The sequence below is a fragment of the Facklamia sp. P13055 genome (assembly GCF_050409445.1).
GTDB lineage: Bacteria > Bacillota > Bacilli > Lactobacillales > Aerococcaceae > Facklamia.
Genome location: NZ_JBNUPL010000003.1, coordinates 57,672 through 115,342, shown reverse-complemented (window position 1 = coordinate 115,342; position 57,671 = coordinate 57,672). Strand labels below are relative to the sequence as shown.

52 protein-coding genes and 2 pseudogenes (2 of these 54 cut by a window edge) are annotated in these 57,671 nt (G+C 36.0%); 41 read left to right on the top strand and 13 right to left on the bottom strand.

Going from position 1 to position 57,671, the window contains the following annotated elements; genetic code table 11:
- The 11 genes from ACQV2O_RS02300 to ACQV2O_RS02250 form a co-directional block, all read left to right on the top strand.
- Positions 1 to 724: the 3' portion of a serine hydrolase gene (locus tag ACQV2O_RS02300; RefSeq protein WP_428874875.1), read on the top strand. 1,325 nt of this gene lie to the left of the window's left edge; only the last 724 of its 2,049 coding nucleotides appear in the window; the start codon falls outside the window, past its left edge; the stop codon is at positions 722 to 724.
- Between the two features lie 129 nt (positions 725 to 853).
- Positions 854 to 1,375, top strand: a complete 522-nt coding sequence (locus ACQV2O_RS02295; RefSeq protein ID WP_428873559.1) for a hypothetical protein — start codon at positions 854 to 856, stop codon at positions 1,373 to 1,375.
- Positions 1,376 to 1,443: 68 nt separating this feature from the next.
- The gene (locus ACQV2O_RS02290; RefSeq protein WP_428873560.1) at positions 1,444 to 2,094 is read left to right on the top strand and encodes a glycoside hydrolase family 73 protein; all 651 of its coding nucleotides are present in this window, start codon (positions 1,444 to 1,446) and stop codon (positions 2,092 to 2,094) included.
- Positions 2,095 to 2,121: 27 nt separating this feature from the next.
- Positions 2,122 to 3,258 carry an ATP-grasp domain-containing protein gene (locus ACQV2O_RS02285; protein WP_428873561.1) on the top strand — a complete coding sequence of 379 codons (1,137 nt, stop codon included), beginning with the start codon at positions 2,122 to 2,124 and terminating at the stop codon, positions 3,256 to 3,258.
- 140 nt (positions 3,259 to 3,398) lie between these two features.
- Positions 3,399 to 5,780: a UvrD-helicase domain-containing protein gene (locus ACQV2O_RS02280; RefSeq protein ID WP_428873562.1), complete on the top strand. Its 2,382-nt coding sequence runs from the start codon at positions 3,399 to 3,401 to the stop codon at positions 5,778 to 5,780.
- A gap of 10 nt (positions 5,781 to 5,790) precedes the next feature.
- On the top strand, positions 5,791 to 7,815 hold the full coding sequence (ligA, locus tag ACQV2O_RS02275; protein ID WP_428874874.1) for an NAD-dependent DNA ligase LigA: 2,025 nt from the start codon (positions 5,791 to 5,793) through the stop codon (positions 7,813 to 7,815).
- Positions 7,805 to 9,106, top strand: coding sequence for a CamS family sex pheromone protein (locus tag ACQV2O_RS02270; RefSeq protein ID WP_428873564.1), 1,302 nt, complete (start codon positions 7,805 to 7,807; stop codon positions 9,104 to 9,106). Before ligA ends, ACQV2O_RS02270 begins: the two co-directional genes overlap by 11 nt.
- 16 nt (positions 9,107 to 9,122) lie before the next feature.
- Entirely contained in the window at positions 9,123 to 9,422 is a 300-nt protein-coding gene (gene gatC / locus ACQV2O_RS02265; RefSeq protein ID WP_428873565.1) for an Asp-tRNA(Asn)/Glu-tRNA(Gln) amidotransferase subunit GatC, read from the top strand.
- A 1-nt stretch (position 9,423) separates the two neighbouring features.
- Complete coding sequence (gatA, locus tag ACQV2O_RS02260) at positions 9,424 to 10,890, top strand: Asp-tRNA(Asn)/Glu-tRNA(Gln) amidotransferase subunit GatA (RefSeq protein ID WP_428873566.1); 1,467 nt, start codon at positions 9,424 to 9,426, stop codon at positions 10,888 to 10,890.
- Positions 10,891 to 10,900: 10 nt separating this feature from the next.
- Positions 10,901 to 12,331, top strand: a complete 1,431-nt coding sequence (gene gatB, locus ACQV2O_RS02255) for an Asp-tRNA(Asn)/Glu-tRNA(Gln) amidotransferase subunit GatB (protein WP_428873567.1) — start codon at positions 10,901 to 10,903, stop codon at positions 12,329 to 12,331.
- Positions 12,332 to 12,441: 110 nt separating this feature from the next.
- On the top strand, positions 12,442 to 13,329 hold the full coding sequence (locus tag ACQV2O_RS02250) for a YitT family protein (protein WP_428873568.1): 888 nt from the start codon (positions 12,442 to 12,444) through the stop codon (positions 13,327 to 13,329).
- 129 nt (positions 13,330 to 13,458) lie between these two features.
- On the opposite strand, the pseudogene ACQV2O_RS02245 reads toward ACQV2O_RS02250, so the two are convergent.
- The 3 genes and pseudogenes from ACQV2O_RS02245 to ACQV2O_RS02235 all read right to left on the bottom strand — a co-directional run.
- Positions 13,459 to 13,587, bottom strand: a pseudogene (locus tag ACQV2O_RS02245) (IS3 family transposase); the annotation flags it as partial.
- A 551-nt stretch (positions 13,588 to 14,138) separates the two neighbouring features.
- Complete coding sequence (uvrC, locus tag ACQV2O_RS02240) at positions 14,139 to 15,950, bottom strand: excinuclease ABC subunit UvrC (protein ID WP_428874873.1); 1,812 nt, start codon at positions 15,948 to 15,950, stop codon at positions 14,139 to 14,141.
- Between the two features lie 15 nt (positions 15,951 to 15,965).
- Positions 15,966 to 16,289 carry a hypothetical protein gene (locus ACQV2O_RS02235; RefSeq protein WP_428873570.1) on the bottom strand — a complete coding sequence of 108 codons (324 nt, stop codon included), beginning with the start codon at positions 16,287 to 16,289 and terminating at the stop codon, positions 15,966 to 15,968.
- A gap of 129 nt (positions 16,290 to 16,418) precedes the next feature.
- Here ACQV2O_RS02235 and ACQV2O_RS02230 point away from each other — a divergent pair, with 129 nt between their 5' ends.
- The 7 genes from ACQV2O_RS02230 (at position 16,419) to map (ending at position 23,772) form a co-directional block, all read left to right on the top strand.
- A complete protein-coding gene (locus ACQV2O_RS02230; RefSeq protein WP_428873571.1) occupies positions 16,419 to 18,122 on the top strand; it encodes a M3 family oligoendopeptidase in 1,704 nt (567 codons plus the stop codon).
- A gap of 25 nt (positions 18,123 to 18,147) precedes the next feature.
- On the top strand, positions 18,148 to 19,158 hold the full coding sequence (locus tag ACQV2O_RS02225; RefSeq protein ID WP_428874872.1) for a Gfo/Idh/MocA family protein: 1,011 nt from the start codon (positions 18,148 to 18,150) through the stop codon (positions 19,156 to 19,158).
- 61 nt (positions 19,159 to 19,219) lie between these two features.
- Positions 19,220 to 20,488 (top strand): DEAD/DEAH box helicase, encoded by a 1,269-nt coding sequence (locus ACQV2O_RS02220; RefSeq protein ID WP_428873573.1) that lies wholly within the window; start codon positions 19,220 to 19,222, stop codon positions 20,486 to 20,488.
- Between the two features lie 97 nt (positions 20,489 to 20,585).
- A complete protein-coding gene (locus ACQV2O_RS02215) occupies positions 20,586 to 21,737 on the top strand; it encodes a glycosyltransferase family 4 protein (protein WP_428874871.1) in 1,152 nt (383 codons plus the stop codon).
- Between the two features lie 109 nt (positions 21,738 to 21,846).
- Positions 21,847 to 22,092 (top strand): GlsB/YeaQ/YmgE family stress response membrane protein, encoded by a 246-nt coding sequence (locus ACQV2O_RS02210; protein WP_428873575.1) that lies wholly within the window; start codon positions 21,847 to 21,849, stop codon positions 22,090 to 22,092.
- Positions 22,093 to 22,176: 84 nt separating this feature from the next.
- Positions 22,177 to 22,968, top strand: a complete 792-nt coding sequence (locus tag ACQV2O_RS02205) for an acyl-ACP thioesterase domain-containing protein (RefSeq protein WP_428874870.1) — start codon at positions 22,177 to 22,179, stop codon at positions 22,966 to 22,968.
- Positions 22,969 to 23,013: 45 nt separating this feature from the next.
- The gene (map, locus tag ACQV2O_RS02200; RefSeq protein ID WP_428873577.1) at positions 23,014 to 23,772 is read left to right on the top strand and encodes a type I methionyl aminopeptidase; all 759 of its coding nucleotides are present in this window, start codon (positions 23,014 to 23,016) and stop codon (positions 23,770 to 23,772) included.
- A 620-nt stretch (positions 23,773 to 24,392) separates the two neighbouring features.
- Here the strand turns inward: map and ACQV2O_RS02195 are convergent.
- From ACQV2O_RS02195 to ACQV2O_RS02180, 4 genes are read right to left on the bottom strand one after another with little or no spacing between them, the layout of a single operon-like run.
- Positions 24,393 to 25,505 (bottom strand): glycosyltransferase family 4 protein, encoded by a 1,113-nt coding sequence (locus ACQV2O_RS02195; RefSeq protein WP_428873578.1) that lies wholly within the window; start codon positions 25,503 to 25,505, stop codon positions 24,393 to 24,395.
- 5 nt (positions 25,506 to 25,510) lie between these two features.
- Positions 25,511 to 25,783 carry a hypothetical protein gene (locus tag ACQV2O_RS02190; protein ID WP_428873579.1) on the bottom strand — a complete coding sequence of 91 codons (273 nt, stop codon included), beginning with the start codon at positions 25,781 to 25,783 and terminating at the stop codon, positions 25,511 to 25,513.
- A gap of 24 nt (positions 25,784 to 25,807) precedes the next feature.
- Complete coding sequence (locus ACQV2O_RS02185) at positions 25,808 to 27,049, bottom strand: aminopeptidase (protein WP_428873580.1); 1,242 nt, start codon at positions 27,047 to 27,049, stop codon at positions 25,808 to 25,810.
- Positions 27,050 to 27,064: 15 nt separating this feature from the next.
- Complete coding sequence (locus tag ACQV2O_RS02180; RefSeq protein WP_428873581.1) at positions 27,065 to 27,514, bottom strand: flavodoxin; 450 nt, start codon at positions 27,512 to 27,514, stop codon at positions 27,065 to 27,067.
- 195 nt (positions 27,515 to 27,709) lie between these two features.
- Here ACQV2O_RS02180 and galE point away from each other — a divergent pair, with 195 nt between their 5' ends.
- From galE to ACQV2O_RS02135, 9 genes are all read left to right on the top strand, one after another.
- Positions 27,710 to 28,720 carry a UDP-glucose 4-epimerase GalE gene (gene galE, locus ACQV2O_RS02175; RefSeq protein ID WP_428873582.1) on the top strand — a complete coding sequence of 337 codons (1,011 nt, stop codon included), beginning with the start codon at positions 27,710 to 27,712 and terminating at the stop codon, positions 28,718 to 28,720.
- A gap of 24 nt (positions 28,721 to 28,744) precedes the next feature.
- Complete coding sequence (locus tag ACQV2O_RS02170; RefSeq protein ID WP_428873583.1) at positions 28,745 to 29,575, top strand: hypothetical protein; 831 nt, start codon at positions 28,745 to 28,747, stop codon at positions 29,573 to 29,575.
- 23 nt (positions 29,576 to 29,598) lie between these two features.
- Positions 29,599 to 30,774, top strand: coding sequence for a glycosyltransferase (locus ACQV2O_RS02165; RefSeq protein WP_428874869.1), 1,176 nt, complete (start codon positions 29,599 to 29,601; stop codon positions 30,772 to 30,774).
- A 3-nt stretch (positions 30,775 to 30,777) separates the two neighbouring features.
- Complete coding sequence (locus ACQV2O_RS02160) at positions 30,778 to 32,190, top strand: lipopolysaccharide biosynthesis protein (RefSeq protein WP_428874868.1); 1,413 nt, start codon at positions 30,778 to 30,780, stop codon at positions 32,188 to 32,190.
- Positions 32,191 to 32,225: 35 nt separating this feature from the next.
- Complete coding sequence (locus ACQV2O_RS02155; protein WP_428873586.1) at positions 32,226 to 33,527, top strand: O-antigen ligase family protein; 1,302 nt, start codon at positions 32,226 to 32,228, stop codon at positions 33,525 to 33,527.
- A complete protein-coding gene (locus tag ACQV2O_RS02150) occupies positions 33,524 to 34,591 on the top strand; it encodes a hypothetical protein (protein WP_428873587.1) in 1,068 nt (355 codons plus the stop codon). The genes ACQV2O_RS02155 and ACQV2O_RS02150 overlap by 4 nt, the downstream gene beginning before the upstream one ends.
- A gap of 13 nt (positions 34,592 to 34,604) precedes the next feature.
- A complete protein-coding gene (locus ACQV2O_RS02145) occupies positions 34,605 to 35,366 on the top strand; it encodes a glycosyltransferase family 2 protein (RefSeq protein WP_428874867.1) in 762 nt (253 codons plus the stop codon).
- A 48-nt stretch (positions 35,367 to 35,414) separates the two neighbouring features.
- The gene (locus ACQV2O_RS02140; protein WP_428874866.1) at positions 35,415 to 36,737 is read left to right on the top strand and encodes a nucleotide sugar dehydrogenase; all 1,323 of its coding nucleotides are present in this window, start codon (positions 35,415 to 35,417) and stop codon (positions 36,735 to 36,737) included.
- Positions 36,738 to 36,866: 129 nt separating this feature from the next.
- Entirely contained in the window at positions 36,867 to 37,745 is an 879-nt protein-coding gene (locus ACQV2O_RS02135) for a M15 family metallopeptidase (protein ID WP_428874865.1), read from the top strand.
- A 158-nt stretch (positions 37,746 to 37,903) separates the two neighbouring features.
- On the opposite strand, the gene ACQV2O_RS02130 is transcribed toward ACQV2O_RS02135, so the two are convergent.
- Together ACQV2O_RS02130 and ACQV2O_RS02125 are read right to left on the bottom strand one after the other, a co-directional pair.
- Complete coding sequence (locus tag ACQV2O_RS02130) at positions 37,904 to 38,458, bottom strand: chromate transporter (RefSeq protein ID WP_428873591.1); 555 nt, start codon at positions 38,456 to 38,458, stop codon at positions 37,904 to 37,906.
- A 4-nt stretch (positions 38,459 to 38,462) separates the two neighbouring features.
- The gene (locus ACQV2O_RS02125; RefSeq protein WP_428873592.1) at positions 38,463 to 39,014 is read right to left on the bottom strand and encodes a chromate transporter; all 552 of its coding nucleotides are present in this window, start codon (positions 39,012 to 39,014) and stop codon (positions 38,463 to 38,465) included.
- Between the two features lie 144 nt (positions 39,015 to 39,158).
- Between ACQV2O_RS02125 and ACQV2O_RS02120 the strand changes: the two genes are divergently transcribed.
- The 9 genes and pseudogenes from ACQV2O_RS02120 (at position 39,159) to ACQV2O_RS02080 (ending at position 48,976) form a co-directional block, all read left to right on the top strand.
- Positions 39,159 to 40,274, top strand: a complete 1,116-nt coding sequence (locus ACQV2O_RS02120; protein WP_428873593.1) for an ATP-NAD kinase family protein — start codon at positions 39,159 to 39,161, stop codon at positions 40,272 to 40,274.
- A 300-nt stretch (positions 40,275 to 40,574) separates the two neighbouring features.
- Entirely contained in the window at positions 40,575 to 42,245 is a 1,671-nt protein-coding gene (locus ACQV2O_RS02115; RefSeq protein ID WP_428873594.1) for a formate--tetrahydrofolate ligase, read from the top strand.
- Positions 42,246 to 42,339: 94 nt separating this feature from the next.
- Positions 42,340 to 43,194, top strand: a complete 855-nt coding sequence (locus ACQV2O_RS02110) for a bifunctional 5,10-methylenetetrahydrofolate dehydrogenase/5,10-methenyltetrahydrofolate cyclohydrolase (RefSeq protein WP_428873595.1) — start codon at positions 42,340 to 42,342, stop codon at positions 43,192 to 43,194.
- A 9-nt stretch (positions 43,195 to 43,203) separates the two neighbouring features.
- A complete protein-coding gene (locus ACQV2O_RS02105; RefSeq protein WP_428873596.1) occupies positions 43,204 to 43,830 on the top strand; it encodes a cyclodeaminase/cyclohydrolase family protein in 627 nt (208 codons plus the stop codon).
- 18 nt (positions 43,831 to 43,848) lie between these two features.
- Positions 43,849 to 44,985 carry a glycine cleavage system aminomethyltransferase GcvT gene (gene gcvT / locus ACQV2O_RS02100; protein ID WP_428873597.1) on the top strand — a complete coding sequence of 379 codons (1,137 nt, stop codon included), beginning with the start codon at positions 43,849 to 43,851 and terminating at the stop codon, positions 44,983 to 44,985.
- Between the two features lie 83 nt (positions 44,986 to 45,068).
- Positions 45,069 to 45,428, top strand: coding sequence for a glycine cleavage system protein GcvH (gene gcvH, locus ACQV2O_RS02095; RefSeq protein WP_428873598.1), 360 nt, complete (start codon positions 45,069 to 45,071; stop codon positions 45,426 to 45,428).
- Positions 45,429 to 45,547: 119 nt separating this feature from the next.
- A complete protein-coding gene (gene gcvPA / locus ACQV2O_RS02090) occupies positions 45,548 to 46,897 on the top strand; it encodes an aminomethyl-transferring glycine dehydrogenase subunit GcvPA (RefSeq protein ID WP_428874864.1) in 1,350 nt (449 codons plus the stop codon).
- Positions 46,897 to 48,390: pseudogene (gcvPB, locus tag ACQV2O_RS02085) on the top strand (aminomethyl-transferring glycine dehydrogenase subunit GcvPB). Before gcvPA ends, gcvPB begins: the two are co-directional and overlap by 1 nt.
- Positions 48,391 to 48,517: 127 nt before the next feature.
- Positions 48,518 to 48,976, top strand: coding sequence for a Fur family transcriptional regulator (locus ACQV2O_RS02080; protein WP_428874863.1), 459 nt, complete (start codon positions 48,518 to 48,520; stop codon positions 48,974 to 48,976).
- Positions 48,977 to 49,023: 47 nt separating this feature from the next.
- Here ACQV2O_RS02080 and trpS read toward each other — a convergent pair whose 3' ends face one another.
- Positions 49,024 to 50,013: a tryptophan--tRNA ligase gene (trpS, locus tag ACQV2O_RS02075; RefSeq protein ID WP_428874862.1), complete on the bottom strand. Its 990-nt coding sequence runs from the start codon at positions 50,011 to 50,013 to the stop codon at positions 49,024 to 49,026.
- 333 nt (positions 50,014 to 50,346) lie between these two features.
- Here trpS and spxA point away from each other — a divergent pair, with 333 nt between their 5' ends.
- The 4 genes from spxA (at position 50,347) to pepF (ending at position 54,774) form a co-directional block, all read left to right on the top strand.
- Positions 50,347 to 50,745, top strand: coding sequence for a transcriptional regulator SpxA (gene spxA, locus ACQV2O_RS02070; protein ID WP_428873603.1), 399 nt, complete (start codon positions 50,347 to 50,349; stop codon positions 50,743 to 50,745).
- A 162-nt stretch (positions 50,746 to 50,907) separates the two neighbouring features.
- On the top strand, positions 50,908 to 51,663 hold the full coding sequence (locus ACQV2O_RS02065) for an adaptor protein MecA (protein ID WP_428874861.1): 756 nt from the start codon (positions 50,908 to 50,910) through the stop codon (positions 51,661 to 51,663).
- A 58-nt stretch (positions 51,664 to 51,721) separates the two neighbouring features.
- Complete coding sequence (locus ACQV2O_RS02060) at positions 51,722 to 52,837, top strand: competence protein CoiA (RefSeq protein WP_428874860.1); 1,116 nt, start codon at positions 51,722 to 51,724, stop codon at positions 52,835 to 52,837.
- A 122-nt stretch (positions 52,838 to 52,959) separates the two neighbouring features.
- Positions 52,960 to 54,774 carry an oligoendopeptidase F gene (gene pepF / locus ACQV2O_RS02055; RefSeq protein WP_428874859.1) on the top strand — a complete coding sequence of 605 codons (1,815 nt, stop codon included), beginning with the start codon at positions 52,960 to 52,962 and terminating at the stop codon, positions 54,772 to 54,774.
- Positions 54,775 to 54,817: 43 nt separating this feature from the next.
- Here pepF and trmB read toward each other — a convergent pair whose 3' ends face one another.
- The 3 genes from trmB to ACQV2O_RS02040 all read right to left on the bottom strand — a co-directional run bounded on the left by trmB (position 54,818) and on the right by ACQV2O_RS02040 (position 56,792).
- Entirely contained in the window at positions 54,818 to 55,495 is a 678-nt protein-coding gene (gene trmB, locus ACQV2O_RS02050; RefSeq protein ID WP_428874857.1) for a tRNA (guanosine(46)-N7)-methyltransferase TrmB, read from the bottom strand.
- A 12-nt stretch (positions 55,496 to 55,507) separates the two neighbouring features.
- A complete protein-coding gene (locus ACQV2O_RS02045; RefSeq protein WP_428873608.1) occupies positions 55,508 to 56,287 on the bottom strand; it encodes a phosphotransferase family protein in 780 nt (259 codons plus the stop codon).
- 178 nt (positions 56,288 to 56,465) lie between these two features.
- Complete coding sequence (locus ACQV2O_RS02040) at positions 56,466 to 56,792, bottom strand: hypothetical protein (protein WP_428873609.1); 327 nt, start codon at positions 56,790 to 56,792, stop codon at positions 56,466 to 56,468.
- A 197-nt stretch (positions 56,793 to 56,989) separates the two neighbouring features.
- Here ACQV2O_RS02040 and pepA point away from each other — a divergent pair, with 197 nt between their 5' ends.
- Positions 56,990 to 57,671 carry the 5' portion of a glutamyl aminopeptidase gene (pepA, locus tag ACQV2O_RS02035; RefSeq protein WP_428873610.1) on the top strand. It continues 392 nt past the right edge of the window, so only the first 682 of its 1,074 coding nucleotides appear in the window; it begins with the start codon at positions 56,990 to 56,992; its stop codon lies beyond the right edge, outside the window.

Sequence of the window (57,671 nt, the reverse complement as noted above, 5' to 3'; positions counted from 1 at the left end):
TGATTTAACTATTCAATCAGGAGATGCCTCTGCCATGAATCATCTCGTTCAGCTTGCTGAGGGTGTCAACCGCTTTAACTACTGGTTAAAAGAGTCTGGATATTTTGCTACTCGTATGAACGCTCCATTAGCTATTGAAGAAGATAGTTACATAACGGGTGCAGTCACTGATGTAACGGACTTAGCTAATTTACTTGTCAAATTAGCTAAAAACGAATTGATTGATGGAGAATATGACGACTTGCTGAAAGAATCAGTCAATCTCTCACCATTCACAGATAAATTTCCCAATTATAATGCTAATGTGACTCAACGTTACGAATTATTAACTACCGAAGAAAACCCACAACTTCAACATATTGCCGGGATTGCTCAAGCAGCAGGAGAAGACTATATTTATGTAGTTCTTACAAAAAAATTCACTGAACCTTATGAAATGAATGGTAAGATAAGCCAAACAATTAATGATATACTCATACAATATTTAGCGAACCAAGAAGGTGCTGAGATCTTAGAAAATGAAACTACTCTTGAGGTGACGCAAGAACCAGTTCAGACTACTCAAGCAGTAGTAACCCCACCTGTTACATCGGTTGAAACAGGTGTAGAGCCGACAGATAATTTATATAATGGCAAGCAAACAGAAAACTATTACTGGTTTGGCGATGAATACCGTAGAGGCACCTGGTATCAAGATGAAAATGGTGCTTGGTATTATTATTAAAGGGTTTATTCAAATGATTAGTTTTGAGATAGAAAGACTGCAATTTAAGAAGTCTTTCTATTTTTAAGAGCTTTTCCACTTCTCACATCACTTTTTAGGTGTATAATAGAGAAAAAGGGAGGAATTTCAATGAGTCCTACACTGATACAAATCGTTATTCATGCTATTAAAGAGAAATTTCAAACTGAAAAAGCTTTTTATGCGGAAAAGTTAGGCATTAGTCCTCAATCTTGGGACCGATGGAAAAAAGGAGAACAAGGTTTAAAATTTGAAAATATCCAAATAATATCGACTTTATTTACTGACTATGAATGGATGCTTGTTCAAAAAGTTGTGCGAAATGCTGAAATAATTCCAGAGGTTTCAGCTAATCCTGTTGGAGAATACCTCTATCTTAAATATCAAATCGCCAAGACTTGGGTTAACCATGGTATGGTACGCTTAGAATGGCATCAGAGTGAAAGCTCAGAAAACCAACAGAACACAATGATCTTGCAATTAATTGCAGATTATCAATTTTGGGGATACAACGATATAATAGAAATTCGTCTACCTGGAGTTTTGAGACAACAATTAGAAACTGATGAGGTAAAACTCTTACAATGGTTTGATGACCAAAGTGATAAAGTAAGAGACACTGTCGAAGAATAAAAACAGAGTGGTGAAGCTATTTGGTGCAAAGAAAACGCAAAAAAGCTCATAGACCCAGAAAAAAAACTTTGAAAAATAATAAGAAACTTAAACAATTCAAAAAATGGCAGGAAGCTTTCTTTAAACGATTAGGATGTTTAAGCTTCTTTATGATTATCTTTATTAGTTTACTTTTTGTGTTGTTATTTCGTTGGATGTCACAACCGGCTCCTAATTTTTATCAAAATGAGCTTTATCAATCAGATCACTTGCTCAAAGAACAATTTATTGCAGATTTGGTCCCAACTGCCCAAGCTTTACAAAGAGAGTTTGGTGTCTATGCTTCTGTGTCTTTAGCTCAAGCTGTTTTAGAATCGGACTTTGGTAGAAGTCAATTAGCTAGCCAGCATAATAATCTATATGGTGTAAAAACAAGTGCTGACGATCCTAATTCTGCACTCTATCCAACAATGGAGTTTTTTGATGGCGAGTGGGTTGAGATTAAGGATTATTTTAAGGTGTATCCTTCTAGACAAGCATCAATGCGTGAGCACGCTCTTTTAATGATTAATGGAACTTCTTGGGATCCTAATCAATATCAAGCTGTATTACAAGCCAAGGATTTCCAATCACAAGCTCAGGCATTACAAGATTCGGGTTATGCAACCGATCCAAATTACGGAGAAAAATTAATAAATATGATTGAAGAGTGGCAATTGGATCAATATGATCAACCATAAAAAGAATAATATGATGGGAGGGATAAAATGGTTCGAAGACATCAACCAGGAAGTATGATTGGTATTATTGGAGACTCACTTACAACCGCTTTACTGGCCCAAGAGGCCGGAAGATTGGGGTATCGTGTAGCAAGCATGGTGAGTCATGATGAAAACCCGGTCAAACAATTTTCTTATTGGCAAATAGTCGATGCTAACTATCAAGACGAGAGTTTAATCGAATTTGCAAGCTTAGTGGATATGATATATATTGAACCAGGTATTTTATCAAACCGACATTATAAATTATTGGAAGAATATACTGACTTGGCTTTATCAGAAGATTTAGTTGCAATTACAACAGACCGTTTAATTGAAAAAGTTTATTTAGACTCTACTAAAAGTTTAGTAGCTCCTTTTTCAATGGTGACTTCCATTGAAGATATTAAAGAAGCGATAGAATATATAGGTTATCCTTGTGTTCTTAAGTCAGGACAACGACATTTGAATCAAGCCAAGGACCACATTCTTCTATTCAATGAGGATGATTTACCTTTAGCAGAGAAGAAAGTTGAGCAAGCAACATGTATACTTGAGGCTTGGATTCCAGTTGAGAAGAGAGTTTCTTTGACTGTTGTCAGAAATGAGCGAGGAGAATTATTGATTTATCCTCCCTTTGAATTAGTAGATAAAGGGTTAATTATTGGTACACAAGTAAGGTATCCTGCGCGTATTGTTGATGAGGTTTCTAATGAAATCAACCGATTAGGCCGATTAATTGCTGAGTCACTTACATTGATTGGGGCTTTGACATTAGAGTTCTTTATTACATCTTCTGGTGTTATTTACATCAATCAAGCTTCGATTGGCTTATCGCAAGCGGCAACTTTTACAATCGGCTCGATGTCCATATCGCAATTCGAAGCGTGTATGCGAGCACTGTCAGGCTTGCCTTTGCCTACTTTAAAAGTAAAATCAGCAGCAGCTATAGCGATTCCTTTAGAATATTTAAATATAGAAAATGTCATGACACAATATATGTCTCGCACAGATTGGGGTTTTGCTTTAGTAAATTTTCCTGGACAATTACACAATCATTTGGAAGGACAGGTAATCATAACGGGAGATAGTTTAATATCGTGTGATCGGCAAATTGAAATGACCGGATTATATAAAATTCAATAGAATTAAGAAGCTGAAGGGATAGCCTTGGCTTCTTTTTATTTTATGAGGAGTTGAGAGAAGGCTATAAAGGACATAGGAGATTGTTCTTATTTTTGATATAATATCAAATATTGGAAGCGTTGGTGAAATGGAGTGATAATATGAATTTATTAGAAAGTATAGGTCGATTAAATAATAAGCAAAAGGAGGCTGTATTGACTACCCAGGGACCGCTGTTAATAGCCGCTGGGGCAGGTTCAGGAAAAACACGGGTTCTTACTCACCGAATCGCTTATCTTGTTGAAGAAGAAAGAGTAAATCCTTGGAATATATTGGCTATTACTTTTACAAATAAAGCCGCAAATGAAATGAAAGAGCGGATTAAAAACTTAGTTGGCCCAGATGCAGACTCTATATGGGTCTCAACATTTCATGCAATGTGTGTGAGGATACTTAGAAGAGAGGGCGAAAAAATCGGTTATCAACGAAATTTCTCAATCGTAGACCCATCTGAACAACTAACTTTGATGCGTCAAGTGTTAAAAGAATTAAATTTAGATAGCAAACAATTTAAAGATAAGAATCTTCTATGGCAAATTGAACAAGCAAAAAATGAAGGTAAAAGCCCAGCACATTATTTACAAACTGCCGGTAATTTTGTTGAAGAAATTTATGCAAAAGTCTATCAACTTTATCAGACAAAATTAAAACAAGCCAACGCCATGGATTTTAATGATTTGATTCTTAATACTGTTAAATTATTAGAAGAATATGATGATGTCCGTCACTTTTATCAGCATAAGTTTCAATATATTCATGTTGATGAGTACCAAGATACCAATAATACTCAGTATCAACTCATTCGATTATTAACAGGAATTCTTAATAACATTTGTGTAGTAGGAGATGCTGATCAATCTATTTATGGCTGGCGCGGCGCAAATATGGAAAACATTTTAAACTTTGAATCTGACTTTCCTCAAGCTAAAACGATTCTATTAGAACAAAACTACCGTTCCAGTCAAAATATTTTAGCTGCAGCTAATAGTGTGATTAAAAATAATCGAAATCGTAAAGTTAAGAAATTATGGTCTAATAAGGACAAAGGAAGCAAGATTAAGTTTTATCATTCAGACAACGATTCAGAGGAGGCGCTTTTTGTTATTCAAGAAATTATTGAGCTTAAAGATCGTTTTAATTTAAAAAATGATGATTTTGCTATTCTTTATCGAACTCAAGCTCAGTCACGCTCTTTAGAGGACCAGCTGTTAAAAGCCAATTTACCTTATAAAATTATTGGGGGCTTGAAGTTTTATGCTCGTAAAGAAATCCAAGACACCTTGGCTTATTTAAGGTTAATTAATAACCCCGCTGACAACCTTAGCTTTAATCGAATTGTGAATGTTCCTAAACGTGGAATTGGAAATACCACTATCGAGCGGTTATCAAATTTTGCTGCTCAGATTCAGTTACCCTGGTTCATGGCGATCGATTATTTAGATCAGTCTCAACTATCTAAAGCAGTACAAAAGAAATTACAAACGTTTGCTCAAATGGTTAAAAATCTTCAAGAACAAGCAAAATATCTCTCTATGAGTGAACTAGTAGAGCAAGTGTGGCAGCTTTCAAACTATACTCAGGCTTTAATTGAAGAAGGCACCCTTGAAAGTCGAGCTCGCTTAGAAAACTTAGAAGAATTTGCTTCAGTAACTAAACTTTTTGACCAAGAGGATCATAGTTTACTGTTAGAAAAAGATCCTGATTTTCAAAATCAAGATCAAAGCACTATCGAATCGCAAGCAATTTTAGAAATATCAGGTTCAAATGTTGCTTTGGATCTATTTGAGTCAGCAGTGGAAAGTGAGGACGATACTAATCAATCAACAGCTTTATTGACTCAATTCCTTACAGAATTGTCTTTGGTTAGTGATAACCAAGAAGAGGATGAACAAATGGGTATCACTTTGATGACTCTACATGCAGCCAAGGGCTTAGAATTTCCGGTTGTCTTTATTGTTGGAATGGAAGAAGGGATTTTCCCATCCTATCGTTCTTTTGATAATGAAGAAGATTTAGAGGAAGAAAGAAGATTAGCCTATGTAGGAATGACACGCGCTGAGGAAATATTATATTTAACAGCAGCATCCAATCGTCTACTATACGGACGTTATCAGCAAAATTTAGTTAGTCGATTTATAGATGAGATTGAACAAGATTTACTTGAGCATATTGGACTTCCAGGAAGAGTCAAAAGATTTACTGCAAATAATCGAGGAAAAAACCAAGCCAATAGAGTTAAGTTAAGTCCCCCTTCGGCTCCCGTTAAGAAGAAGCGAGCTTTCCAAGCAACTTCAAATGTCAAAGGTCTAGAAATGATTAACTGGCAAGTGGGAGACAAAGTGGACCACAAAGCTTGGGGTCAAGGGACAATTGTAAAAGTTGACAAGTCAGCTAGCGACCAAATTTTAAAAGTAGCTTTTCCAGAGCAAGGAATTAAACAGTTAATGGCAGCATTTGCTCCAATTACTAAGTTATCAGATTAGGAGGCTCCTGATGTCTAATCAGCAGAAAGAAAGACAACGTTTAGATGCTTTAAAAGAAAAATTAAATAATTATGCTTACTCTTACTATGTATTGGATCAGTCATTAATTACGGATGCAGAGTATGATGAGCTGTATCAAGAATTGCTCATGATTGAAGCTAAGTATCCGGAGTGGGTCACTTTGGACTCACCTAGTCAGAGAGTGGGTGACCAGCTGTTAGAAGGTTTTCAAAAGGTTAAACATGCTCAAACCATGTACTCTTTAAGTAATGCTTTTAATGAAGCAGACATACATGCTTTTATTAAAAAGGTAGAAGAAGTGGTTGGGTCTCAGCATTCTTTTATCTGTGAGTGTAAAATCGATGGTCTTGCCATTGCCTTAACTTATGAAGATGGTTTGTTTGTTCGAGGAGCTACACGAGGTAATGGTCAAACGGGAGAAGATATTACTCAAAACCTACGAACAATCCATTCCTTACCATTACGACTGAGAAAGCCCATTTCAGGTGAATTTCGAGGAGAAGCTTATATGCCTAAAGAGGTCTTTTTAAAATTAAATGAACAAAGAGATGAGGCAGGGGAAAGTCCCTTGGCTAATCCTCGCAATGCGGCAGCTGGTGCATTGCGACAGAAAGATCCCGCAAAGGCAGCAAAGAGGCAACTAAACATATTTATGTATAATTGCTCTAGTCAATCGGATATAGAGGCAACTTCTCAAGGAGAACTCCTAGAAGAGATGGAAGCTGTTGGCTTAAGAACGAACTCTTTTAGAAAAGAATGTCATAATTTTAATGAAGTATGGGAGTTTATCCAAACGGTTGGCCAAAAAAGGCACCAATTACCCTATGAGATTGATGGAGTGGTTATTAAAGTCAATGCTTTTGAATATCAAGAAAAATTGGGGCATACTATTAAAGCGCCCCGTTGGGCAATTGCCTATAAGTTTCCAGCAGAAGTTGCTCAAACAACTTTACTTAATGTAGATTGGACAGTGGGTAGAACTGGAGTAGTTACCCCTACCGCTATTATGGAGGCTGTTCAATTGGCAGGAACTACTGTTCAAAGAGCAAGTCTTCATAATGTAGATCTTATTGAAAAACTTGATTTACATATAGGTGATCAAGTCGTTATCCATAAGGCAGGAGATATTATTCCCGAAATATTAGAGGTTGATCTAACTAAAAGAAAGCGAGATGATCGACCGGTAGCTATTCCTACCGAATGTCCACAATGTCATGAAGAGCTAGTGAAAATTAAAGATGAAGTGGCTTTAAGATGTGTTAATCCTAACTGTCCCGCCCAAAGGTTGGCTCAGATTACTCATTTTGTTTCCCGATTAGCCATGAATATTGATGGTCTGGGTGAAAAAATTATTGAGCAATTATTGGACCATCATTTGATTGAAAATCCGGCTGATCTTTATTATCTCAAGCAAGAAGACCTTTTAAAACTTGATAAGATTAAAGAAAAGTCAGCTAACAACTTGATCCAAGCGATTAATGAGTCTAAGGATAGGGGATTAGATCGATTACTATTTGCTTTGGGAATTCGTCATGTCGGTGCAAAAGCTGCTCGCCTAATTGCCGAAGAATTTGGTACAATAGAAACAGTGATGATTGCCGAGGCAGAACAAGTCGGTCAAATTGAGGGCATAGGTGAAATCATCTCTCAATCACTGGTTCATTATTTCCAACAAGAGTCTTCATTAAAATTGATTGATCGTTTAAAAAAAATAGGTGTCAAAACCGATTTTCAAACAACCGTGATTGGCACTCAACAGACCAATGAATTTAAAGGAAAGACTATTGTTCTAACTGGTAGTATGAATGCTTATACTCGTAATGAAGCAAAGCAAATTTTACAAAATTTAGGAGCAAATGTAACCGGCTCAGTCTCAAAGAAAACAGATATATTGATTGCGGGGGCAGAAGCCGGCAGTAAATTAATAAAAGCTCGGGATTTAGGTGTTACAATCATAGATGAATCTACATTTATAGAAAAATTAGTAGAAAGTGGAATTAACGATGCAAAATAAATTGAAATGTATCACATTGCTAACCTGTCTTACTTTATTGTCAGGTTGCTTAAATAATTTAGAGGTAAAAAAAGAAGAAGCAGAACTGACACCTGAGAAGGTGATGGCCAGGTCAACTTCTAACCAATTAGCTAATGAAAATTATCGAGCTGTAATAACAGATGGTAAGTATCAACTCGGCCCCTCAGCTAGTGCAGACTACACATTATCTTCAACGGGCAATGCCTTTGCTTTCGAAGATGGTCTGTTACGTTTGTCACGAGAGGTGTTTCCTACCGATCAATACTTTTTACAAGAAGGCCAATTGATTGATGGTGATACATTGACTTCTTGGGTAGGCAGAGAAGCAGACAATAATCCAGCAGGCTTAAACCCTGCTATCCCTGTCGATAGTGGTGGTGCTAATCGTGAAACAACATCTTCTGACACTGATACTACTGTTGAGAATCAATCCCCTACTATTGAAGAAGCGACAGTAACTTCGGTTTTAGAAGATGGTCAAGAGGTTATGGTTGATGTAGAGGGTAATATCATTGATGAGAACGCCGGTAGGCCAGATCAGGTTGTCACTCAGGTTCAATCTACGCCTATTTACTTATCGCAAATTTTAGAAAAAAATATTATGGTTGAAACTGAAACAGGGTACAAGCTAGCAGGTATTGTTCTTGGCTTATCCATGAATTCGCGTTATGAGTACACCGACCCAGAGGGGGTTGTTTACGAAGAAGAAATCTCTATGGGAGAAATGCGTGAGCGCGGAAGAGCTTATGCTAATATAATTGTGGGTCGTTTAAGAGCAACCGAAGAATTGAGATCTATTCCTATTCTAGTGGGTATATACCGACAGGCACCTTCTGATGAAATTGTAGGGGGTAGTTTTGTCTTGGATGGTATTTCACGTGAGGGAAATGCGGTTTCTGATTGGAAAGAGCTTAATGAATACCGAGTTGCTCTACCTATGACTGATTCAGGTGTCGAAGCAGAAAAATACGCTTATTTTGATAGTTTTTCTAAAGGCATTCGTGAGTTTTTCCCCAATCTGAATGGTATTTCCGGTCAAGTATTATATGCAGACGATCAGTTGAAAACATTAGATATTGAAATAGTCACACAGTTTTATCAAACAACAGAAATTACTGCTTTAAGTCAGCATGTGCTGGACACTGCGCAGAAAACATTACCTGAGAACATAGCAATTGAGATTAAAATTGTTTCTAATGCGGATACAGAAGCTTATATAGGTAGAAATGCAGGAGAAACGGAGTATCAATCACATATATTTAGACAATAAGAAGAGGGGGAAAAGAATGATTACACGCGAGGAAATTAAGCATGTTGCAAAATTAGCCAAATTAAGTTTTAGTGAGGAAGAACTGGACCAATTTGCTCCAAATATCCAAGAGATTGTTGAAATGGTTGAGCATTTACAAGAGGTGAACACGGAAGGTGTCGAGCCGACTTATCATGGTAACCAGTTGAAGAATGTTTATCGTGAAGATATCGCAGTCCCTAATCCGTCTTATCGAGCCTTATTGGATAATGCCCCAACAGTAAATGAAGGCTATATTCAAGTACCAGTGATTATCGAAGATGAAAAAGGAGATTAAGATGAAAAAATTCCCAACAACCATTACTGAGATGAAAAAAGGGCTAGAATCAGGAACATTTACAGCTGTCGAATTGCTTGAACATACCTACCGGCAAATTGAGACTTTGGAGAGTGCTGTTCAATCCTTTTTAAATTATGAAGATTTTAAAGAGCCGGCTTTTGAAGTGGCTAAAGCTGCAGATGAAGAAGGCTATTCGAATAATGATTCAAAATTATTAAAAGGCATTCCTATAGCAATCAAAGATAATATTTTAACAGCTGATTTTAAAACAACTGCAGCCAGTAAAATGCTTGAAGATTTTGTGCCAACTTATGATGCCTTTGTTATAAAACAATTAAAAAAGGCAGGAGCCATTATAGTGGGTAAGGTTAACCTAGATGAGTTCGCTATGGGAGGATCTACTGAAAATTCCTATTTTAAAACAAGTAAAAATCCTTGGGATCTTGAAAGAGTACCAGGAGGCTCTTCGGGGGGGTCGTCAGCAGCCGTAAGTGCTAGACAGGTGCCAGCAGCTTTAGGAACCGATACCGGTGGTTCGATTCGTCAACCTGCCTCTTATACAGGTATTGTTGGAATGAAGCCAACTTATGGTCGTGTTTCTCGTCATGGAGTGATCGCTTTTGCTTCTAGTCTTGATCAAGTCGGACCGATGACTTTAACAGTTGAAGATAACGCTTTACTTTTACAAGTGATTGCGGGGCATGATCCAAATGATGCGACCAGTTTAGCCGACGAAAAATTAGATTTTAGCAGTTTGATTGGTCAATCCATTGAAGGCAAGCGAATTGCTTTTCCTAAAGAATATCAATCAGAGGTCATTGATGCGGATGTTCGTCAAGCAATGGAAAAAGCAGCTGATTATTTTACAAGTAAAGGAGCAATCGTTGAAGAAGTTTCTCTTCCTCACTCTGAGTACGGGATTAATGTTTATTACATACTAGCTTCTGCGGAAGCTTCATCTAATTTACAGCGTTATGACGGTATTCGCTACGGTTATCGTTCAAAAGCAGCTGAAAATTTAGAAGAAATCTACTTAAAATCTCGCTCTGAAGGCTTTGGTCCTGAAGTCAAGCGACGATTAATGGTAGGGACTTATTCTTTAAGCTCAGGCGCCTATGATAAATTCTTCAAGAAGGCAGCGCAAGTGCGCTCATTAATTATTCAAGACTTTAAAGAAGTATTTGATCAATTCGATCTTATTATGGGACCGGTCACTAATTCGACAGCTTACAAAATTGGTGAACGCATTTCAGATCCGCTCAAAATGTATGTGGCAGATTTGTTGACAATCCCGGTTAATTTGGCTGGAATACCCAGCCTATCTGTACCTGCCGGCTTTGATAGCAAGGGCTTGCCTATTGGAATGGCACTCACAGGCCCAGTGGATAGCGAAGCCTTACTTTACCAAATGGCTTATGATTTTGAGCAAGGTCACGACTTTGTTAAGCAAGCACCTAAACTATAGGAGGATCTAGATGAATTTTGAAACAGTAATCGGACTTGAAGTCCATGTGGAATTAAAAACCCAATCTAAAATCTTTTCTTCCTCACCTGTTGGCTTCGGTGTGGATCCCAACGCCAATACCAATGAGAAAGATTGGGGCTATCCGGGAGCGTTACCGACTATGAATCGCCAAGCGATAGAATACGGAATGAAAGCTTCTCTAGCTTTAAATTGCCAGGTAGCTAAGCAGATGAAGTTTGATCGTAAAAATTATTTTTACCCGGATAATCCATCTGCCTACCAAATTTCTCAATTTGATCAACCGGTCGGGTCTAATGGATACCTGGATATTGAAGTAGAAGGAAAAAAACGTCGGATACGTATTGAACGTGTTCATTTGGAAGAAGATGCAGGAAAAAACACACACGGAGTGGACGGCTATTCATATGTTGATTTAAATCGCCAAGGTACGCCATTAATTGAAATTGTTACCGAAGCAGATATTCGTTCCCCTAAAGAGGCCCACGCCTTTCTAGAAGCCTTACGGGAGAGAATAATGTATACAGGCGTTTCGGATGTGAAAATGGAAGAGGGCTCTTTACGCTGCGATGGTAATATTTCAATTCGACCTTTTGGCCAAGAAGCTTTCGGGACAAAAACTGAAATCAAGAACTTAAATTCCTTTAATTATGTTCGCAAAGGTTTAGAGTTTGAAGAAAAACGTCAGGAAAATATTTTAAGATCTGGTGGTATCATTTATCAAGAAACACGTCGTTATGACGAGAAAACAGGACAAACGATTCTAATGCGTACTAAAGAGGGGGCGGCAGATTACCGCTACTTCCCTGAACCAGATCTACCACCGGTAACTATTTCACAAGAATGGATTGATCAAGTCCAGCAAACGATGCCAGAAATGCCAGAAGTGCGTCGTAAAAAGTATGTTGAGAATTATCAGCTTCCGGAATACGATGCCATGGTCTTAACCCTTCAAAAGGAAATGTCAGATTTCTTTGAAGAAACTATTCAAGAAGGAGCAGATGCAAAGCAAGCTTCCAACTGGTTAATGGGAGAAGTATCTGCTTATCTAAATGCACAACAGCTTGAGCTTTCTCAAACAGCTTTAACTCCTAAGAATTTAGCAGAAATGATCCAACTAATTGATAAAGGAACAATTTCTTCCAAAATTGCCAAAAAACTCTTCAAAATATTAGCTCAAGAAGGGGGCAACGCTAAAGAAATTGTTGAAGCTCAAGGAATGGCTCAACTTTCAGATCCAGCCCAATTGAAACCTTTGATTGAAGATATTATTGAAAATAATCCACAATCCGTTGAAGACTATAAGAATGGAAAAGATCGAGCTGTTGGATTTTTTGTAGGACAAGTTATGAAAAAAACTAAAGGTCAAGCAAACCCCCAAGTCGTTAATGAGTTAATCCTTGAAAAATTGCAAACAATGTAGCTATAAGGAATCATAAACGAGACAAGTGAAAACCGACATTTGTGTCGTTTTTACTGGATTCAAACAATTATAAGAAAAGCCATTTATAAAAGAAGATAGGAAGTGTAAAAATGAAAAATATCATATCGTCATTATTAATGACAATCGTCGGAACATTCTTAGTCGCATTAGCTATCAACTTAGTATCTTTACCGAACGAGTTGGGAGATGGCGGAGTTACTGGTTTTACCCTCTTTCTTCACTATACTCTAAACTTTGATATTCCTAAGACCGCCTTCGTTTTAAACGTGATTATTCTGATTATTGGTTGGAAGTTATTGAGTAAAATGACGATTGTTTATACGCTCTTATCAATTGCTGCACTTTCGTTTTTTTTAAAAGTCGTTCAGCCTACCCCTTTCATTCCAGATAACCAATTAGTTGCTCCTTTAGTATCAGGGGTAATTATGGGAACAGGATTGGGAATTGTCATTCGTGGCGGTGGATCAACCGGAGGTACAGATATTCTTGCTTTAATTTTGAATAAGTATGTTGGAATTAGCGTTTCAAATGCTTTACTAATATTTGATGGAGTGATTATTTCCTTATTATTTTTTGCGATTGGTCTAGAAAAAGGCGCTATTTCCATTGTTGGGATTCTCCTGTATAGCCGAATCTTAAACTTCTGGGTTACAGGTTACAATCCTAAAAATGCACTGTTTGTTATTTCAGAAAAACATGAAGAAATTGGTAATGAAATTATGGATAAAGTTAAGCGCGGGGTTACTATCTTCTCTGGTTATGGCTTCTACTCAAAGGCTCAACGACAAATATTATATGTGGTGGTTTCCAATCGTCAGCTAATGGCGGTTAAAAAGATTGTTCATAATATTGACCCTAAAGCATTTATTGCGGTTAACGATGTTCAACAAGTGGATGGTGAAGGCTTTACCTTCTTACGTGAACCTGAAGAAATGACTTTAGAGACTGACGAAAGTATTTTAAATACAAATGGCTAATATAATGCTTTCTATTTCTTAAGAATAATTATAAAAACCTTGCATGATTTGGCACTGCACCCCATAAATGGGACAGAATAAAAAATACCTCTGTTAGGCTGCTTGTTGTCGGTATTGAATCGGTGACACCTAGCCTAATTTTTGTTGAACTCGCTTATGATTAACAGTTTTTTCTGTTTCTAAGTTGATTAAATGGGTGATTTTACGGTAACCATAGGTGAAAGGCTGTTTCTTACATAATTGTCCAATTTTAATTTTCCCTTCATTTTCTAGGTTAGCATTTACACGAACTTTCCAACGATAATAAGTAGATCGAGCGGATCCCTAAGCAGGAGAGGATTAAACTCACCGAATCATGCGCTTTTAAACTTTCAACCGTTTCGACGACCACTTTTGGTACCCACTCCTCTTCAACTCTTTGTGTTTTTTTAGGACATCCATCGCTGCTTGATGACGTTTTAATTTGATTTTGAGTGGATCTATCTCGCTAAGTTCTTCTAATCCTTTGCCATAAGTCTATTCTTTACCTCCAGCTTGATTGAAGCGCTAGGTTTGACCTTAACGATCCCAACGCCAGCAAGTTTTTACTTGAGATGTGTTCTTAATGTTTAATTCATTCATTATTTGTTTATTAGTCCGGCTTTCATTTTTCAATTCAATACATTTCCATTTTGTTTCTGCAGAATAAGCTAGGTGATTAACCCTAATCAAACACCTCCATTAAATTCATTTCACACGAATTCAACGGAGGTGTTTTTATGTTTGTCTCACTATTCGGGGTCAGTGCCAATTATGCAAGGTTTTTCTTATCAGTTATTAGAATCATTAAGAAATTCGAGAATTCGTTTTGAGGTCGGACGGGAAATGCCCAATCTACGCAGAGTGTCTACATCAGATTCTTTAATTTTTTGTAATGATTTAAAGTGTTTTAAAAGTTTAGAGCGTGTAGCCGGGCCAACTCCTGGTATAGTATCTAAAATAGAAGCCACCTGACTCTTAGCACGTACTTTTCGGTGATAAGATATTGCATACCGATGAACTTCTTCTTGCACTCTTTGAATAAAGTGGAAGGCTTGGGAACGCGGATCAAGGTCGACTATCTTTTCAGTGTAACCTTCCAGTAAGGAGGCCGTCTTGTGTTTATCATTTTTAACCATACCGACTACGGGGATAGCTAATCCTAACTCATTTTCCAAGACATCTCTAGCGGCTCTTACTTGTATAATCCCTCCATCCATCAAAATTAAATCAGGTAATGGTTTATTTTCTTTGAGCAAGCGAGTGTAACGACGCCTGATTACTTCTTGAGAATGAGCAAATTCATTGGCTCCATCTCCACTCTTAATCTTAAATTTACGGTAATTTTTGCGATCTGGTTTACCCTCTTGATAAACAACCATCCCCGAGACCGTATGAACACCTTGGATATGTGAGTGGTCAAATGCTTCAATATGATTAGCCTGTTCAATTTGAAGGGCCTCTGCTAACTCTTCGATGGCGCCCAGCGTTTTACGTGTGCTAGCTTCAATTAAGCGGAATTTCTCATCTAAAGCTAATTTAGCATTTTTTTCACACAAATCGAGCATTGCCTTTTTCTTTCCTCTAAGAGGTGTTTGAACAGGAATTTCAAAGACTTCTTCTAAAACCTCTTGATCAACAGAAGCAGGGACTAAGATAGCTTTTGGAATAACATTATATTGCTCTTTATAGAAGCGAGCAATATAAGTTGTTAGTTCATGATCTGGTTCTTTTTCACCATAACTAGGAAAAAGAGCAGCTTTACGTTTAAGAATAGAACCCTGTCTTAACATAAAGGTTTGTATAGATATCCATCCCCTATCATAATAGAAATTAAAGACATCCATATTATCATAATCTTGACTCATAATAGCTTGTCTTTCAACGGTTGTCTCAATATATTCAATCTGATCGCGTAAATCAGCAGCTTGTTCAAATTCTAGCTTATCAGCTGCTTCAGACATCTTGCGCTTCAAGTCGTTTTTAATTGGACCGACTTCACCATTAAAGAAACGTTTAATCCGATTAATTTGCTTTTGGTAGGTTTCTTTTGAAACGGGATGATCACAACAACCAATACACTGTCCCAAATGGTAGTAAAAGCAAGCGCGCTTTTCATTTTTACCACAACGTCTTAGAGGATAAATTTTATGTAATAATTGTTGAGTGGCTGTAGCGGCTTGTACGTTTGGAAAAGGTCCAAAATAATGTCCGCCATCCTTAAGAACTCGATTGGTAATAATTAATTGAGGGTCCTTTTCATTAGTTATTTTTAAATAAGGATACATACTGCCATCTTTAAGTTTTATATTGTATTGCGGCTTGTATTGTTGAATCAAATTAATTTCAAGGATCAAAGCTTCTTTGTTAGAATTGGTAACAATTGTTTCAAAATGATGAATCTCAGAAACCAGTTTTGCTGTTTTACTGTCATGGGCTCCTCTGAAATAAGATCGCACGCGGTTTTTTAAGTTTTTAGCTTTACCCACATAAATAATTTTATCATTAGCATCTTTCATTAAGTAGCATCCGGGCAATTCAGGTAATAAAGGGAGTCTTTGTTCAATATTATGTCGTATTTCTTCAGGGCTTTCTTTAGGCAAGGATGGGTCTCCTTTCTAGAGTTTTTTTTGATTAGGGAGTTGTTGGATTACTTTTTCATATGAGCGGGGGACTCTTTTTTCAATAAGATATTTTTCAGTAATAAATTGCTTTTTATTGTTAAAGTGTCCGTATATAAGAATCTGATCTCCCACCATAACCTCATACATAAAAGTTAAAGCTTTACGGGCAATCAAAGCAGTAAATTCTTGGTTTATTAAGTCAATAGGATTTAATGGATGCTTGATTAGTTTCAATTTAAATAAGACCAATGTCGGATCACTGGCCTTAATTAATTTTTGATAAATGACGATCCCTTTATATTGAAATTTCTTAGTCATTTGGATGCTCCTTAAATTCACTTAGATATAGTATAGCAAAAGCAGTCAAAAAAGTTTATTTTTAAATCGTTTTCAGCATATTCACGCTGTGTTATAATAAAAATAATAAATAAAAAAGGATGTGGAAGCATGAAATTCAATGAATTCGAATATAAAAGACCAGATATGTCTCTTTTAAAACAGTCATTCCAACAGCAAATTGAGGGAATCAAAAAAGCTGAATCGGCTGAGGATGCACTTGCAGCGGTTAAGGCCATTCAAGACATTCAAAGAGATATTGAAACGAATTCAACATTAACTTCAATTCGTCATTCAGTGGATACCCGTGATCAATTCTATTCAGATGAAACGGATTTCTGGGATGAAAACTCACCCCTTATTAGTGAGTGGGAAAGTGACTATTATCGAGCTACACTTGGCTCACCTTATCGTAAAGAATTAGAAGAAGAACTACCTCACACTTTCTTTAAGTTAGCAGAAAATCATTTGAAAATCTTTTCTCCAGAAATTATACCGCTATTACAAAAGGAAAATCGTTTGGTATCAGAGTATGGTAAGTTAAAAGCTTCTGCTGAAATTGAGTATAAAGGTGAAATTTATAACTTATCAAGTATTGGCGCCTTTACTCAAGATGCTGATCGAAAAGTACGTAAAGAAACTTCTGAGTTAATTACTGATTGGTATTTAGAACGCCAAGATGAGTTTGATCGTATTTATGATCAATTAGTTAAAACGCGTCACGAAATTGCAACAAAGCTAGGTTTTAAAGATTTTGTTGAAGTGGGTTATGCGCGTATGGCACGTTTAGACTATGACCGTAAGGACGTTGAAGTCTATCGCAAAGAAGTGCAAAAACATGTCGTACCTTTAGCTGAGAAACTATTTGAACGTCAGCGTGAACGTCTAGGTTTGGATAAGCTAGCCTTTTATGACTTAGGTCTAACTTTCCCTACAGGCAATGCCAAACCTGAAGGAAGTCCAGAAGAGATTGTTGCTAAAGGTGTTGAAATGTACCATGAATTATCACCAGAAACAGGTGAGTTCATTGACTTATTAATTGAATACGATGTTTTAGATTTAGAGTCTAAACCAGGTAAAGATACAGGTGGTTATTGTACGTATCTACCAAATTACAAGACGCCTTATATCTTTGCCAACTTTAATGGTACATCACACGACGTTGAAGTATTGACTCACGAGGCAGGCCATGCCTTCCAAGTTTATAATTCAAGATGGATTCAAACCCCTGAAGCTGTATGGCCAACTTTAGAGTCTTGTGAGATTCATTCAATGTCAATGGAATTTTTAACTTGGCCATGGATGAAAAACTTCTTTGGTGATAGCATTGAGAAGTTTAAGTATCAACATTTAGCTGGAGCTGTTCAATTTATTCCTTATGGTGTTTGTGTGGACCACTTCCAACATGAAGTATATGAAAATCCAAACATGACACCAGAAGAACGTCGTCAAACTTGGAGAAAATTAGAAAAAATTTACAACCCTTGGATTGATTACCAAGGCAATGAGTTCTATGAAAATGGAGGCTGGTGGTTCAAACAATTGCACATCTTCACTATGCCTTTCTATTATATTGATTATACTTTGGCTCAAGTATGTGCTTTCCAATTCTGGAAACGTAGCCAAGTAGATCATGATCCAAAAGCTTGGGAAGATTATTTGAATATTTGTAAGGTTGGGGGAACTCAGACTTTCACAGAAATTATTGCAACAGGGAACTTGAAGTCACCATTTGAACCTGGCAATCTTGCGGATACTTTAGCAAGTATAGAGGCCTACCTCGACCAAGTCGATGAAGAAACTTTAAGAAAATAATGGTGATCCTAAAGGAGCGTTTGTCATGTTGAACTATGCGACGATCGGTAGCTCATGGATTACTGAGCAAATGATGAATGCGGCTCGGTTAACACAGCGTTACCATCTCACAGCGGTTTATTCACGTTATCTTGACTCGGCTAAACAGCTTGCACAAAAACATGATGCCGATTATTTTACCAATGAATTAAATAATATTCTCTATGATCCTAAAATCGAAGTGATTTATATCGCTAGTCCTAACTCCTTTCATTTTCAGCAGGCTATCCAAGCTGTAAAAGCAAAAAAGCATGTAATTATTGAAAAACCTATGGTAACCTCCTCGGCTCAATGGCATGAGCTCTATTCACTCGCTGACGAAGTCGGAGTTTATGTATTTGAAGCGGCAATGCACTATCATAGTCGAAATTATAGTCGTTTGAAGCCTTTAATTAAACATAAAATGAAAGAGTTGGACAGTTCTTTATATGGTGCTAACTTTAATATGGGACAATACTCTTCTCGCTATGAAACTTACTTAGAATCCAAAGAAAAGGGTTGGCAAGTTCCGAATGTTTTTAATGCTGATTTTCATGGTGGTTCCTTGATGGATTTAGGTGTCTATCCTTTATACATAGCGCTCGACTTATTTGGTCTTCCTGAATCTGTTTACTATCATGCGATAGATGATGGACGACAAGTTGATTTGTTTGGTACAGTCATTTTAAAGTATGCTCAAACACAAGTTTCAATCTTTTTGTCCAAGACTGTTCATTCTTTGATGCCGAGTGAAATTTATATTGGCCAAGAAACTTTTATCATTAATGATATCTCACGCTTAACCAAGGTGAGTTTAGTTAACACAGAGGGTAAGAAGGCCCAAATCATAGATTATTTACCAGCTAATCCAATGTTTGATGAGTTATTAAGCTTTTCAGATATGATCCTTGAAGAAAAAACAATTCATCAAGAAATATTGTATGAGAACTGGAGACAATTATCCTTGCAAGTGGTTCAAGTTCTTGAGTTATTACGTCAGTCAGCTAAACTATTATAAGACCCTTGAACGGTTAGAAGTCAATGACTTTTAGCCGTTCTTTCATGAAGAAGGAGATTGTATGAAGGAATTATCAAATACACAATTAAAAAAACACTGGCAAGAAAAACATTTTTCCGAGGCAACACCTATTCAAAAACAAGTCTATCCCTACCTTAAAAATGAAGAGCCGGTTGTAGCTATTTCGCCAACTGGTACGGGAAAAACACTGGCCTATTTGCTTCCTATCCTAGAAAAGATTGAAGTAAACCAACATCTACAAGCCATCATATTTGCCCCTACTCAAGAATTAGCTCAGCAGATTTTTTTAGTGGTGGATGAATGGAGCCGATTACTTGGAATGACTTCTATGAGTATTGTTGGCGGTGCTAATGTCAAAAGACAAATTGAAAAATTAAAAAATAAACCGGAGCTTATTGTGGCAACTCCTGGACGTTTTAATGAGTTACTAAAGCAAACATCTAAACTGAAGGTTCACACGGTTAAATGGATTGTCTATGATGAAGCAGACTATCTTTTTTCAAAAGGTGAGCAGCAAATAGCAGACATTGAAATGATTGAGAAACGCCTCATGAGAGATATTAAACGCTATTATTTTTCAGCTACTAAAAGTAAAGATTTTCTTGATTATTTACAAGCAAAAAATTATGAATATGATCGTTTAGAAATTTCAATGCATTCAGCCAATATGCAAACTGAACATTTGTACCTAGAAGTTAACAATCGACAAAAAACAAATATGTTAAAACGTTTGGCTCAAATTGAAAGCATGCAAGCGATTGTCTTTTTTGATCAAATTAGTGAGTTAGAAAGAGCTGCTGCAAAAATGATTTTTGAAAATTTATCCATATCTGTACTTCATAGTCAATTAACCAATCGAGAAAGACAAATGGCCTTAGAACAGTTTAGACAGCAAAAAACAATCTATTTATTAACGACGGATTTAGCTTCTAGAGGACTTGATATAGAAGGAATACCTTATGTTATTCATTATCATCCAGCACGAGATGTGCGGACTTATTATCATCGTTCAGGAAGAACTGGACGCATGGGGAATGAGGGATGTGCTATTTCACTGGTCAATCAACAAGAAGCTATAGACCTAAAAAATATGCTTGATGACAGTAGTATTCACTTAGAAGAAAGAGTGCTTTATGATCGTAAATTATTAAATGAATGGCCTGAGGAGGAAGAAATAAAACGGTCTAGTAAACGAATAACCAAGAGTAAATCACATCCAAAAAAACCAAAAACAGCAGTCAAAGCTAAAAAGAAAAATCGTAAGCGTAATACTAAAAACATTGGGAAACCGCGCAAAAGGGAAAAATAAAAGCTTTACCTAAATTTTACAATAAATTTACAGTATCTTTTTATCATTGAGTTATAATAATTATTAAGATAGGACATTAAGGTAAAGGAGAAGTGAAATGAGAATTTTAATAGCAACAGAAACATTTGTACCTGCTACAGATGGTATCTGTACACGCCTTGCTCATATGACAGTTGCTATGAAGGACTTGGGTCATGAAATAATTGTCGTATCACCTGATTTAGGAATTACTGAGTATAAGGGTGTAGAGGTGATACCGATGGATTCTTTTAACTTTCCTTTATACAAATCACGTCCTTGGGGTTTACCTTCTCGCAAAATGAAAACAATTATTCAAAATTTTAAACCTGATATTATTCATGCAGTCAATCCATTTTTCATGGTAACTTCTGCTGTTAAATATGCTAAGCAATTGGGAATTCCTTTATTAGCTTCCTACCATACACACTTGCCTGATTATCTTGATTCCTATAATTTACCGCTCTTGAAACCAATTCTATGGGATTATATTCGCTTTTGGCATAATGACGCTGATTTAAATGTTACTGTTTCAGAAAGTTTAAAAGTAGAATTAATCCAACAGGGGATAGCTGCTGAAGGAGTTATGCCGCGTGGTATTGACCTTAAAAAGAGGCATCCTAAGTTTTTTGATCAGAATTTATATAACAAATGGACTTTTGGATTAGATAATCAAAAACTACTAGTCTATGTTGGACGACTTGCTGCTGAAAAAGATTTAGATCATTTATTACCAATCCTTTCTTACCGAGAGGATATCTGTTTAGCAATTGTTGGGGATGGTCCAGAGCGCCAACATTTAGAAGAATTATTTACAGGCACAAAAACGACCTTCACTGGCTTTTTAACTGGAGAAGACTTGTCTAAGGCATATGCAACAGGAGACGCCTTTATATTCCCATCTGTTTCAGAAACTTTTGGCTTAGTTATTTCAGAATCGATGGCTTCAGGAGTTCCGGTAATCGCTGCTGAAAATGGTCCTACCCTAGAACAAATTACTCCCAACCAAACAGGAATGATTTATCAATCAGGGAATATAAAGTCATTAATGGAAGCTTTAAAGATTTTAGATAATCCTTTAAAGCTTAAGAAAATGGGGTTAAGAGCCCGTCGAGAAGCTGAAAAATATTCATGGAAAAACGCCACCAGCATGCTGTTAAATTATTATGAAGAAACAATTCATCTTAGTTCTCAAAAACTCTCACATCTTAGTAAATTAGTAAATCAATAAAAGAGCAGCTCATCAAACGCTTAATAGGGTAAGGACAAAACAAAGGATTCGCAAAATGTAGTAATTTGTTATATAATTTATATAGAAATGAAAGAAAGAAGGTATAATTATGGGACTTATTATGACTTTAATTGTTGGAGGAATCATTGGATGGTTAGCAGGTATGGTTCTAGGTAAAGATATTCCTGGGGGAGTTATTGGAAATATCATTGCTGGTATCATCGGTTCATGGATAGGTGGTCAATTCTTCTCTAATTTTGGCCCTGTAGTATCTGGCATTGCTATTTTCCCATCATTAATTGGAGCGATTATTCTGATTGCAGTAGTATCCTTTGTCTTAAAGAAAACAAGATAAGTTGATTAGCTTAACACTTAGGCGGGTTCATTGAACCTGCCTTTTTTCTTTATTTACTGATATTCTTATTTGGGAGGAAATGACATGGTGGAAAAACTGACGTCTTATACTCAAACATTTAAAATAAATACTGATTGGTTTATCGATCCAGAAAATAAAAGTAATAATTTTACTAAACTATTAGAAGCTGTTCTGGAAACTTCCACAAGGCATGATCAAGTTAATCAATTTGATCAAACTGACTCTATTTTGGGGCAGGATGAAAGTTGGGTAATTACGCAAAACATCTGCATGATCAATCAACTGCCTCAATATGGTGATACGATTGAAGTTCAGACTAAGATTATTCAGGCCAACCGATTTTTATTAGAGCGGTGGTTCGAGATAAGGTCTAAAGATCATCTTTTGTTAGAATGTCAGATGCAATTCGCGGTGATTAATTTAAAAACTAGGAAAATGGGCCGTATTGCTCATAAAAAGTTAGAAGAATTACAACTTATTGACCACCAACAAGAGGTTAAGAAAATAAAGCTTAATTTTCCTGACGATATAACTCTTTGGAAAGAAAAAGACCAAGCTATAACAAATCAAGATATTGATTTTAATCATCATGTCAATAATCTTGTTTATATAAATTGGTCCATTGGTAGTCTTCCTTCTTGGTTACAAAATAATTATGACATAAAAAACTTAGCGATTAAGTATGGTCGAGAGTTGCTTAGAGAGCATCAAGTTAAAATTCTTACAGAGGCTAATGTCAAAATAGAGACTCAAACTGATGCTAAAAAAATAATAACTTATCAAACTATTTATAATGCTACTAATCAGCAAGAAGCGGCTCGGATTGAAATCGAATGGCTGGAAAAAGAGCTGTAATTCGTTATAATAGATTCGATAATGAAATTAGAAAGAAGGCTATTAATGATCACACTTAAATCTGAAAGAGAAATTCAAGCCATGAAAGAATCAGGAAAAATCCTTTCTGATATTCATGTAGCATTACGGGATTTTATAAAAGCGGGGCTAACTACTAAACAAATCGATCAATTTGTTCAAAATAAAATTGAAGCAGCTGGAGCTGTCGCTGCCCAAATCGGCTACGAAGGTTATAAATTTGCTACTTGCACCAGTGTTAATGACGAGATATGTCACGGTTTCCCATCTAATCGTAGCTTAAAAGCTGGTGATATAATAAAGGTAGACTTCTGTGTAGATTTTAATGGAGCTATCTCTGATTCTTGTTGGTGTTATGCGGTAGGTAAAATTAGTCCAGAGCATAAGCGATTAATGGAGGTTACCAAGGAAGCATTATATCGCGGGATTGAACAAGCTAGACCTGGGAATCGTATAGGGGATATTGGACATGCTATTCAAACATATGTGGAAAAAGAGGGCTTTGGTGTAGTTCGCGACTTTATTGGTCACGGTATTGGTCCTACTATCCATGAAGAACCAGCTGTTCCTCACTATGGTATAAAAGGCAAGGGACTTCGATTAAAAGAAGGCATGACAATTACCATTGAACCAATGGTAACCACAGGAGATTGGAAAATGAAGATGGATGCCAACGGTTGGACGGCCAGAACCCGAGACGGAGGATACTGTGCCCAGTACGAGCATTCATTAGCTATTGGACCAGACGGACCTATTTTATTGACTCAACAGGAAAATGAAATATAATTTAATTGTTTAAAAATAAAAACAAGGGGTTGGAACAAAAGCCCTGAATAATTAAAGAAAGTTCGGTAAACGGTATAATCGTTAATCGGACTTTTTCTTTAACAATATAAACATAGAAAGCGTTTCCTAATATAATAGTAGGAAACACAAAACTATTTAGGAGGGGCTTTCTATGTAGCAACAGTGTATTATGAATTAAACTTGCTTTCCTTTGAGAAGATCCAATACTAAGCGAGCTCTACGAGGAGCAATTCGAACAGATTCCAGAAGCAAATATTCGCCCACTTGAACTTGCCGATGGGCGACCTATTTATCATCCTCGTGTCTTACTTAAAGTATTGTTATTTGCTTGTTCTAAAGGCAATTTTTCAGGCCGTCGTCTCAAAAAGTATCACCGAAAAACTGCCTAGGATTTTATTCCTCGTAAAGAAAAACACACCACTTGTCAAGCGACATCAACGGTCGCAATAGCTTTTCTAAGACCGATGTCGAGCGAATATTTATGGCCAATAATCTACGTCAATACGCAAAGTAACTTTCCAATCTGGGCTCGCTGTAAATTTTGAGGCAGGGCTGAGCAGCCCTTTTGTTCCAGCCCCTTGTTTTTATGATTGAAGCCTTTAGGAAATAATTGATTGATAGAGTTTTTCATAGCGGCTAATTATTTCATCCCATTTGAAGGGGTTGATTGCTTCTAAAGCATCTTGAGACAAACGTTCATAATGGTTTAAAATATAAAGAATTGCTTGATCGAAAGCTGTTTGATCAAATCGATCTACAGAAACGCCTACATGGTAATTTTTAAAAAATGAATCGAATCCTTCGTTTTGAGTATAGATTACTGGCAAACCTTGACTCATTGCTTCTGGATAGACTAATCCAAAGGTTTCAGGGAAAGATAGTAGGGCGAAAAGATCCATTGAACGATATAAACTGACCATTTCAGCTTTGTTTAAAGCGCCGTGGTAGGTAATATGATCCATTGCTTGCAATTGCTTGAGAATTTTAGCATCCCAATTGGGACCAGCAATATGTAACTCCGCTGCTTGGTATTTTTTTGAAAAGTGTTCGATCATTTTAGCTAATTCAACAAAACGTTTACCAGAAGATACTTTACCAGCGGTTACAATACGCAGTGGCTGATGACAAATAAATTTCTTTTCATTGAAGCGATTGTTATGCCAATAATCATCAATGCCGTTAGCAATGACCTGGCTTTTACCTTTAAGATTATCCAATTCTTTAGTGGGTATAAAGCGATTAAAAACCTGTTGGTAAGTATTTTGTGAAATAAAGATAATCTGCTTGGCATCGCGCAGAATATCTAAGCCCACATTTCGCATCCATGGCATTTTTTCAAAAAAAGTATGTAGGTCCGCATTGCGTACAGCAACAATATAGGGGACATGATATTTAAGATAAACTTGTCTAGCTAACCAACCATTTGAAAAGAGTGAGTGTGCATGAGTAAGATCAAAGCTATCTAAACTGTATGATTCTTTTAAATCTTGCCAAATCTTATGGTGTTTAAGTGGAAAAAACCAGCGCATCCATTGATCGTGATTTCTAGATAGATTTAAGTAATCTCCACTAGCTGCTACTCTTTCTTGAGGGAATTGATGCGAAATGGGGACATAAACTTTTAATTTATGTCCCTGCTTTACTTGACGATCATAGACTTGTTTAAATAAACCAGAAGTTGAGAAATAGGAATTAATATGTAAAATATCCATATTATCTACTCTTGCCCTTCTTCGATTAGGGCTTCTAATGAAGAAAGTCGATTTTCTAAATCTTCAACTTTTTGATTCATGGCAGCTTGACTGCCTTCATATTCTTTCGTTGTTGGAATAGAGAAAGCTTTTACAGACAGATAAACAAGTAAGAAGAAAATAATGATGCCGATGATTAGAAGCGGCCAACCGGTTCGGTCTACCCGTCGATCTATTTCTTCAATGTGTTTGGTTATTTCTTCTTCAAAATTTGTGTTAAAGTTTGAAGGGGTTACCATCCTTAACACCTCCTTCTAAAGTGATTAAAATGCCCATTCACCTTTACGGAAGATCGGGGTAACAGTACCATCTACTGAGATTCCATCAACATTCATTTCCGCATTTCCTACCATAAAGTCCACGTGAACATTCGAGCGATTAAGTCCCACTTCCTCTAGCTCTTTTTGGCTCATTTTAGCACCATTTTTTACAGAAGTAGCGTAGGCTTGTCCTAATGCGATGTGGTTAGAAGCATTTTCGTCAAATAGAGTATTGAAGAAGATAATGCCTGATTGAGAAATTGGTGATTGATGCGGAACAAGCGCTACTTCACCTAAGGAATCAGAACCCTCATTTTCTTCTACCAGTTGACGTAAGGTTTCTTCACCTTCTTTGGCTGATACTTCGGTAACTTTACCGTCTTTGAAAGTGAATTTCATTTCATCAATTATAGTTCCACCATAAGCTAATGGTTTAGAAGAAGAAATATAGCCCTCTGCACGTCTTGAATCTGGAGCTGTAAAGACTTCTTCTGTAGGCATGTTAGCAATAAAGACTTCGCCTTTTTCATTAAGTGATCCGGCACTTTCCCAGACATGGTTTTTAGGTAAGCCGACAGTGAAATCAGTTCCAGGTCCTGTATAATGCAACTGATCGAATTGTTGTTCATTAAGGAAGCGTGCTTTTTCGCTAAGACGTTCTTCATGTTCATCCCAAGCTTTAATTGGGTCTTCTTCATAAATACGTGTTGTTTTAAAAATTTGATCCCATAAAGCGTCTACTTGTTCTTCAGAAGTTTTTAGTTCAGGGAAAACAAGAGCAGCCCACTCTTTACCTGCACCTGCAACAACTAACCATGAAACAAGATTTGATTGTGTCGCAATACGTACATCTTTCATAGCTTGAGAAGAAGCACGGTTTGCTGCGTTTATTTTTGCAGGATCAATTCCTTTAAGAACATTTGGATCACTTGAACGTAGTGAGATACGTTTAGCTCTTTTTTCTACAAAGTAATTGCCTTCATCAATTATAAATTGCGGAATATCGGTCAGTGTTTCTTCAGATTGATGGGTAAAATGAAGACGAGTTAATGTATCGTCTGCCCAATTTACTTTAACAAACTTAGCACCTGCTTTGTAAGCAGCTTCAGTCACTAAGCGAACTAATGGGGCTTGATCAAGATCAGCGAAAATTAAAATATAATCTTCTTTACTAACTGCAATTCCTTTATTGACGATTAAGTTTGCATATTTTTCAAGAAGTTGATCAAAATTTTTTAAAGTCATAGTATACCTCTTTCCTTATTGATTTAATTTTTCAGCAATACCATCAGCTAAAGCTTGAAGACGTTCAATATCCTCACCTTCGGCATTTAAGTTAATTTTACATGATGGGCCACCAGCTTGAGCGCCTACTTTTAAAAATTGTTTTTCAAAGTGATCGACAGCACCACAAAAGACTTCATAGTAAGTATCGCCTGAACCAAAAACACCAAAGACTTTATCTGATAGATCTAATTCACCCAAATCATCGTAAAAATCTAGCATTTCGTCTGGTAGTACTCCATCGACTCCGTAAGTATAAGAACCGATTAATACAGCATCATATTCTAAAAAGTCTTCTGCATCTGCTTGCATGACTTCAACCACATCAGTAGTGATACCGTGAGCTTCAAGACGCTCAGCAATAATATCAGCCATTTCTTCGGTATTTCCAGTAAGACTTGCAAAAATGATTAATGCCTCTGCCATTATATTCCCCCTTAAGGTTAAGTTGTTTTAAACCTTGTGTTATTATATCAAACTTCATAGCAATTGTGGACCTCAATTCCTATTAGGTTAAGAAGTAGGAGTAAATTTAGGAAGAAATTATGAAGAATGAATCTAGCTAGATTTGTTATGCTATAATTAATCAGAATATAAATAAGCTAAGGATGGAGGCTATATATGTCAATCTTAGTTACAGGTGGAACTGGATATATCGGCAGTCATACAGTTATTGAACTATTAAACAATGATCAAGAAGTAATCGTTGTCGATAATTTTTCAAATTCAAAACCAGAGGTTTTAAATCGTATTCATACAATTACTGGTAAAAACGTTACTTTTTATCAAACTAACATTGAAGATAAACAGGCAATGGCTCAAATTTTTAAAAATCATCCTGTTGATTTAGTCATTCATTTTGCTGGCTATAAGGCTGTTGGTGAATCTGTTGAAAAACCTTTAAAGTATTATCATAATAATCTTAGTGGTACAATTACCTTGCTCGAAGTCATGCAGGAAAACCAAGTCAAAAATATTATTTTCTCATCTTCAGCAACTGTTTATGGTGAGGCACATAAAGCGCCATTTGATGAATCAATGCCGACGGGTGAGGCTAGTAATCCTTATGGTTATACAAAATTAGTCTTAGAAAAAATATTGCAAGACTTATCGTATTCTGATTCTGAGTGGTCGGTGACTTTATTACGTTATTTTAATCCTATTGGAGCACATCATTCTGGCTTGATTGGTGAAGATCCTCAGGGAATTCCTAATAATTTAATGCCATATATTACTCAAGTAGCAATCGGTAAGCGCCGTGAATTGCAAGTGTTTGGTAATGATTATCCAACACACGATGGAACAGGTGTGCGTGATTATATTCATGTAGTAGATCTTGCACAAGGTCATCAAAAAGCGATTAGCCACAATCTAAAAAATAAAGGTGTCGCAATATTTAATCTGGGGACCGGTCAAGGTTATTCTGTCCTAGATTTAATTAGGGCATTTGAAAAAGCCAATCAAGTCCAAATACCTTATCAAATCGTGGATCGTCGTCCAGGGGATATCGCGATTGCCTATGCCAATCCTGAAAGGGCTAATCAAGAGTTGAATTGGAAGGCTCAAAAAAACTTATATGCCATGTGTTTAGATTCATGGAATTGGCAGAAAAAAAATCCTGAAGGATTTTAATGATAAATTGAACGGAGGAAGCATATGTTTCCAGAACAGAAATCAGACAAACGTCCTTTTTTTTCAAAAAGACTTTTGGTCTTTTTTCTTGTAATGATTCTTTTAGTTTTTTCTACTTTTCTCTTTTTTGGCTATCTGGATGATTTGAAAAATTCTTTCCAAGGCACCTTTGTCCATAATCCTTCTGAATGGCAATACTATACTATTGGACAAGAATTACTAGAAAAAAAAGATAGGTCTTTTGAAGACTTAGCAAAAGATGGCATCGAGCTCTTAGTTTTGAGCTATGATTACAGTCAAGCAGGCCGAATTGGGGAGAAAAGAATTAAAGAAATAACTTATTATTTATGGGATTTTAATCAAGAAAAGATAGTCCAAGTCAACATCGATCCACAATTAGATTTATTTATATCAGATACTAAAATGTCAAAAACAATCAGAGAATATGGTTTAAAGCAAGGAGAGTTAGCTTTAGTTGAACAATTGACGCAATCATATAATTTGCCCATTGATTTTTTAATTGTCTTAGATCTTGATAGGTTAGAAGAAGTTGCTAAAAAGAACTCTAATGGAGTATTATTCAAAAATATTAACAATGATGATCGGCAAGAACAAAAGACAAGTCAAATTATGGCTGACAATTTAATGGATTATCATCACTTTTTAAAACTAGCCAAAGAATTAAATCAAACGGATTACCTGGTAAAAAGTAACATTGGTTTTAACCATTTTTTAAAATTTACTCTCTACTATAATCTTCAAAAGGGTCAAAAAACTGAAACATTTGACCTATCTAGCACACAAACAAGAAGTGAAAGAGAAAGATTACTAGAATCCCTAAATTTTAATCAGTAGAAAGTCGTATAAGGAGGAAGCTTTTGCAAAAAATTAGAATCCTACATCTAATGTCATCTTTTGGAGGAGGCATTTCTACATTTATTCACAATTTAGCTAAAGAAGCTAGCAATCAAGAGATGGTTTTTGATGTAGCTACCTACAGTCAAGTTCCTGACTATTTTAAACAGACGATTGAAGAGACGGGTGGTCAGATTTATTTTCTGAATAACCCCAAAAAAACTTCTTGGCAATCCTTTAAGAATAGTTTTGCTAAAGCTTTTCAAGAGAATGCCTACCAAGTAGTTTATAGTCATATTGCAGGTTACCGTTCAGTCATTTATTATTATTTAGCCCATCAATTCCAAAAGGATACGCCCTTTGATTTCTATATTCATGGGCATTACCGTTATGACAAAAATCCAGCTTTAAAAAATAAATTGATGCAAGTTTTTGATGCGCAAGTCAATAGAAGATTGTCTCGTTTACCGATTGGATGTTCTCAACTTTCAATAGAAGAATTGTTTGCTTTGAAAGTTGGAGAATCCTCTGTGGTTATTCCAAATAGCATAGAGCCCAATGATTTCTTTATCGATTTTGAAAAGAAGCGAACAAGTCGTAAATATTGGCTAAGCAAATTCACTAAGAAAAGCAAACAAAGTCTAATAATTGGACAAGTGGGGCGTTTAACGGCAATTAAAAATCATCCTTTGACCTTAGAAGTCATAGCTTATAGTAAAAAGCAGCATCATCCCTTGCGTTTAGTGATTGCTGGTGAGGGGGAAGATCGGGATTTTTTAGAAAAAGAGGTAGAAAAAAAAGAAATTGATGCCCAAGTTTTCTTTGCTGGCAGAATTAGTCCGATTGCTAATTTATTAGCCGGTATCGATTTATTAATTATGCCCTCTTTTTCTGAAGGTTTTGGCACGGTAGCCATTGAAGCTCAAGCGGTAGGCATTCCCGTGCTTGCCAGCGATCAAATAAGTCAAGAAGTAGACTTGGGCTTGGGGTTGATTCAATTTTTATCTTTAAATTGTGAACCTAAAGAATGGTATCAAAGGCTGATTGAATTTTATCATCAAAGTTCAACTAAAATTCCCACTGATGAAGAACGATTTAGAAGTATACAAGCTAAGTCCCTTACTAATGAAGCTGCAGCCAAGCTGTATCGCCAGGTGTTAGATCATCAAGTGAGCCATTTTCGGATAGATTCGAGGTAATATATGAAACATTTTATGAAAAGATTAACAGGGTTTTCCTTAGGACCGATTATTGGTGCATTAATTTCACTGATTCAAATCCGCATTTTGACTCAGTTGTTAGTAGCAGACCAATATGGGGTTTCAGGATTGTATCGAAACTTAATCTTAAACATTCCTAATTTTCTTTATATTGGTCTCGATCAGGCTTTTTCTCGTGAATTTCATCAAGCTGCATCTAAAAAACACCTTTTTCAACAAGCAATTATTATCCCGATCGGGATGGGAATCCTTCTATCATTTGTTATGCTTGTTTTTAATCAGACCATTGCGAATTGGTTGTTTAGTGATCCTAACGCAGGCTATATTGTGATTTGGAGTACAATTTTACTTATTTCAATGATTATTGAACGCTTCGTACTCATTTCTATTCGTATGCAAGAAAAAGCAAAAGAATATTCTGGCTTTACCATTTTATTAAAGAGTTTAATTTTTGCAGTTTCCTTGTCTATAATTGCTTTGGGCATTCGCGATTTTCGTGTAGTGGTTTTTGGAATGATTTTTGGTCAACTTATAGGGGATAGTTTTCTTTTCTTACGTTATAGAGATTTGTTATCGTGGAATGATTTTGTTGTTGACTATGATCTCATAAAAAAATTATTATCTTTTGGTTTTCCGCTTATGATTGCAATGTCTCTCAATTCGGTGCTCAATACAATTGATAGCTTAATGCTTCGGTCTTTTTCTACCAAAAAAGAATTAGGGTTTTATGCTGCAGGCATCGCGATTGTCAATATGATTGGTATTTTAAAGACAGCATTTGCAACCTTTTGGGTTCCTACTGCCTATCGATGGCATGATGAAGGCAAGTCAATGAAGCATTATAAATTTATTTCAGACGCTGTTCTTTTTGTTTTAACGGGTATCTTTTTTGGGATTCTTGTATTTCGCCCCTTGATTATGATGATTTTAGGCGAGGACTATCGTTCTGTTCAGTATATTCTTGGCTTGCTCTGTTTTCCTCATATTATGTATACACTTTCTGAAACAACGACACTGGGAATTGTTTTTTCACGCAAGACCTATTTTAATACATTGGTTTCTTTATTGGCTTTGATTCCTAGTTTTTTTATTAATCTCTGGCTCACTCCAAGATGGGGAGCTTTAGGAGCAGCCACCGCGTCATCCGGAGCCTACATCATGTTTTATCTAGCTAGAACTTATTTTTCAAGTCGGACAGGCTTTTATTTCAAACAAAGTAAACATCTCATGTCCATTTGTTTAATGTTTATTGCTGCCTTCGTTAACACTAGTGATTATGCTTATCGTTTGTCTGTAACATTTGGCTTAGCTTTGGTCTGTCTCATTATTCAGTTTTCGACCATCCAAGATGGTTATCAAATCTGGCGTAATCCTGAGAAATGGGATTTTAATTAATTGTTCGAAAAGAAAGAGTAAGAAAGGAGTGGCCCATGTTTCTATATTGTTTACTTTTAGTTACGAGTGTTTTTTTAGGTTCGCAAATTTTAGCCGTTGAAACGCCAATTGCTCAAATTACCCTTTACCGAATTCTTGCTCTTTTTTCTGTTCTGATTCTTGCTTGGCAAATTTTACAAAAAGATCGAAAGCTTTTATTGGTGTTACCCTCTGCTTCAACACGTATGCTTTTTTGTTTTTTAGCTTGGTGGTTAATTGCTTTAACAACAGGTCTTTGGGCTGAAAATTTTAAAGATTGGCTGCAAGTTTCATTTTTAATGACGGTTGGCATGGCATCAATTGTGGCTATTTATTTTTGGGTGGGTACTAAAAGACAGTGGTTTCGTCTGGCTCAAGCCATGTGGGGGATGATGACTGCCTTAGTATTTTGGGGCTATATCGAAATTATCGGTAATATCTATGTATTTGCAGATATGACCAAATTGGATAAATATGGAACTTTTGATTCCCAACCCTGGACTCGGATTCCAATCACCTTTTTTGCCAATCAAAATGACTATGCTACTTTACTTTTAGCGTATGTCACCCTCTGTATGGTTCTATACTATTACAGTCAAAGATATTGGCAAAGGATGTTCTTACTATTAATGTTTGCATTAACAACATTTTTAATCTACCAAACTAGCTCAAGAATGTCCTTAATATGTTTAATTCTTTTTATCGGCTTACAACTAGTTCGCAACTTCAAGTTGGATCTTTTCCAAGGGAAAAGACTTTATATAATGACCGCCTTTATTATTTTTATGATGTTAATTCCACCTATACGTGAAAAAGTTTTTGAAGTGATTTTTCTAGGTGGTCCACAAGCAGGCTTATCTGGTGATACTAAGCGAATGAATATCTGGCGAAATGGTTTACTTTATTTGACCCAAACTTTTGGCTTAGGGGTAGGATCGGGGAATATCGAGCATTGGGCTAAAGTAAGACCTATCTGGCCAACTAATGAAATAACCAATATGCATAATTGGTGGCTTGAAATTTTAGTTTCTAACGGCATTCTTTCACTGTTACTTTATTTATGGGCATACATTGGAATGATAAGACGGTTGGAGTTTGTTGCTAGAGTGGGGAGAAAGACCTCTGTTTTACAAAGCAATATTTCTTTTGTATTCTATAGTTTTTTAATTATTTTTATTCTAGCAAGTATTACTAGTGCAAATAATATGTTGATTGAATGGCACTGGGTATTTTTTGCTTTAATTATAAGTTGGGTAAAAATAATCGATACAAAAGAACAAACGCAGGATTTTAAAAGTAAAAGGAGTTTAGGAATATGAGCTTAGCTACAGTTTTTCACGAGTTATACCGCTTTATTAAAAATAATTTTAGAAGAATTATGTTTGGATCAGTTATTATCTCATTATTAGTTGTAGGAGGAAGGTATGTCGTCAACCGCTTAATAAATAGTGATAAAATTGAATCATATAATTATCTAGCCCATGCCTATCAACAAGACCCAGCTTCATTCCAAGTGATTGTTACAATGGAAGATGGCAGTCTATTTTCAACTGCGGCTGTCTTTGATGACTATTTTGCGACACCAACTATTATTAAACAAATTGAAGCAGAAACTGGTATCGAGTTTGGAAAATGGCTTCAAGCAGAAAAAAAACTTGAAATGTATAAGACCAACACTTTTCGAGGTGGGCTTGCAGGAATTCGAGATGCCGCTTCAAATGTTATTACTTTAAGATTTTTGGTGGGGAATAATGCTGAAGAAAACTTAAAGATAGCCGAAGCATATGCTGAATTATTAGAAAAACAAAAGCTACCTTTCCTCGGGAAAAATACTGTCTCAATCATTCGGTCACCAGAAATTGGAGAAATGATTCCAATTGATTTGATCGAAGAAGTTCCTAGTAGGGAAACTTTGACCCCATTTCAAACTAAAGAGGCTAAAGGAAGTATTATCTATGGCTTATTGGGTCTCTTTTTAGGCGCTATTTTATCGATAGCTTGGAGCATGATTGCACATTATCGAAGACATAAAATAGGCTATGCTTTTGATTATACTTGGGGAATTAATGATCTGCATTTTATTTATAACCGTCAAGATAATCGAGAAGTCTTAGAAAAATTAATTCGAACTCCTAGTGATAGTCAGCGAGTAATCCTTAGACAACAAAAGCATCAAGAAGTGAATGTTCAAGAACTAATCTCTCCTGAAGGAAACACCTACGGAGTGCAAGCGACTAACTTAGCAAGTCTTGATGCAAACTTTTCACCAAATGAAATTGTTATCGTCTTAGACGCTAATATTACCGATAAAAAGTGGTATAATGACCAACGCCAATTGGCAGAGCTTTATCAAGCAAGAATCAAGATAATTCAGATTATTTAAGGAGAATTGTGAGATGAATTCAAAATCAGGATTGGTGTCGATAATAACCCCTGTTTATAACGCAGAAAGATTCTTAAAAAAAACCATCGAGAGCGTGCTTAATCAGAGTTATCAGAATTGGGAGTGGTTGTTAGTCGATGATTGCTCAAATGATATTAGTGTGAGAATAATTCAAGAATTTGCACAAGAAGATAGCCGTATTCAATTGGTTAATTTATCAAAAAACTCTGGTGCCGCAGTGGCAAGAAACAAGGGGCTTGAATTGGCTAGAGGTAGATATATTTCATTTATTGATAGTGATGATGTTTGGGAATATTGTAAGTTGGAGAAACAATTAGCATTTATGCAAGAAAAGGCGCTATCTTTTACTTATACAAATTTTTCCTTAATAGATGAAAGTGGAGAAACCCTTAAAGAAACAGTAGATTTACCAGAACGTTTAGATTATAATGGCCTTCTAAAAAACACAGCCATTGCTTGCTCTACAGTAATGATTGATCGTGAAAAAATAGGAGACTTTAGAATGCCTTTAGTGCGGAAAGGACAAGACACAGCAACTTGGCTAATGTTAATGCGTGAACGAAAAATTGAAGCTTATGCTTTAAATGAAGTGCTTAATCACTATCGTCAAGTTTCTGGTTCTATTTCCTCCAACAAGCTTTCAGCTCTTAAGCGAACATGGTACACTTATCGCCATTTAGAAAAATTACCACTATATCAGTGCATATATTATTATAGTCATTATGTTTTTCAGGCAATTAAAAGGCGGTTATAATTTAACAAGCAATTATATAAGATAGCTAAATAAGGTTAGGAGACAAAAATGAATATATATCAAAATTTAATTGAAGGTAAAACAAAGTTAGCAGTTGTAGGTTTAGGGTATGTGGGTATGCCGATTGCCATAGAATTTGCTAAGCACATTGAAACAATTGGCTATGACAACAATGTTCATAAAGTGGAGCAATATTTACAGGGTATCGATCCAACTCTAGAGGTTGGAGATGAAGCAGTCAAGAATACAAATTTAGCTTTCACCTACGACCAAAGTAGGCTAAAAGAAGCGAACTTTATTATTGTTGCGGTTCCAACGCCTATCAATCAAGATAAGACACCTAATTTAGATCCGGTTATTTCAGCCACAAGAACCGTAGGTAAAAACATGTCTAAAGGGACTTTAGTTGCTTATGAGTCAACGGTTTATCCTGGGGTTACTGAGGAAATGTGTATTGAAGAACTTGAAGAAAGTTCAGGATTAGTGCATGGTGTTGATTTTTGGGTAGGTTATTCACCTGAAAGAATTAATCCAGGAGATAAGGTCTATACTTTACCAAAAATTAAAAAGATCGTTTCTGCTACAACTGCTGATGCTTTAGATACAATGGCTAAAGTATATGAACTAGTAATTGAAGCGGGTGTTCATCGTGCACCAAGTATTAAAGTTGCTGAAGCCGCTAAAGTTGTTGAAAATAGTCAAAGAGATATTAACATTGCATTTATGAATGAGTTAGCTCTCGTTTTTGATCGAATGGAAATTGATTCGCAAGATGTTATTGATGCCATGAATACCAAATGGAATGCTTTAGGTTTCACACCAGGACTAGTGGGAGGACACTGTATTGGTGTAGATCCTTACTACTTTGTTTACGAGGCAGAAAACTTGGGCTATCATAGTCAGATTATTCTTTCTGGTCGCCAAATAAATGATCAAATGGGAGATTTTATTGGTGATAAGTTGATTAAGCTCATGGTTAAGGCGGGTAAAAAAGTAACAGACTCTAAAGTAGTTATTTTGGGTCTAACTTTTAAAGAGCATACACCAGATACGCGCAACTCAAAAGTTGCCGATATTATCAATTATTTAAGGACTTTCGATATTGAGCCTGTTGTAGTAGATCCTTGGGCTGAATCAAGTGATGCCAAAGCAGAATATGATGTTGATTTAACAGCGTTCGATCAAGTTCAGGATGCGGATGCTGTTATCTTTGCAGTAGCTCATCAGGAATTTCGAGAACTAAATAATACAAGCATCGAAAAATTGTTTAATGCAAAATTATCACCTAAAGAAAGAGTTCTTATAGATGTCAAAAGCATACTGGATGCTGATTATTTTAAGGAAGCTGGCTATACTTTTTGGCGCTTATAATAATAGCTGGCTCTCAAGCACTTTATCGAACAGGATAAATAGTTTGAGAGTTTCCTTAAGTAGTTTGCGTATCAGAATGTTTATTATTGGAACACTTGATCCTTTGAAAACAAATATGAGGTGATAAAAATGAGTATTAAGAAAATTTTCTTAATATTTTTACTTCTACTTATTTTTCCTTTTGACAAAGCGGTGGCTTTAGCTAAATACAATTTACCAGAATTGAGTCAGATTGATGCGATAAAATCAAATGCTAGTGTTGATGAATTAATTGATTCAATTCCTGCTGAGGGAAATTTAAATGATCCCAATTTACTTTTGGTGAATCCAAGCAACCCAATCAACAATCAAATTGAAGTTGATTTAGTTACTTCAATTGAAGGAATTCCATATGCTGCTAACATTGAAGAAAAACTTAGTCAGCTGTTACAAGCAGGTTTGGAGGATGGTTATCTATTTACAATTATTTCAGGATACCGTTCGACAAATCAGCAAGCAGGGTTAGAAAGTTCTAGAAAACAGTCTTTAATGGCGGTCGGTTATAGTGAATCAGAAGCGAGATATTTAACCAATTTATATACAGCACCAGCAAATGCCACAGAGCATATGACTGGGCTCGCTATTGATATATTAGGTCAAGATTGGACCAGCATAGGAGGAGGCTTAACTGAAAATTATAGCGAAACGGCATCGGCCCAATGGTTAGTAGAAAATGCAGCCAATTTTGGGTTTATTTTAAGATACCCTCAAAATAAGACAGAAATGACTACTTTTAATTTTGAACCTTGGCATTATCGCTATGTAGGTCAACTAAATGCGCAATTTATGATGGAACATGGACTTACTCTTGAAGAGTACCTAGCCCTTATTGAAGAACGTGACCGGCGTAAAAAAATTGAAAAAGTAAAACAAGCGGCTGAAAATCAAGCGGTTGATGAAGCAAAAAGGTGGTTAGAAGAACAAAAGAAAACGATTGATAAACTGTTTTATAACTCATCAACTGATTAAATGACAAAGAGCTTGTGACCGAAGTTAGCTAAAACACCGTCCTTAACACTGTTAAACAGCGTTAAGGACGGTGTTTTAGTTTTATTAAATAAACAAAGAGTTGCCTACCTTCTGTTTAATATAACCCTAAAAAGGACAAATGAGTAACAACTAATTTTTTAAAATGCATGATAAATCAAATTAACAATCCCTGCAGAAATCATAATCACGATGGGGTTAGCTTTAAACTTATTAAGTAATAGCATGGCTATAATAAAAATTACCAACATTAACCAATTAGGGTCCATCCAAACAACAGTCTCTTTTTGCCAAATAGCATTCACAAAAATTGATAAGCCCGAACTAGCTATTAAGGCAATCACTATAGGCCTAAGGATAAAAAGGGTATCTTGCATTAAACTTAGTTTTTGAAAACGCTGATAAAGATAGGCTAAAAAAGTCACGATAATTATCGATGGTAAGGTACAGCCGATAGTAGCAACTATTGCACCACTGACACCACCGATTTGAGTACCAATAAAAGTAGAGGCATTAATAGCAATTGGACCAGGTGTCATTTGTGAGATTGTAATTAGATGACCAAATTCTTCTAAAGATAGCCAATGCTCTTGGTGAACAACCAAGTCTTCAATCAAAGGCAAAGCAGCATAGCCACCACCAAAAGAAAGTAAGCCAATATTTAAAAAAGTAAGAAATAGTTCCCAATAAATCAAGTAATCACCTCTTCAAATAAGAATAAATAAAGCCACCACATAAAGAAATAAGAATTAACCATGAAATCGGGAAGTTAAAATAACTAACTAAAATGAGTGCGCTTATAAAAATGAGAATTAGATACTTTTCTTTTTGTTTAACAAGATCTTTGATCATGGTATAAACAACAGAAACAATTACCGCTGCTACTCCCGCTTGCATTCCTTCTAACATCCAAGCCACCCATTGATTTTCAATAAAGACCTGATAAAAATGTGCAATGATAGAGATAATTGCAAAAGGAGGAAGGATAGTGGCAAAAACAGTGGTGAGAACACCGAGCCATCCTGCTAATTGATAACCTACAATCACCGCGGCATTAATAGCGATTGCCCCTGGAGAAGATTGAGCGATTGCGATTAAATCGAGCATTTGATTTTCTTCAAACCAATGATAGTCATCAACAAATTGCTTTTTCATAAGACTTACAATTACATAACCTCCACCAAAGGTAAAAGCACTTAATAGAAAAGTCACTCTAAACAATTTGATATAAAATTTCAAATTTTTTTGCAAAAAATCACTCCTACAAGGAACTTGTAAAATCAGACAATTTAAATTATAGAAAGAAAAGTAAAAATTGTAAACTAGAGCTTAGGTATGACAAGAACATTTATAAGACCTATAATAGAATAGAAGATTATTGAGAGGAGAGAATTAATGAAAAAATTAGGAATTGTAGTAAATCCCATTGCTGGTATGGGAGGACGAGTTGGTTTAAAAGGTACCGATGGTAAAGATGTATTAACTGAGGCGATTAAGAGAGGAGCTAATCCTGAGGCCCCTTTAAAAGCCTTGAAAGCGCTCAAAGAATTAGCTCCTCTTAAAGAAGAATTAATTGTATATGTTGCTTCTGGTAAAATGGGAGAAGATTTAGTAAAAGAAACCGAATTGAATTATGAAGTGATTCATCAAATCGATGGTGACAGTATGGCGAAGGATACCATTCATTTAGTTGAAAAATTTCAAGAGAGAGAGGTGGATTTAATACTTTTTGCAGGAGGCGACGGAACGGCACGTGATATTGCTTCAGTTACTCAACTTGCTATTCCAACGATTGGGATACCAGCGGGTGTTAAGATTCATTCTCCTGTTTATGCAGTGACACCGGAACATGCCGGTAAGTTAGCTTTGAGGTATTTGAAAGACAAGGAATTGTCTCTAAAAGATGAGGAAGTTATTGATATTGAAGAAGATGCATTCCGTAGGGATGAAATAATTACTAAAGTCTATGGATACCTAAGTGTTCCTTATGATGAAAGTCATTTACAAAATTTGAAATCACCTACTCCTCAATCGGATGAGGCAGCAAGAGTTTCTATAGCGCTTGATATTATAGATAGAATGGAAGAAGATGTCTTCTACATTATTGGCTCTGGTTCAACAGTTGCTCCGGTAATGTTAGAGTTAGGTCTGGAACCAACATTATTAGGTGTTGATATCATTCGAAATAAAAAAGTTGTAAAAAAAGATGTCTATGAACAAGAGATTTTGGATATCATTGGGGACAAGCCAGCTAAATTGATTGTTACACCGATGGGTGGTCAAGGATATCTCTTTGGCCGAGGCAATCATCAATTATCTGACAAGGTTCTTGCCAAGCTAGATAAAGAGGATATTATAATCGTTGCAACACCAGGAAAATTAAACACCTTAAAAGGTCAACCGCTTTTAGTTTATACAGGTAATCGTGAAATTGATGAAAAATTAGCTGGTTATCATAAAATTTTACTAGGATACCATAACTCCAGAATGTATAAGGTAAGTGCAATTTAAGAAATAACGAAAATTTTGTGAAAAAAGATTAAGTTGACCAAGTGGTTATCACTATATTAATAACAACTTTCATCTATTAAATAGCGGTTGTGAAAAGCACAACTAACTTTCTTTATTGATAATATAAACAAATTTAGTACTTGCTTACATAAAAATGTTTGTGAAAAAACCGAATTGCAAGCTAAAAATGCAATTTTTTAAAAACTGTCTGCAAAATGTAAGAGTTTCCTAACGTTTTATGGTATGATGAAAGATGCATAGAGATACTATGTGATTTATCTAAAGGGGGAAAAGATTTTAATGAAGACAGATATTCAAATCGCACAGGAAGCTAAATTGCAACCAATTGAAGATGTGGCTGCAAAGTTAGGTATTTCTAATGATGTATTAGAGCCTTACGGTAAAACAAAAGCTAAAATCGATTTTACTAAATTAGATATGGATAACAAGGACTTAGGAAAATTAATTCTTGTTACAGCGATTACTCCAACTCCTGCTGGTGAAGGTAAAACAACTACTTCAATCGGCTTGGCAGACGGAATGTCTAAAATTGGTAAGAAAACAGCAGTTGCTTTACGTGAGCCTTCATTAGGACCAGTATTTGGTATTAAAGGTGGAGCAGCTGGTGGTGGATACGCACAAGTTGTTCCAATGGAAGATATTAACTTACACTTTACTGGAGACTTCCACGCGATTGGAGCAGCAACTAACTTAATCGCTGCCTTATTAGATAACCACATCCACCATGGTAACGCATTAGATATTGATACAAACCGAATTGTATGGCGTCGTGTTGTCGATATGAACGACCGTCAATTACGTAATATTGTAAATGGATTAGGCCGTCGTGTTGATGGAGTAACACGTGAAGATGGTTACGACATCGTTGTAGCTTCTGAAGTAATGGCAGCATTCTGTCTATCTAATAATTTACAAGAATTAAAAGAAAAATTAGGTAATATGATCGTTGCTTACACTCGTAAAGATAATAAGCCAGTTACTGTTAAAGATATTAATGGTGCTGGAGCTGCAACTGCATTACTTAAAGATGCAATCAAGCCAAATATTGTACAAACTTTAGAAGGGACACCAGCTTTTGTGCACGGTGGACCATTCGCAAACATTGCTCACGGATGCAACTCAATTATTGCAACGAAACTAGCAATGAATTATGCAGATTACACAATTACTGAAGCTGGTTTCGGTGCAGACTTAGGTGCTGAGAAATTCTTAGACATCAAATGTCGTCAAGCAGGGATAGCTCCTTCAGCAGTTGTAATCGTTGCAACAATCCGTGCATTGAAGATGCATGGTGGAGTTGATAAAAAAGAATTAGGACCTGAAAATGTAGAAGCTTTACGTAAAGGTATGCCTAACTTAATGCGTCACATTAACAATATTAAGAATGTGTTCGGATTAAACCCAGTAGTAGCTATCAATGCGTTCCCAACTGATACAGATGCCGAAATTGAAGCATTACGTGAAGAATGTGAAAAAGAAGGCGTTAAAGTTGTTCTTTCAACTCACTTCTCTGATGGAGGTGAAGGTGCAACTGAACTAGCTAAGGCTGTAGTTGAAGCATCTGAAAAAGAAAGCAACTTTAAGTTTGCTTATGATGTAGAAGCTTCTATCGAAGAAAAACTTGAAACATTAGTAACTAGAATCTACGGTGGTGCAAAAGTTGAGTTTACTTCAGTAGCTAAGAAGAAAATTAAGCAATTCACCGAGCAAGGACATGGTAAATTACCAATTTGTATGGCTAAAACGCAATATTCATTCTCCGATGATCCTAAATTATTAGGAGCTCCAGAAGGATTTACTGTTACTATCCGTGACTTAACCGTTTCTGCTGGTGCAGGCTTCCTAGTTGCTATGACAGGTGACATTATGAAGATGCCTGGCTTACCAAAAGAACCAGCTGCTAACCGTATTGATGTTGATGAAAAAGGTAACATTGAAGGATTGTTCTAAAAAGAATTGATTCTAAGATAAAATTAATAGTCGAGCGAGTAAATTTTTGCTCGTTCGACTTTTACAGTGTATTGAATAGAAAAGGGAGGATCTTATGGGTAAGATTTTAGATGGTAAAGAAGTTGGGAAAGCAATTCGCGAGCGTACTCGTCAAGAAGCAGAAGCTTTAAGAGAAAAAGGGATTGTTCCTAAATTAGTAGTGTTACGTGTCGATGAAAACCCTTCTTCCATGGCTTATGAAAAAAATGCTATGAAAGTAATGGAAAAATGTGGAATCGAAGCAGAAGCTCGTACTGAATTGGATGCTAAGACCACCGAAGATGTCTTAAAAATTATCGATGAATTAAATGCAGATAAATCTGTGTCAGGCGTTATCATTATGCAACCATTCCCAGAAGGAATTGAGCGAGCAGAAATTGCTGAGCGCTTAAATCCATATAAAGACGTAGATGCCTTGAACCCAGTTAACTTAGGTAAGCTAATTAACAATGATCCAACTGCAATGGCTCCTTCTACAGCACAAGCTTGTATCGAAATTCTTGATTACTATGACTATGAATTAGAGGGTGCTGAAGTTTGTGTTATTGGTTCATCACCAGTTGTTGGTAAGCCATTAGCAGTTATGTTATCAAACCGTAATGCAACTGTTTCAAATACACATGTCTATACTAAAGACAACACTATCCACACTACTTTAGCTGACATTGTGGTCTCAGCTACCGGAGCTTTAGGACTTGTTGGCCCTGACTACATTAAAGAAGGTGCAACAGTAATTGATGTTGGCTTTGGTTACAAAGATGGTAAGGCAACTGGAGATGTTCGCTTTGATGAAGTTGAACCTAAAGCAAGTGCTATCACTCCTGTCCCAGGTGGTGTTGGTTCTGTAACAACAGGTGTTCTGGCTTCACAAGTTGTTAAAGGTGCTAAGCTTCTAAATGGCTTAGAATAGGAGCGCGTAATGAAAGAATTAAAAGTCACAGAATTTATTGACAAGTTAGCTTCTAATGATCCAACTCCTGGTGGAGGGGCTGCAGCGGGCGTTACAGCTGGATTGGGTATTGGTGCTATTTTGATGGCTATGATTTTCTCGCAAAGTGATAAATTGTCTAAAGAGGATCAAACTTTTCTTGCTAAAAAAATTGAAGAGTTTGAAAAAAGTAAAGAGATTTTTGTGAACATTATCGACCGCGATGCAACTGAGTTTGAACCACTTTCTAAAGCGTATGGTATGCCGAGAGCAACAGACGTAGAAAAACAAGTGCGTAATGAAGCAATTCAAAGTGGGTTAGTAATTGCATCTCAACCTCCAGTTGACTTGATTTCAGAAGTCAGCCAAATTGTGGAGGGCTTTGACAAGGTTATTCCTTTAATTAAAAAAATCATCGTTTCCGATGTTGGTGTAGGTCTTCAAATGTTACGTTCGGCTGTTCAGGCTTCTTCATTAAACTTATATATTAATGGAGGACAGCTTAAGGATAAGGAAAAGCAAGAAGAGTATTATGAGCTTGCTAACAACAAGGTCGCTGAATTGTCCTCTCAATTAGATGAATACTACGCACAAGTCAAAGATATTTTAATCAAGTAAGGCGAAGGAGATAGTATAATGACAAACGTTCAATTAGATGAAAATGGATTGAAAAAAACACCTATGTATGACTATTACATCGAAAAAGGATGCAAGATTACAGATTTTGGTGGATGGGGATTACCAATTCAAATCACCAAAATTGCTGAGGAGCACGAGGCAGTTCGTAATGCAGTAGGTTTATTTGACGCTTCACATATGGGAGAGGTTCGTGTTAAATCGGCTAAGATGAATGCTTATGACTGGTGGAACGGATTAATCACTAATGATGTGCATAAAGCTACTTTCAACGGAAAAGCTCAATATACCGCTGTATGTAAAGAAGATGGCGGCATCTTAGATGATTTGATTTATTACCGCCGCAATGATGACGAGTTTGTTGCAACTCCAAACGGCTCTAACCGTGAAAAGATTGTTCAATGGATGCATGATCATAATCAAGAGGGTCAAGTTGAGATCACAGATGAAACTTATGACTGGGGATTAATCGCTGTTCAAGGACCAAATGCTGAAGAATTATTGGCTCGCATTACAGATACTAACTTGAAAGAGATTGAATATTATTCTTATAAGCAAGATCAAGTAGTAGCTGGTTTTGATCGTGTTCAAATCTCACGTACTGGTTATACCGGTGAAGAAGGTTTCGAACTATATATTCCAGCTGAACATATGCTTGAGATTTGGAAGAAATTAGTTGAAGAAGGTCAAGATTTAGGTGTTAAAGAATGTGCGCTAGGAGCACGTGATACTTTACGCCTTGAAGCTGGTTTACCACTGTATGGCAATGACTTCGATGAGAGCGTCAACCCAATCGCAGGTGGTATTGCATTTGCAGCACCAAAAGCTAAAGAAGCAGATTACATCGGAAAAGAAGCAATTGCTGCTTATCGCGCCGGCGATAAGAAAGAAGCGTCTCGAGGATTTAAGATTGACGGCAAACAAATCGCTCGTCATGGTATGGAAGTTAAAAATCAAGAGGGTGAAGTGATTGGGGTAGTAACATCAGGAACGAAATCACCTACATTAGGATACCCTCTAGGTTTCATGCGTGTTGCCACTGATTATAAAGTTGGTGATAAAGTAATTATCGATATCCGCGGTAAAGAAATTGAAGCAGAATTAACTAAGAAAGACTGGTTAGCTGCTAGTAAGTAAATTTAAACTAAAGTGGTTTCATTTTTGTTAAATGTTTGATAAAATGAGCACATAAACAATTTTAAGAAAAGGGGTCATTTATAATGTCACAAGTATTTTTTACAGAAGAACACGAGTTTATTGAAATTTTAGCACCTAACAAAGCACGTGTAGGTATCACTGCTTTTGCTGCAGAGCAATTAGGAGATATCGTTCACGTTGAATTACCAGAAGTCGACGATGAATTCGATGCTGAAGAAGAAATCGCAACAGTAGAATCTGTTAAATCTGTATCTGAAGTATACGCACCTTTTGCAGGTAAAGTAGTTGCGGTGAACGAAGAGTTAGAAGATGCACCAGAATCAGTTAACGAAGATGCTCAAGGTAAAGGATGGTTCTTCGAAATTGAAACTGAAGAAGACATCGATACATCAGAATTCTTAACTGAAGAGCCAGCTGAATAATCATAAATTTTAAAGGTTTGTTTATTAGAGTGACTCTATGTCACTCTAATATTTAAGTCAAAATTGCTATTAATTTAAAAAGTACGAATTAAAGAAAAAAATAGACTAAGGAGCAGATCATGGCAAAATTTAGATATTTACCTAACACAGACCAAGACCGCCAAGCAATGCTAGAAACAATTGGCGTTAAAGATATTATGGATATCTTCTCTGACTTGCCAGAAAATGTACGCCGTACAGGCAAAATGAACTTACCTGAACCACTTTCTGAATTGGAAATTGTTAAAGAACTGACTAGATTGTCGGCTCTAAACACTTCGTCCAGTCAAATGCCTTTTTTCTTAGGTGCTGGAACGTATGACCACCATGTACCTTCGATTGTTAATCATATTATTATGCGTCAAGAGTTCTTAACTGCTTATGTTCCCTACCAACCAGAAGTATCTCAAGGAGAATTGCAAGCATTATTTGAATGGCAAACAATGATTGCTGAACTGACAGGTATGGATTTGGCAAACTGTGGTATGTATGATGGATATAACGCAGTTTCCGAAGCAGCAAACCTTGCGTTTAACCATGTTAAGAAGTCTAAAAAAGTATTAGTTTCTAAAGGGTTAAACCCACAAGCAATTGAAACTGTAAAAACTTACGGTTTCGGTAAAGATTACGCTGTTGAAGAAATAGCACTTGAAAATGAAGTCACAAGTCTTGAAGATTTAAAAGCTAAATTAGATGCTGAAGTAGCGGCAGTTATTGTTCAATATCCAAACTTCTTTGGATCGGTTGAGGATTTAAAAGCAATTAAGTCAGCTTTAGAAGGAACAAAAACATTGTTAATTGTTTCTGCTAATCCATTAGCTCTTGGAAAACTAGAAAAACCAGGTGCTTTTGGAGCAGATATTACTGTTGGAGATGTTCAGCCTTTCGGTATACCAATGTCTTTAGGTGGCCCTCACTGTGGTTACTTTGCCGTTAATGACAAGTTAATGCGTAAGATTCCTTCGCGTATTGTCGGGGAAACAGTAGATGAAGAAGGTAGACGTGGATTCGTTATGACCCTTTCTACACGAGAGCAACATATCCGTCGTGAAAAGGCAACCTCTAACTACTCTTCAAACCAAGCTTTATTCGCTTTAGCATCATCTATTGCTATGTCAGCATACGGTAAGGTTGGTATTCAAGAATTAGCACAGGCTAATATCAATAATACACATTATCTTGCGAAAGAACTAAAAGCAGCAGGTTTTGAAGTTCTTAACACTAGACCGTTTTTCAACGAGTTTGTTATCAAACTAAATAAAGATGTACGTCAAGTCAATAAAGAATTATTTGAAAAAGGATTTGTTGGTGGCTTTGATGCTTCAAAAGCAATTGGTGTTGATAATGCCTATCTACTTTGTGTAACTGAAAAGCGTACCAAAGAAGAAATGGATAAATTTGTAACTGCTTTAGTGGAGGTGGCAAAATAATGATCTTACAAGATTATGATAAATTGATTTTTGAAATTTCGCAAGAAGGGCACACAGCTTATGATTTGCCAGTTTCTGAAGTAGAAGAGTATGACTTATTATCAGAATTAGGAGAATATGCACGTCAAGAACCTGCGCGTTTACCAGAAGCTTCTGAACTACAAATTGTACGTCACTATACAGCACTTTCAAACCGTAACTTTGGTGTTGAATCAGGTCCTTATCCATTAGGATCATGTACAATGAAGTATAATCCAAAGATTAACGAAGATGTAGCTGCTATGGATGGCTTTGCGAATATTCATCCTTTACAAGATCCAGACACTATTCAAGGTGCACTACAATTAATGTATGAATTACAAGAATATTTGAAGGAAATCACTCAATTTCCAGCATTAACTTTACAACCAGCTGCAGGTGCTCAAGGTGAGTTAGCAGCAATATTAGCTTTTAAAGCTTATTTTGAATCCATTGGAGAATTGGAGCAACGTCGAGTAATACTAATTCCTGACTCTGCTCACGGAACAAACCCAGCCACAGCTATGGTAGCTGGTTTCGAAACGGTTGAGCTTCCTTCCACTCCAGAAGGGATTATTGATGTCGAGGCAGTGCGTGCTGCTGTAGGGCCAAATATTGCCGGTATTATGATTACAAACCCATCAACAGCTGGTTTGTTTGAAAAAGATGCTAAGGAAATTGTAGATATTGTTCACGAAGCGGGTGGACTTGCTTATTATGATGGTGCAAACTTAAATGCTATTATGGGATTAACTTCTCCAGGTGCAATGGGCTTTGACGCTTGTCACTTGAACTTACATAAGACCTTTACTGGACCTCATGGTGGTGGAGGACCAGGATCAGGACCAATTGGCGTTGTGGATAAATTAGCACCATTTATTCCTGGACCCAATGTGGTAAAAAATGGCGACAAATATGAGCTTGAAACACCTGAGAAATCTTATGGTCGTATCAAAGGAAACTTTGGAAACTTTGGTGTAAACGTTCGTGCTTATACATACATTCGCTCAATGGGAGCTGAAGGATTACGTCGTGCTTCTGAAGATGCTGTTCTTAATGCTAACTATTTACGAGTACGTGTTAATGAATACTTTGATGCACCATTCCCTAACTTCAACAAAAACGACTTTGTATTGGACTTAAGTCGTCACAAGAAAGATTATGGAGTAACAGCTAAAGATGTTGGTAAGCGACTTTTAGACTTTGGTATTCATGCTCCAACAACTTACTTCCCATTGCATGTTAATGAATGTTTAATGGTTGAGCCGACTGAAACATAATCTAAGCAAGACTTAGATTATGTAGCAGATATCTTAATTAAGATTAATCAAGAGGCTATTAATAATCCTGAAATTGTTCAAACAGCTCCACATAATACACCCGTAAGACGTTTGGATGAAGCAGGAGCTTCTCGTAAGCCAGTTCTAAAATATACTTTTGAGAAACATGAATCAGAATCTGCTGAAGTAGAATAAAAAAATCAAAATCAACTGATCTCGGTCAGTTGATTTTTTGATGGATATAATTTAAAATGTTAAATTGTAACAGCTTCAATTTATTATCATTCATTTCTATATAAACATATTAGAAGGTGGTTTGTCCATGCAAACAGAAAAGGCTATTGAATCCGATATTAATCAACTTTTAGAAAAAATGAAGAAGGGTAAAGTTCGTATAACTCCTCAAAGACGAGCCATCTTAAAAACAATCTTGACAAAAGTCAAGCATCCAAGTGTTGAAGAGATTTACCAGCAAGTTCAACAAGACTATCCACAAATGAGTTTAGCAACAGTTTATAATAATGTTCGTGCTTTTGTGAATGCAGGCATTTTACAAGAGTTGAACATTGATGAAAAAACAAAACACTATGATATTAATGTGCACCCCCACGGACATACAATTTGCGAAGCTTGTGGAAAAATTGAAGATGTTTTTTTAAATCAATTTAATGATATATACACCGAAATAAAAGAGTTAGGTAAATTTAAGGTAAGAGCGATGGAAGTATCCTTTTATGGGTTTTGTCAAGAGTGTTATGAGAAAGAAGCACAAAACAATTAAAGAAAACTGCCAACTTGTTGAATAAGTTGGCAGTTTTTTGCTATGTACTATCTATATCGTATACCCATTACTTTCTCCATACGAGCCAATGTCTGAGAAGCTGTTTCATTAGCTTTAGTTGCACCTATAGAAAGAATATCATAAAGTTCATCGCCTGCGATTAGCTGATTATAACGCTTTTGAATAGGCTCTAAGACAGATACAACTAAATCAGCTAAGTCTGATTTAAAGCGACCATAACCTAAGTCATGATATTGATTAACGATCTTTTTAATTGGCTGTGCACTTAAGCTTGCGTAAATTTCAATTAAGTTGGATAAACCAGCTTGGTTAGCCGTGTCATAATTAACGACTCCAATTGAATCAGTAACAGCTGATTTAATTTTCTTAATGATTTGACGCGGTTCATCCAACATTGAGATTTTACTTTTTTCATTTTCATCTGATTTGGACATTTTTCGACTTGGGTCTTGCAGACTCATAACTCGCTTACCAGCATTTGGATAAATAGGTTCTGGTTTAACTAATATGTCTTCTCCGTAGCGGTTGTTAAAACGGTCTACAAAATTTCTTGTTAATTCAATATGCTGACGCTGGTCATCACCTACTGGAACATATTTAGCATCATAAAGAACTATATCACCAACCATTAATGCCGGGTAACAAAGTAAGCCAGCACCAACTGATTCTTGTTTAGCAGACTTGTCTTTATATTGTGTCATTCGTTCTAGCTCACCTACGCCAATCTGACAGGTAATGAGCCAAGCAATTTGAGAGTGAGCAGGTACTTCTGATTGTACGAATACTGTGGATTTGTTCGGATCGATACCAATCGCTAAATAAAGGGCAGCTAGTTGCTTAGTTTGTCTTACCAATATTTCAGGGTCCTGTGGGACTGTGATGGCATGTTGATTCACAATACAATAGGTTGCTTGATATTTATCTTGTAAATCAACAAATGATTTCATGGCTCCAATATAGTTTCCAAGAGTAGGTATGGAGGATGGTTGTACACCGGAAAAAATGGTCTCTTTCATGATCTTCCTCTTTCTAATGGCTTATATTTACATTAATAATTATAACCTATCTAAAATTAAATGCTAGCTTTTATGAAAAAAGATTGAGTGTTTTCACAAACTGGCAGTTTTTCATCAGTAATTCTAATAAATGTCACACACTAATCATTGATTATAGTTTGCTTTAAAGCATTTTTGTTGCTATAATTCTATATGTAGTACTAAATACTTTGTGAAACTCACTTATTGTATCGAATAGATTTGATTGTTAAATGATAAAATCTTAAGTTCAATAATTGAATATGTACGTGTCTTTAAGAGAGAAGAATGTTCACAAGAGAGGATGATCTTTTAATGGTAACATTATATGTAACTCCAAGTTGCACGTCATGTAGAAAAGCCCGTTCATGGCTAGAAGAAAATAATATTGCATTCGAAGAGCGCAATATTTTCACTGAACCTTTAACGATAAACGAAATAAAAGGTATTTTGCGAATGACAGAGGAAGGGACAGAGGATATCGTTTCAACTCGGTCAAAAGCCTATTCAGAATTAGATGTAGAAATCAGCGAATTACCTTTAAATGATTTTTTTGAGTTAGTTCAAAATCAACCAGGTTTGTTGCGTCGACCAATTATTTTAGATGATAAACGCATTCAGATTGGTTACAACGAGGATGAAATCAGACGTTTCTTGCCTCGAGAAGTAAGAGCTCGCGCATTGCGTCACGCTCGTGCTTTGGTAAATGAATAAACAAAAATTTGAGCCTTCGGGCTCTTTTTTTGAATAAATAGAATTGCATTGGATAAGCTTGCATAGACAATGTATTTTTGCTAAAATTACGGAACATGACATAATGCTTGGTATGTCTGTTTGTAAGTAGTATAATGGATAAGAAGGTGGAGGTGAATTGCTATGGAAATGGAGCATATAAATGATAACCTAATTAAAGTTCTAATTGGATCTGAGGATCTAGAAGAACGGGGTATCGACTTTTTAGACCTAATAGGGGACCAATCACGGATTGAAAAATTCTTTTACTCAATTTTAGAAGAAGTGGATATTGACCATCATTTTCACGATTCAGAAGCTGTGACATTCCAAGTGATTCCTAACAGCGAAGGCTTAGAATTGTATATTAGCCGTGCCAATGTTGAGGAACTTGATGAGGTTTGGGAAGATGAACTAACGAAGCGTCTTAAAGAACGCAAAGAAATGTCCCTGAAGGAATCCTCTAGTGAAAATATGATCGATTCAACTGCTGAATCGAATCAACAAGTAAGCTCCTCTACTAATAAGAAAACTAAGAAGACGGCGATTGAGACGATGATGAATTTATTTAATCCTAAGTCTGAGTCAAAAGATGAAGACTTATCACAAGAGCAACCTATTGAAGGAGTCATTCGTTTTAGTTCATTGGATAATTTTTTAAGACTAGCTCGTGAAATACCAAGCGAATTGCTAGTTTCAGATCTATATTATATGAATTCGCATTATTTCTTGATTCTCTATGATTTAGAACGAACAGTAAGTAAAGATAAACTTGCAACTAAGTTATTGACTCTCTTCGAGTTTGGAGAAATATCAATGGTCACTGCATCTGTTCTAGCAGAACACGGTGAGTTATTAAGAAAAGAAGATGCACTCTTCTTCTTTGGAAATCAATTTTAAATCAATTAAACACCTAACCCCCTTTAGATCTGTATTTCAGATTAAAGGGGGGTTATTAATGTACGCGGCAATAAATCAATTTGGTGAGTTAATCTATGCAAAAGAAGCAAAAAAGGATCAGATTTATGTTTGTCCGTACTGCTTAACTAAAGTAGTTTTAATTAATAAAGAAAAAGGGCGTTCTTACTTCCGACATTTAAAAGCTTGTTCATTAGATATTAAAAATGAGGGTACTTATTTAAAATTTGGTTTAAAAGAGACTCACAGAGGAGAAAGTAAAGAACATAAGCAGGCCAAAAATTTATTACGAGATAATTTCCGAAACTTTGGCTATGAATGTGCGCAAGAGGTTATTTTTGAAAAAATAAATCAGATTGCTGATCTTATGGTCGAAGATAGCTCCTGCGCTTGGATAGTTGAGTATCAAAAATCAGTCATTTCATCAATTGATATGGATAAAAGACAAAAAAATTATCAAGCACTCGGTTTTCAAGTTCAATGGTTAATTGATGATTATTATTTTAAACAACGGGGCTTAAGTACATGGGTTCGACGTTGTATCGCATATTCAAAGAAACTTGGTTATCACGTTTGGACTTTAGATTTAAATCAGTACGAATTAAAATGTTATCACCATATACCTTTAGTTTATAGTTTAAATAATTTAGATATTAAGCTTACAAGCTATTCTTATAAAGAAAATTGGCTATTGGCACTTAATGGAAGCTTAAAAGCAAAGAGCGATGTAAAAAATATTTATTTGAAAAGAAGCGAGTCTAGGAGTATTTCTCTAATTGACTATTCTTTTATTATTCAATCAATAAAATCCAATCTTTCTTATCGTGTTTTCTTAAACCAGCTCTACAACTATCAAATTAACTTGGAAGAAATACCCAGATGGGTTTTTAATAATTGGCAGGTGCAAGCGATGAAAGAGCCTGGCTGGCTGATTTGGATTTGGGCCTTTGAATCAATGTTATGGCTGAATAGAAATTTGAAAATCAACCCTGAAGGAGAGGGGTTAAACTTTTCTTCCTTTTCCTCGAGGATGAATGAACATTTAGATAACAACCACTTTAGTATGTTTCACTTTCCTTTAATGGGCCAATCTAAAACTATATTAGAAGAAACTTTATATATTCTTTATTATGTTCTAAAAAGATTAATGGAGTAAAAACGATTTGTTAGAGAGTCAGAAAAAATTTTTTTAAATCATCTAATTAATTAATGATACCGTTCCCATTTAGGATCTAATTATGATAAACTAAGATTATCATAAGAAAAGGGAGTAATGTTATGTCTACACATAAAGCACGTAAGCGTTCTGAGATAGAAGAAAAATATACCTGGGATTTGTCATCCATGTATAAAGACCAAGAAGCTTTTGAATCGGATTTTACAAAGGCTCAACAAATGATTGGTGATTTGAAGGACTTAGAGGGCACGCTAGGTCGAAGTGCAGATCAGCTTGTTAAAGCGATTGAAACGATGAAAGAAACTGAGAGAATCGTTGAAAACTTATATGTTTATAGTCACTTAATCAGTGATCAAGATCAAACCGTTTCTGCTTCACAAAGCTTACAAGCGCGTACATTGCAATTAATTACTGAATTTGATGGAGCTACAGCTTTCTTTGATCCTGAGCTTTTAGCGATTGATGAGGAGAAACTACAGGAATTTATTAAGACCAATGAGTCATTAAAAAAATACCGTCAGTTTCTAGATAATGCAGTACGTTTTCGCCCACACACTTTAAGCCATGCAGAAGAGCTTTTGTTGGCTAAAGCGGGTGAAATTTTTGCCACACCAAGCAAAACATTTGGCTTATTGACTGATGCCGATTTGAGGTTTCCTACTATCAAGGATGAAGAAGGCCATGAAGTAGAGTTAACGCACTCGGTTTATGGAAAGATGCTTGAATCTTCTGACCGTCGCGTTAGAAAAGAAACTTTCCAAAAATATTATAGTATTTTCGACCAATTTAAAAATACATATGCTAGCTTAATTTCTAGTCAAATGAAAGCTCATAATTATCAAGCAAAAGTACGTCACTTTGACTCTGCTCGACAAGCTGCTCTTTTCCAAAACAATGTGCCAGAGTCAGTGTATGATACATTGTTAGAGGCTGTTCATTCACGTTTAAATCTTTTACATCGTTATGTAGCACTTCGTAAAGACTTACTAGGTGTTGAAGATTTAGAAATGTACGATATGTATACACCTTTATTAGGTGAAGCTCCAATTAAAGTGACTTATGAAGAGGCGCAGTCGATTATTTTGGAAGCTGTAAAACCAATGGGTGAAGACTATGTGGCAATAATGAAGGAAGCTTTTGCTGACCGTTGGATTGACCTTTATGAAAATATCGGTAAACGATCAGGAGCTTATTCTTCAGGAACCTATGATTCTAAGCCATATATTTTAATGAACTGGCAAGACTCAATTAATCACCTTTATACCTTAATTCATGAGCTAGGGCATTCTGCACACTCATACTTAAGTCGCAATAACCAAGAGCATATCTATTCTGGTTATTCTATTTTCTTAGCAGAAATTGCGTCGACTACTAATGAAAACTTATTAACTTATTACTTATTAGACAAATATAAAGATCCCGAAATTCGTCTATTCATCTTAAATCATTTCTTAGACGGAGCTAAAGGTACCGTCTTCCGACAAACACAGTTTGCTGAATTTGAACACTTTATGCATACTGCAGATGCTGAAGGCACACCTTTAACACAGGAGTTTCTTTCAGAAAATTATCGTGAGTTAAATGCTAAATACTACGGGGAGGCAGTTAATTCAGATTCTGAGATTGTGCTAGAGTGGTCACGTATTCCTCACTTCTACTATAATTATTATGTTTTTCAATATGCCACAGGATTCTCGGCAGCAACTTACTTTGCAGCTAAAATCTATCAAGGAGATAAAGAAGCTTTAGAGAATTACAAAGGTTTCTTAAAGTCAGGGTCTTCTAAATATGCTGTAGATACTATGAAAGACGCTGGCTTAGATATGACTCAAGCAAATTATATTTTAGCGACGCTTGATGTTTTTGAAGAAAGGCTCGATGAGTTTGAGTCAATCTTGAAAGAACACCGTTCATAATCAGAAAAGTTTTAAATAAATACCCCCCTCAATAGACGAATACCTATTGAGGGGGTTGTGTGTTTAGCAAGCTATTATTTTTTTGTGGGAAATAGGCCTCTAAGCGATAGATTGGGTGACCTTTGGCTGAGAATTTTTCCTCGTATTCAGTTTGTATGTTTCCTTGAAAATCGCTATGATGAAGATCTAACCATACTTGACGAAAAACGAAACCATATTGACTCATAGAAGCTAAAGAATACTGAAAGAGACTCATATTATCTGTCTTGAAATGAATATCCCCATCAAGTTTTAAAATTGTTTGGTATTGGCTTAAAAATTTAGGGGAAGTTAAACGTCGTTTAGTATGACGAGCCTTGGGCCAAGGATCAGAAAAGTTAAGATATACACGGTTGACTTCTCCATCACTAAAGAAATGGTTCAAATCGCCACCGTGGGCATTAATAATTTGTAAATTTTCTAGTTGGGTATTTAGTTGTAAATCCAGAATAGAAACAGCTACTGAAGTTTGTAATTCGATGGCAATATAGTTGATGTTAGGATGGGCTTTAGCCATTTCAACTATAAATTGTCCTTTACCTGATCCAACTTCAATATGAATGGGTTGATTTTTAGCAAAACGCTTTTGCCATTCCCCCTTAAAGTCTTGGGGATTTTGAGTAACATATTTTGGATAGGCCTTTAATTTATCAGCGGCCCATGGTTTATGACGTAATCTCATAGTCTCTCCTTTTTAATTTTCATAGATGTTTTTTAGCAAAACAACAGTTTCATTGACTTGATAATGACGATCTTCTGCATAATATTCTTTAATCAGATTAAGGCAAGCTAGGAGACTGTACCATTTTACCCGTTTTTGAAAGGAGTCAGTAATAGGAAATTCATAGAGATTAAACCATTGCATCCATTCTGTAGGTGAAAAATAATGACAAAGTAGATAGCAGATATCAAATAGTGGATCAGCAATTTTAACATTATCCCAATCGACTAAGTATAAATGTTGGTCATTTGTTAACAAAAAGTTATTATGATTAAGATCTCCGTGACAGATGCAGTAGTCTATCTCTAAAAAATCTCGATCAATCATGTGCTCCATCTGCTGGATAATATGATTAAAATAGCTGTGAAACTTTAATGAATGGGGTAGACCTTGATAATAATCCTTTATTAAATCTAGAGGTGACGACTCCTGAGCTTTTGCGCGTTTGAGTAGATTCAAAAGAGAATCGTTTTGGTGGATAGAGCGGATCAAATCAATGACTTCTTGGTTAGCCATATCCTGTTTATTTAATAATTGACCCTCCTCCCATTCTTGAGCAGTTAATATGTCTCCCGTATAAGTTCTTTGAGTCCATTTTAGTTTAGGGGTAATGCCTTCAGCAGCTAAAGCAGCGATAAAGGGCGAGGTGTTACGTTTAAAAAAGACTTTTTCGTCTTTACTGACGCCCATATAAGCTTGACCAGTGTTTCCGCTCAATGGGGTTATTTGCCATTCTTCACTATCATGGTACATAACCTCGCTCCTTTCATTAAAGTGATACTCTTTATTCTAACATGCTAATCTTTTAGGTCAACAGCTTTTATTTTTGATTATAAATAATAATATATAGATTATTTTAAAAGTATAAATGGATTAGTAAAATTTGAACATAAGAAAAAGCACCTTAAAGTGCTTAGAAAATGTATGTAAGTTAAGCTTCGAAGGTATTTAAAATTTCTCCAGTATAGATATCTGCAACAAAGTGGTAGTGAACGATCTGGTCATTTTCCTTACGTGAGATGCCTCCTGTGTATACCAATGGACGGGAATTGTAGGTAGTATATTCAATAGGGTCATAATCGATCCAAGAACCTGTGATTTCTCCTTCAAGCGCGAAGGCTTCACGAATACTTTCTAATACCTTACCAGCGTTTAAGGGGCGATTTTCCTTATATAATAGCGTACCTGCAGCACCAATAACAATTCCAGATATCAACACAATTGTTCCTAGTAAGCTGTAATTTTTGTTTTGAGACATATCTTTCCTCCTATTTGTGATAAGTAATCTAACTTCTTATCGCTTTTGAAACTTATCTTGATCATACCATAAATTTTATTTAAAGAATACTTTTCAAACTTGTACGCCAATTGCTTTTAAAGTATTTTTGTGACAGAATAAAAGGAGAATAATAAGTCAAATAAAGATGAGGAGGGTGTGGCTTAGCCACAAATTTTATGAACGATCAAACTTTTGCCTTAATAAAAAAGTTAACTGAATTACAAGGAATCTCAGGTCACGAAAAACGTGTTAGAGACTTCATGCATCAAGAAATGTCTCCGCTTGTTGATGAAATACATCAGTCTAGTTTAGGAAATATCTTTGGTATCAAACATAGTAAGAAAGAGGGAGCACCTCGTTTAATGGTGGCAGCGCATATGGATGAAGTGGGCTTTATGGTTCGTGAAATTACCGATCGAGGCCTTTTCAGAGTAGTCCCAATTGGTGGATGGAACCCTTATGTGATTTCAGCCCAACGCTTTACGTTGCAAACTAAAAAAGGCGATTATCCGGTTGTATCTGGAGCAGTTCCTCCTCATCTCTTAAGAGAAAAAGGCGCTAAATCACAGCTTAAGGCTGATTCTATTCTTTTTGATGCAGGATTTACTTCTAAGGAAGAAGCAGAAGAATTTGGAGTGAGATTAGGCGATCCAATTGTACCCCAAGTGGAAACTATTAAGACAGCAAACGGTAAATCAATTCTGTCTAAAGCATGGGATAACCGTTATGGATGTACAGTTGTATTAGAAACGCTTCGTGAAATTCAAAATGAAGAACTCAATAATGAATTAATTATTGGAGCAAGTGTTCAAGAAGAAGTTGGTTTAAGAGGTATTAGAGGGGGCGTTCATGAATTCC

Excerpts from the sequence above, each read along its gene's own strand:
- ACQV2O_RS02215 (WP_428874871.1), top strand. The coding sequence starts at position 20,586 with ATGAGAATTTTAATAGCAACAGAAACATTTGTACCTGCTACAGATGGT.
- ACQV2O_RS02115 (WP_428873594.1), top strand. The coding sequence starts at position 40,575 with ATGAAGACAGATATTCAAATCGCACAGGAAGCTAAATTGCAACCAATT.
- ACQV2O_RS02065 (WP_428874861.1), top strand. The coding sequence starts at position 50,908 with ATGGAAATGGAGCATATAAATGATAACCTAATTAAAGTTCTAATTGGA.
- ACQV2O_RS02250 (WP_428873568.1), top strand. The coding sequence starts at position 12,442 with ATGAAAAATATCATATCGTCATTATTAATGACAATCGTCGGAACATTC.
- ACQV2O_RS02190 (WP_428873579.1), bottom strand. The coding sequence starts at position 25,783 with ATGGTAACCCCTTCAAACTTTAACACAAATTTTGAAGAAGAAATAACC.
- ACQV2O_RS02205 (WP_428874870.1), top strand. The coding sequence starts at position 22,177 with ATGGTGGAAAAACTGACGTCTTATACTCAAACATTTAAAATAAATACT.
- ACQV2O_RS02285 (WP_428873561.1), top strand. The coding sequence starts at position 2,122 with ATGGTTCGAAGACATCAACCAGGAAGTATGATTGGTATTATTGGAGAC.
- pepF (WP_428874859.1), top strand. The coding sequence starts at position 52,960 with ATGTCTACACATAAAGCACGTAAGCGTTCTGAGATAGAAGAAAAATAT.
- ACQV2O_RS02160 (WP_428874868.1), top strand. The coding sequence starts at position 30,778 with ATGAAACATTTTATGAAAAGATTAACAGGGTTTTCCTTAGGACCGATT.
- ACQV2O_RS02270 (WP_428873564.1), top strand. The coding sequence starts at position 7,805 with ATGCAAAATAAATTGAAATGTATCACATTGCTAACCTGTCTTACTTTA.
- gatC (WP_428873565.1), top strand. The coding sequence starts at position 9,123 with ATGATTACACGCGAGGAAATTAAGCATGTTGCAAAATTAGCCAAATTA.
- ACQV2O_RS02040 (WP_428873609.1), bottom strand. The coding sequence starts at position 56,792 with ATGTCTCAAAACAAAAATTACAGCTTACTAGGAACAATTGTGTTGATA.
- ACQV2O_RS02155 (WP_428873586.1), top strand. The coding sequence starts at position 32,226 with ATGTTTCTATATTGTTTACTTTTAGTTACGAGTGTTTTTTTAGGTTCG.
- galE (WP_428873582.1), top strand. The coding sequence starts at position 27,710 with ATGTCAATCTTAGTTACAGGTGGAACTGGATATATCGGCAGTCATACA.
- ACQV2O_RS02135 (WP_428874865.1), top strand. The coding sequence starts at position 36,867 with ATGAGTATTAAGAAAATTTTCTTAATATTTTTACTTCTACTTATTTTT.
- ACQV2O_RS02210 (WP_428873575.1), top strand. The coding sequence starts at position 21,847 with ATGGGACTTATTATGACTTTAATTGTTGGAGGAATCATTGGATGGTTA.
- trmB (WP_428874857.1), bottom strand. The coding sequence starts at position 55,495 with ATGAGATTACGTCATAAACCATGGGCCGCTGATAAATTAAAGGCCTAT.
- gatA (WP_428873566.1), top strand. The coding sequence starts at position 9,424 with ATGAAAAAATTCCCAACAACCATTACTGAGATGAAAAAAGGGCTAGAA.
- map (WP_428873577.1), top strand. The coding sequence starts at position 23,014 with ATGATCACACTTAAATCTGAAAGAGAAATTCAAGCCATGAAAGAATCA.
- trpS (WP_428874862.1), bottom strand. The coding sequence starts at position 50,013 with ATGAAAGAGACCATTTTTTCCGGTGTACAACCATCCTCCATACCTACT.
- ACQV2O_RS02110 (WP_428873595.1), top strand. The coding sequence starts at position 42,340 with ATGGGTAAGATTTTAGATGGTAAAGAAGTTGGGAAAGCAATTCGCGAG.
- ACQV2O_RS02170 (WP_428873583.1), top strand. The coding sequence starts at position 28,745 with ATGTTTCCAGAACAGAAATCAGACAAACGTCCTTTTTTTTCAAAAAGA.
- ACQV2O_RS02120 (WP_428873593.1), top strand. The coding sequence starts at position 39,159 with ATGAAAAAATTAGGAATTGTAGTAAATCCCATTGCTGGTATGGGAGGA.
- spxA (WP_428873603.1), top strand. The coding sequence starts at position 50,347 with ATGGTAACATTATATGTAACTCCAAGTTGCACGTCATGTAGAAAAGCC.
- ACQV2O_RS02235 (WP_428873570.1), bottom strand. The coding sequence starts at position 16,289 with ATGACTAAGAAATTTCAATATAAAGGGATCGTCATTTATCAAAAATTA.
- gcvT (WP_428873597.1), top strand. The coding sequence starts at position 43,849 with ATGACAAACGTTCAATTAGATGAAAATGGATTGAAAAAAACACCTATG.
- gcvH (WP_428873598.1), top strand. The coding sequence starts at position 45,069 with ATGTCACAAGTATTTTTTACAGAAGAACACGAGTTTATTGAAATTTTA.
- ACQV2O_RS02225 (WP_428874872.1), top strand. The coding sequence starts at position 18,148 with ATGTTGAACTATGCGACGATCGGTAGCTCATGGATTACTGAGCAAATG.
- ACQV2O_RS02060 (WP_428874860.1), top strand. The coding sequence starts at position 51,722 with ATGTACGCGGCAATAAATCAATTTGGTGAGTTAATCTATGCAAAAGAA.
- ACQV2O_RS02080 (WP_428874863.1), top strand. The coding sequence starts at position 48,518 with ATGCAAACAGAAAAGGCTATTGAATCCGATATTAATCAACTTTTAGAA.
- ACQV2O_RS02105 (WP_428873596.1), top strand. The coding sequence starts at position 43,204 with ATGAAAGAATTAAAAGTCACAGAATTTATTGACAAGTTAGCTTCTAAT.
- gatB (WP_428873567.1), top strand. The coding sequence starts at position 10,901 with ATGAATTTTGAAACAGTAATCGGACTTGAAGTCCATGTGGAATTAAAA.
- ACQV2O_RS02195 (WP_428873578.1), bottom strand. The coding sequence starts at position 25,505 with ATGGATATTTTACATATTAATTCCTATTTCTCAACTTCTGGTTTATTT.
- ligA (WP_428874874.1), top strand. The coding sequence starts at position 5,791 with ATGTCTAATCAGCAGAAAGAAAGACAACGTTTAGATGCTTTAAAAGAA.
- ACQV2O_RS02045 (WP_428873608.1), bottom strand. The coding sequence starts at position 56,287 with ATGTACCATGATAGTGAAGAATGGCAAATAACCCCATTGAGCGGAAAC.
- ACQV2O_RS02140 (WP_428874866.1), top strand. The coding sequence starts at position 35,415 with ATGAATATATATCAAAATTTAATTGAAGGTAAAACAAAGTTAGCAGTT.
- ACQV2O_RS02145 (WP_428874867.1), top strand. The coding sequence starts at position 34,605 with ATGAATTCAAAATCAGGATTGGTGTCGATAATAACCCCTGTTTATAAC.
- ACQV2O_RS02230 (WP_428873571.1), top strand. The coding sequence starts at position 16,419 with ATGAAATTCAATGAATTCGAATATAAAAGACCAGATATGTCTCTTTTA.
- ACQV2O_RS02295 (WP_428873559.1), top strand. The coding sequence starts at position 854 with ATGAGTCCTACACTGATACAAATCGTTATTCATGCTATTAAAGAGAAA.
- gcvPA (WP_428874864.1), top strand. The coding sequence starts at position 45,548 with ATGGCAAAATTTAGATATTTACCTAACACAGACCAAGACCGCCAAGCA.
- ACQV2O_RS02180 (WP_428873581.1), bottom strand. The coding sequence starts at position 27,514 with ATGGCAGAGGCATTAATCATTTTTGCAAGTCTTACTGGAAATACCGAA.
- ACQV2O_RS02220 (WP_428873573.1), top strand. The coding sequence starts at position 19,220 with ATGAAGGAATTATCAAATACACAATTAAAAAAACACTGGCAAGAAAAA.
- ACQV2O_RS02150 (WP_428873587.1), top strand. The coding sequence starts at position 33,524 with ATGAGCTTAGCTACAGTTTTTCACGAGTTATACCGCTTTATTAAAAAT.
- ACQV2O_RS02280 (WP_428873562.1), top strand. The coding sequence starts at position 3,399 with ATGAATTTATTAGAAAGTATAGGTCGATTAAATAATAAGCAAAAGGAG.
- ACQV2O_RS02185 (WP_428873580.1), bottom strand. The coding sequence starts at position 27,049 with ATGACTTTAAAAAATTTTGATCAACTTCTTGAAAAATATGCAAACTTA.